This is a genomic window from Aeromonas sp. 603607 (assembly GCF_049171595.1).
GTDB classification, from domain to species: domain Bacteria; phylum Pseudomonadota; class Gammaproteobacteria; order Enterobacterales; family Aeromonadaceae; genus Aeromonas; species Aeromonas veronii.
Window position 1 is genome coordinate 172,236 of record NZ_JAAKOV010000004.1, and the last position, 56,753, is coordinate 228,988.

50 protein-coding genes, 1 tRNA gene and 1 riboswitch (2 of these 52 cut by a window edge) are annotated in these 56,753 nt (G+C 60.8%); of the genes, 21 read left to right on the forward strand and 30 right to left on the reverse strand.

Going from position 1 to position 56,753, the window contains the following annotated elements:
• Together G5315_RS06280 and G5315_RS06285 are read right to left on the reverse strand one after the other, a co-directional pair.
• On the reverse strand, positions 1-728 hold the 5' portion of the coding sequence (locus tag G5315_RS06280; RefSeq protein ID WP_421332741.1) for a tyrosine-type recombinase/integrase. 493 nt of this gene lie to the left of the window's left edge; 728 of the gene's 1,221 nt are visible here — the first part of the coding sequence; it begins with the start codon at positions 726-728; its stop codon lies beyond the left edge, outside the window.
• 262 nt (positions 729-990) lie between these two features.
• Positions 991-1,076: transfer RNA gene (locus tag G5315_RS06285), tRNA-Leu, on the reverse strand.
• Between the two features lie 143 nt (positions 1,077-1,219).
• On the opposite strand from G5315_RS06285, the gene G5315_RS06290 reads away from it, so the two are divergent.
• A complete protein-coding gene (locus G5315_RS06290) occupies positions 1,220-1,753 on the forward strand; it encodes an RDD family protein (protein WP_421332742.1) in 534 nt (177 codons plus the stop codon).
• A 74-nt stretch (positions 1,754-1,827) separates the two neighbouring features.
• Here G5315_RS06290 and lptG read toward each other — a convergent pair whose 3' ends face one another.
• Positions 1,828-2,898, reverse strand: coding sequence for an LPS export ABC transporter permease LptG (gene lptG, locus G5315_RS06295; protein ID WP_266135462.1), 1,071 nt, complete (start codon positions 2,896-2,898; stop codon positions 1,828-1,830).
• A gap of 25 nt (positions 2,899-2,923) precedes the next feature.
• Positions 2,924-4,036, reverse strand: coding sequence for an LPS export ABC transporter permease LptF (gene lptF, locus G5315_RS06300; RefSeq protein WP_005356742.1), 1,113 nt, complete (start codon positions 4,034-4,036; stop codon positions 2,924-2,926).
• 172 nt (positions 4,037-4,208) lie between these two features.
• On the opposite strand from lptF, the gene pepA reads away from it, so the two are divergent.
• The 3 genes from pepA (at position 4,209) to G5315_RS06315 (ending at position 9,264) form a co-directional block, all read left to right on the forward strand.
• On the forward strand, positions 4,209-5,717 hold the full coding sequence (gene pepA / locus G5315_RS06305; protein ID WP_005336423.1) for a leucyl aminopeptidase: 1,509 nt from the start codon (positions 4,209-4,211) through the stop codon (positions 5,715-5,717).
• 174 nt (positions 5,718-5,891) lie between these two features.
• Positions 5,892-6,347 (forward strand): DNA polymerase III subunit chi, encoded by a 456-nt coding sequence (locus tag G5315_RS06310; RefSeq protein ID WP_421312832.1) that lies wholly within the window; start codon positions 5,892-5,894, stop codon positions 6,345-6,347.
• A gap of 64 nt (positions 6,348-6,411) precedes the next feature.
• The gene (locus G5315_RS06315) at positions 6,412-9,264 is read left to right on the forward strand and encodes a valine--tRNA ligase (RefSeq protein ID WP_106843440.1); all 2,853 of its coding nucleotides are present in this window, start codon (positions 6,412-6,414) and stop codon (positions 9,262-9,264) included.
• 67 nt (positions 9,265-9,331) lie between these two features.
• Here G5315_RS06315 and G5315_RS06320 read toward each other — a convergent pair whose 3' ends face one another.
• Positions 9,332-10,318: a sodium:calcium antiporter gene (locus tag G5315_RS06320; protein WP_421332743.1), complete on the reverse strand. Its 987-nt coding sequence runs from the start codon at positions 10,316-10,318 to the stop codon at positions 9,332-9,334.
• 88 nt (positions 10,319-10,406) lie between these two features.
• Positions 10,407-10,513, reverse strand: a riboswitch (yybP-ykoY riboswitch).
• Positions 10,514-10,682: 169 nt separating this feature from the next.
• On the opposite strand from G5315_RS06320, the gene G5315_RS06325 reads away from it, so the two are divergent.
• Positions 10,683-11,270 (forward strand): superinfection exclusion B family protein, encoded by a 588-nt coding sequence (locus G5315_RS06325; RefSeq protein WP_266135465.1) that lies wholly within the window; start codon positions 10,683-10,685, stop codon positions 11,268-11,270.
• A gap of 96 nt (positions 11,271-11,366) precedes the next feature.
• Here G5315_RS06325 and G5315_RS06330 read toward each other — a convergent pair whose 3' ends face one another.
• Both G5315_RS06330 and G5315_RS06335 read right to left on the reverse strand, forming a co-directional pair.
• The gene (locus tag G5315_RS06330) at positions 11,367-12,221 is read right to left on the reverse strand and encodes an AraC family transcriptional regulator (RefSeq protein ID WP_421332767.1); all 855 of its coding nucleotides are present in this window, start codon (positions 12,219-12,221) and stop codon (positions 11,367-11,369) included.
• Positions 12,222-12,225: 4 nt separating this feature from the next.
• Positions 12,226-12,723, reverse strand: coding sequence for a GNAT family N-acetyltransferase (locus tag G5315_RS06335; protein ID WP_421332744.1), 498 nt, complete (start codon positions 12,721-12,723; stop codon positions 12,226-12,228).
• Positions 12,724-13,368: 645 nt separating this feature from the next.
• Here G5315_RS06335 and G5315_RS06340 point away from each other — a divergent pair.
• Positions 13,369-14,601 carry a hypothetical protein gene (locus tag G5315_RS06340; RefSeq protein WP_421332745.1) on the forward strand — a complete coding sequence of 411 codons (1,233 nt, stop codon included), beginning with the start codon at positions 13,369-13,371 and terminating at the stop codon, positions 14,599-14,601.
• A gap of 109 nt (positions 14,602-14,710) precedes the next feature.
• Positions 14,711-15,490 carry a substrate-binding periplasmic protein gene (locus tag G5315_RS06345; protein ID WP_216952698.1) on the forward strand — a complete coding sequence of 260 codons (780 nt, stop codon included), beginning with the start codon at positions 14,711-14,713 and terminating at the stop codon, positions 15,488-15,490.
• A 7-nt stretch (positions 15,491-15,497) separates the two neighbouring features.
• Here the strand turns inward: G5315_RS06345 and G5315_RS06350 are convergent, their stop codons facing one another.
• A complete protein-coding gene (locus G5315_RS06350) occupies positions 15,498-16,307 on the reverse strand; it encodes a LuxR C-terminal-related transcriptional regulator (protein WP_421332746.1) in 810 nt (269 codons plus the stop codon).
• A 145-nt stretch (positions 16,308-16,452) separates the two neighbouring features.
• On the opposite strand from G5315_RS06350, the gene tyrS reads away from it, so the two are divergent.
• The 3 genes from tyrS to G5315_RS06365 all read left to right on the forward strand — a co-directional run bounded on the left by tyrS (position 16,453) and on the right by G5315_RS06365 (position 19,535).
• Positions 16,453-17,718, forward strand: a complete 1,266-nt coding sequence (gene tyrS, locus G5315_RS06355; RefSeq protein ID WP_421332747.1) for a tyrosine--tRNA ligase — start codon at positions 16,453-16,455, stop codon at positions 17,716-17,718.
• Between the two features lie 168 nt (positions 17,719-17,886).
• Entirely contained in the window at positions 17,887-18,798 is a 912-nt protein-coding gene (locus G5315_RS06360) for a lipase family alpha/beta hydrolase (RefSeq protein ID WP_421332748.1), read from the forward strand.
• Positions 18,795-19,535: a lipase secretion chaperone gene (locus G5315_RS06365; protein ID WP_421332749.1), complete on the forward strand. Its 741-nt coding sequence runs from the start codon at positions 18,795-18,797 to the stop codon at positions 19,533-19,535. The genes G5315_RS06360 and G5315_RS06365 overlap by 4 nt, the downstream gene beginning before the upstream one ends.
• A 44-nt stretch (positions 19,536-19,579) precedes the next feature.
• On the opposite strand, the gene G5315_RS06370 is transcribed toward G5315_RS06365, so the two are convergent.
• The 3 genes from G5315_RS06370 to sgrR are packed head-to-tail and all read right to left on the reverse strand — an operon-like array spanning position 19,580 to position 22,488.
• Positions 19,580-20,281: a hypothetical protein gene (locus G5315_RS06370; protein WP_216954488.1), complete on the reverse strand. Its 702-nt coding sequence runs from the start codon at positions 20,279-20,281 to the stop codon at positions 19,580-19,582.
• A gap of 44 nt (positions 20,282-20,325) precedes the next feature.
• Positions 20,326-20,721 (reverse strand): acyl-CoA thioesterase, encoded by a 396-nt coding sequence (locus G5315_RS06375; protein ID WP_421332750.1) that lies wholly within the window; start codon positions 20,719-20,721, stop codon positions 20,326-20,328.
• Positions 20,722-20,769: 48 nt separating this feature from the next.
• On the reverse strand, positions 20,770-22,488 hold the full coding sequence (gene sgrR / locus G5315_RS06380) for an HTH-type transcriptional regulator SgrR (protein ID WP_421208923.1): 1,719 nt from the start codon (positions 22,486-22,488) through the stop codon (positions 20,770-20,772).
• A gap of 100 nt (positions 22,489-22,588) precedes the next feature.
• Here sgrR and G5315_RS06385 point away from each other — a divergent pair, with 100 nt between their 5' ends.
• The 3 genes from G5315_RS06385 (at position 22,589) to G5315_RS06395 (ending at position 24,918) form a co-directional block, all read left to right on the forward strand.
• A complete protein-coding gene (locus G5315_RS06385) occupies positions 22,589-22,765 on the forward strand; it encodes a hypothetical protein (protein WP_216952692.1) in 177 nt (58 codons plus the stop codon).
• A gap of 152 nt (positions 22,766-22,917) precedes the next feature.
• Entirely contained in the window at positions 22,918-24,186 is a 1,269-nt protein-coding gene (locus tag G5315_RS06390; protein WP_005336464.1) for an O-acetylhomoserine aminocarboxypropyltransferase/cysteine synthase family protein, read from the forward strand.
• A 105-nt stretch (positions 24,187-24,291) separates the two neighbouring features.
• The gene (locus tag G5315_RS06395) at positions 24,292-24,918 is read left to right on the forward strand and encodes a glutathione S-transferase family protein (RefSeq protein ID WP_421332751.1); all 627 of its coding nucleotides are present in this window, start codon (positions 24,292-24,294) and stop codon (positions 24,916-24,918) included.
• A 64-nt stretch (positions 24,919-24,982) separates the two neighbouring features.
• Here G5315_RS06395 and G5315_RS06400 read toward each other — a convergent pair whose 3' ends face one another.
• Both G5315_RS06400 and G5315_RS06405 read right to left on the reverse strand, forming a co-directional pair.
• Positions 24,983-25,882, reverse strand: a complete 900-nt coding sequence (locus tag G5315_RS06400) for a DMT family transporter (protein ID WP_421332752.1) — start codon at positions 25,880-25,882, stop codon at positions 24,983-24,985.
• A gap of 72 nt (positions 25,883-25,954) precedes the next feature.
• Positions 25,955-26,395: a DUF2214 family protein gene (locus tag G5315_RS06405; protein ID WP_421205725.1), complete on the reverse strand. Its 441-nt coding sequence runs from the start codon at positions 26,393-26,395 to the stop codon at positions 25,955-25,957.
• Between the two features lie 83 nt (positions 26,396-26,478).
• Here G5315_RS06405 and G5315_RS06410 point away from each other — a divergent pair, with 83 nt between their 5' ends.
• Positions 26,479-28,119, forward strand: a complete 1,641-nt coding sequence (locus tag G5315_RS06410; protein ID WP_421254510.1) for a sensor domain-containing diguanylate cyclase — start codon at positions 26,479-26,481, stop codon at positions 28,117-28,119.
• A 98-nt stretch (positions 28,120-28,217) separates the two neighbouring features.
• Here the strand turns inward: G5315_RS06410 and G5315_RS06415 are convergent, their stop codons facing one another.
• From G5315_RS06415 to G5315_RS06440, 6 genes are read right to left on the reverse strand one after another with little or no spacing between them, the layout of a single operon-like run.
• On the reverse strand, positions 28,218-28,871 hold the full coding sequence (locus tag G5315_RS06415; protein ID WP_201907707.1) for an HAD family hydrolase: 654 nt from the start codon (positions 28,869-28,871) through the stop codon (positions 28,218-28,220).
• A gap of 39 nt (positions 28,872-28,910) precedes the next feature.
• Positions 28,911-29,918, reverse strand: coding sequence for an ABC transporter ATP-binding protein (locus G5315_RS06420; protein WP_421332753.1), 1,008 nt, complete (start codon positions 29,916-29,918; stop codon positions 28,911-28,913).
• A 6-nt stretch (positions 29,919-29,924) separates the two neighbouring features.
• A complete protein-coding gene (locus G5315_RS06425) occupies positions 29,925-30,701 on the reverse strand; it encodes an ABC transporter permease (protein ID WP_204380513.1) in 777 nt (258 codons plus the stop codon).
• Positions 30,694-31,593, reverse strand: a complete 900-nt coding sequence (locus G5315_RS06430) for an ABC transporter permease (protein WP_421332754.1) — start codon at positions 31,591-31,593, stop codon at positions 30,694-30,696. The genes G5315_RS06425 and G5315_RS06430 overlap by 8 nt, the downstream gene beginning before the upstream one ends.
• Positions 31,593-32,426 (reverse strand): alkaline phosphatase family protein, encoded by an 834-nt coding sequence (locus tag G5315_RS06435; protein ID WP_421332755.1) that lies wholly within the window; start codon positions 32,424-32,426, stop codon positions 31,593-31,595. The genes G5315_RS06430 and G5315_RS06435 overlap by 1 nt, the downstream gene beginning before the upstream one ends.
• Before the next feature lie 9 nt (positions 32,427-32,435).
• On the reverse strand, positions 32,436-33,482 hold the full coding sequence (locus G5315_RS06440) for an ABC transporter substrate-binding protein (protein WP_204381692.1): 1,047 nt from the start codon (positions 33,480-33,482) through the stop codon (positions 32,436-32,438).
• Between the two features lie 264 nt (positions 33,483-33,746).
• Here G5315_RS06440 and G5315_RS06445 point away from each other — a divergent pair, with 264 nt between their 5' ends.
• Positions 33,747-34,511, forward strand: a complete 765-nt coding sequence (locus G5315_RS06445; RefSeq protein WP_404977186.1) for a UTRA domain-containing protein — start codon at positions 33,747-33,749, stop codon at positions 34,509-34,511.
• A 40-nt stretch (positions 34,512-34,551) separates the two neighbouring features.
• On the opposite strand, the gene G5315_RS06450 is transcribed toward G5315_RS06445, so the two are convergent.
• A complete protein-coding gene (locus tag G5315_RS06450; RefSeq protein WP_005336490.1) occupies positions 34,552-35,316 on the reverse strand; it encodes a helix-turn-helix domain-containing protein in 765 nt (254 codons plus the stop codon).
• 1,276 nt (positions 35,317-36,592) lie between these two features.
• On the opposite strand from G5315_RS06450, the gene G5315_RS06455 reads away from it, so the two are divergent.
• A complete protein-coding gene (locus G5315_RS06455; protein ID WP_129503096.1) occupies positions 36,593-37,219 on the forward strand; it encodes a porin family protein in 627 nt (208 codons plus the stop codon).
• An 87-nt stretch (positions 37,220-37,306) separates the two neighbouring features.
• Here the strand turns inward: G5315_RS06455 and G5315_RS06460 are convergent, their stop codons facing one another.
• Positions 37,307-38,305, reverse strand: coding sequence for a sensor domain-containing diguanylate cyclase (locus tag G5315_RS06460; RefSeq protein WP_421332756.1), 999 nt, complete (start codon positions 38,303-38,305; stop codon positions 37,307-37,309).
• Positions 38,306-38,495: 190 nt separating this feature from the next.
• On the reverse strand, positions 38,496-39,392 hold the full coding sequence (locus G5315_RS06465) for a helix-turn-helix transcriptional regulator (protein ID WP_227341565.1): 897 nt from the start codon (positions 39,390-39,392) through the stop codon (positions 38,496-38,498).
• Between the two features lie 75 nt (positions 39,393-39,467).
• On the opposite strand from G5315_RS06465, the gene G5315_RS06470 reads away from it, so the two are divergent.
• Positions 39,468-39,866 carry a VOC family protein gene (locus tag G5315_RS06470; RefSeq protein ID WP_227341566.1) on the forward strand — a complete coding sequence of 133 codons (399 nt, stop codon included), beginning with the start codon at positions 39,468-39,470 and terminating at the stop codon, positions 39,864-39,866.
• 237 nt (positions 39,867-40,103) lie between these two features.
• On the opposite strand, the gene G5315_RS06475 is transcribed toward G5315_RS06470, so the two are convergent.
• From G5315_RS06475 to G5315_RS06505, 7 genes are all read right to left on the reverse strand, one after another.
• Positions 40,104-41,669 carry a hypothetical protein gene (locus tag G5315_RS06475; RefSeq protein ID WP_421332757.1) on the reverse strand — a complete coding sequence of 522 codons (1,566 nt, stop codon included), beginning with the start codon at positions 41,667-41,669 and terminating at the stop codon, positions 40,104-40,106.
• Between the two features lie 26 nt (positions 41,670-41,695).
• Positions 41,696-43,759: an exodeoxyribonuclease V subunit alpha gene (recD, locus tag G5315_RS06480; RefSeq protein ID WP_421332758.1), complete on the reverse strand. Its 2,064-nt coding sequence runs from the start codon at positions 43,757-43,759 to the stop codon at positions 41,696-41,698.
• Positions 43,756-47,364, reverse strand: a complete 3,609-nt coding sequence (gene recB / locus G5315_RS06485; protein WP_421332759.1) for an exodeoxyribonuclease V subunit beta — start codon at positions 47,362-47,364, stop codon at positions 43,756-43,758. The genes recD and recB overlap by 4 nt, the downstream gene beginning before the upstream one ends.
• Positions 47,364-50,717: an exodeoxyribonuclease V subunit gamma gene (recC, locus tag G5315_RS06490; protein ID WP_421332760.1), complete on the reverse strand. Its 3,354-nt coding sequence runs from the start codon at positions 50,715-50,717 to the stop codon at positions 47,364-47,366. Before recC ends, recB begins: the two co-directional genes overlap by 1 nt.
• A 257-nt stretch (positions 50,718-50,974) precedes the next feature.
• Complete coding sequence (locus tag G5315_RS06495; protein WP_005336513.1) at positions 50,975-51,367, reverse strand: DoxX family protein; 393 nt, start codon at positions 51,365-51,367, stop codon at positions 50,975-50,977.
• A gap of 39 nt (positions 51,368-51,406) precedes the next feature.
• Complete coding sequence (locus tag G5315_RS06500; protein ID WP_335830710.1) at positions 51,407-52,093, reverse strand: pirin family protein; 687 nt, start codon at positions 52,091-52,093, stop codon at positions 51,407-51,409.
• A 30-nt stretch (positions 52,094-52,123) separates the two neighbouring features.
• On the reverse strand, positions 52,124-52,456 hold the full coding sequence (locus G5315_RS06505) for a hypothetical protein (protein WP_013723379.1): 333 nt from the start codon (positions 52,454-52,456) through the stop codon (positions 52,124-52,126).
• A gap of 258 nt (positions 52,457-52,714) precedes the next feature.
• Between G5315_RS06505 and G5315_RS06510 the strand changes: the two genes are divergently transcribed.
• Together G5315_RS06510 and G5315_RS06515 are read left to right on the forward strand one after the other, a co-directional pair.
• Positions 52,715-53,629: a LysR family transcriptional regulator gene (locus G5315_RS06510; RefSeq protein WP_213390526.1), complete on the forward strand. Its 915-nt coding sequence runs from the start codon at positions 52,715-52,717 to the stop codon at positions 53,627-53,629.
• 99 nt (positions 53,630-53,728) lie between these two features.
• Complete coding sequence (locus G5315_RS06515) at positions 53,729-54,148, forward strand: hypothetical protein (protein WP_421332761.1); 420 nt, start codon at positions 53,729-53,731, stop codon at positions 54,146-54,148.
• A 176-nt stretch (positions 54,149-54,324) separates the two neighbouring features.
• Here the strand turns inward: G5315_RS06515 and G5315_RS06520 are convergent, their stop codons facing one another.
• Entirely contained in the window at positions 54,325-54,672 is a 348-nt protein-coding gene (locus tag G5315_RS06520) for a hypothetical protein (protein ID WP_100652356.1), read from the reverse strand.
• Positions 54,673-54,871: 199 nt separating this feature from the next.
• Here G5315_RS06520 and G5315_RS06525 point away from each other — a divergent pair, with 199 nt between their 5' ends.
• Together G5315_RS06525 and G5315_RS06530 are read left to right on the forward strand one after the other, a co-directional pair.
• Entirely contained in the window at positions 54,872-55,594 is a 723-nt protein-coding gene (locus G5315_RS06525) for a response regulator (RefSeq protein WP_042052907.1), read from the forward strand.
• Positions 55,595-55,627: 33 nt separating this feature from the next.
• On the forward strand, positions 55,628-56,753 hold the 5' portion of the coding sequence (locus tag G5315_RS06530) for an ATP-binding protein (RefSeq protein ID WP_021231762.1). Its footprint extends 236 nt past the window's final position; the window shows 1,126 of its 1,362 coding nt (coding positions 1-1,126); its start codon is at positions 55,628-55,630; its stop codon lies off the right edge, out of view.

The window sequence follows — 56,753 nt, forward strand, 5'->3', positions numbered from 1 at the left end:
TCACCCGGGCGGGTCATGGTCAGCATTAGCAGATGAAAGGCAAGGCGAGTCGCAGGGTTCAGGGGTTCAACAGCAAGGCGGCGGTAAAACTCTGGCAGTTCCGCCCTGGGCAATGCCGGCCGGTGTTCTTTCTTCGCGGCCTTAAGTGCCCCTTTCAGGTCTTGGGCTGGGTTGTAGCTGGCTCGGCCTGTCTGGATGGCGTAACGCATGACAGCACTGATCCGCTGTAGCACTCGCCCAGCCGTCTCAGTGGCACCCCGCTTTTCTACTTTCCGCAGGGCATCCAACATCATGGGTGCCGTCAACTCAGCAACAGGAACAAGCCCAAGATCTGGGAAAGCATCCATCTCCAAGGACTCGATAACCCGGGTGGCATGGCCTGGACTCCAGAGAGCAAGTTGGCTTTGGTGCCATTCACGAGCCAGCACTTCAAAGCTGTTTTCACTGGCCAGCCGGTTGGCCGCCTTGCTTTGTTTGCGAAGCAGGCCAGGATCAACCCCCTCGGCAAGTAAGCGACGAGCATCATCCCTCTTTGTCCGCGCTTCTTTGAGTGACACCTCAGGATACACCCCCAAGGCAAGCATCTTCTCTTTGCCGCCATAGCGATACTTGAGCCGCCAATATTTACCAGACTGGTTAACCAGCAGGAACAGCCCCTTCTCATCGGATAGCTTCTGAGGCTTGCCGGTGTATTTGGCCTGCCGGGCGGTGATATCGGATAGCGGCATGGGGTATCTCCCGTCTCTGCTTGGGGGTACTTACACACGCTGGGGACAATAAGTGGACACTCAGCAAACCAGTCATGGTGCTAGCCGATGGCCATATGGGGGTAGTTTTTACCCCCCATCTGAGCCACTACCCCCAGAGATACCCCCGAATAATGGGGTATGTTATGAGGCTATATGATACGACAAGGAACAACAAAAAACCCGCAGAGCCTTAAGCTATGCGGGTTTCTGGTCTGCCGTGGTACGGCATGAAACTGTAATATGGTGCCCGGGGTCGGACTCGAACCGACACGGTTATTCACCGGCGGATTTTGAATCCGCTGCGTCTACCGATTTCGCCACCCGGGCAACTGCGAGGGATTATACGAATGGCGCGATGCCATGCAAGGTGTTTTTCGATTGAACACTCCCGTTTGTTCATTTATTCAACGCCTTGCCGATGCGGGGCCAGTTACATAGAATGCCGCCATCATCTTAATGGAATAAAAACGATGGCCAAGCCTAAAAAAGTCCAACAAAAATCCACTTCTCCCGCCACTCAGCCATACCCGTCAGCGGGTCTGCTGCGTCGCCTCGGCGCCCTCATCTATGATGCGCTGGTGGTGACTTCGCTGCTGATCATCGCTGGCTTTATCGGCATGGGTGTCGCCAAGCTGTTGCTGATCACCGGCATGGCAAGCGTACCGGCGGGTGAAGATACCGTCTGGTTGCTGACCCGCCACCACCTGAGCCTGATCTACACCCTGTGGCTCGCCTTCGTCATCTGCGGTTTCTACACCTGGTTCTGGACCCGCGCAGGCCAGACCGTCGGCATGCGCGCCTGGCGGCTGCGCATTCAGAACGAAGATGGCAGCCATATCCGCGTTACCCAGGCGCTGATCCGTCTCGCTACCGCCGCCTTTGGTCTGGGCAACCTGATGTGCCTGTTCAACCGCCAGCGTCCGCGGGCGTTTCAGGATATCTGGGCCGAGTGCGAAGTGATCGTGCTGAGCAAAGAGGAAAATCTGGAATTGTTGAACAAGTAATACCGGATCAATGCAGCAACGAAAGAGGGCACCAACAGGTGCCCTCTTCGCATTTCCTCATAACCTCATGCGGATTACTGCTTGCGGCTGAGGATATAGAAGGATATACCGCCAAACAGCAGGCTGGGCGCGATAGCCGCCAGAATCGGCGGTACCGCATAGACCAGACTGATGGGGCCAAACACCCGATCGCTCACATAGACGGCAAAGCCGGTCATGATCCCCATCAGCATCCGAGCCCCCATGCTCACCGAGCGTAGCGGCCCGAAGATGAAGGAGGAGGCCAGCAGGATCATCGCCACCACCGAGAGCGGTGACAGCAGTTTGCGCCACATCTCCAGCTTGTAGCGACCGGCATCCTGCTTGTTGGCATCGAGATAGCCGATGTAGTCGAGCAGACCGGAGACCGAGAGGTTCTCGGGGTCGATACTCACCACCCCCAGCTGTTTGGGCGTCAACTCCGAGCTCCACTCCATCTTGTCATGCTGTTCGCTGCGGATCTGCGCCGGGTCGTCGAAGCGGGTAACCTGGGTCTGCTTGAGCAGCCAGTGGTGGCGCTCGAACACCCCCTCCTGCGCCTGCACCACGTCGATCAGCTTGCGCTCGGGGGTGAAGCGATAGAGGGTGATGCCGGTGAGGGCGCCATCATTACGCACCCCGTTGATATTGACGAAGTTGTTGCCATCCCGTGCCCACACCCCGTAGGCCGAGACGGTAAGCCGCCCTTCCGACATGGCACCGGCACGGATATCATCCGCCATCCGTTTGGCGACAGGGGCCACATATTCCCCCATCAACCCCACCATGATCATCAGCGGGATCGCCGTCTTGAGCGCCGCCATCACGATACTGATCTTGGAGCGACCCGCCGCCTGCATCACCACCAGCTCGGAGCTGGTCGCCAGCTGACCCAGACCAATCAGGCCACCCAGCAGCGCGGCCAGCGGGAAGAAGAGCACCGCCTCCTTGGGCATGGAGAGCAGCACATAGTAGAGGGCGTTGATCATGTCGTAGTTGCCGTCACCGACCGACTTGAGCTGCTCCACATACTTGATGAGCCCCGCCAGACCAACCAGCGTGATTTCACACAGCAGGATCGACATAAAGATGACCCGACCGATATACCTATCGAGAATGCCAAACATCAGCAGAAGTTCCTATGTTGCAGCATCATGCTGATTTTCTGTTGAAATAGCGCCCTTTCACCCCGTTCCACCAGCTGGTGCCCTGCAGATTGAGGGGCAGGCCGATAAACAGCAGGTAACCGAGCGGCACCAGGAACATCCCCGGCCAGTAGGGCAGCCGACCGCTGTCAATGGCCGAACGGGCGGCGCTGAGCAGCAGGAAGTAGGAGAGATACAGCATGATGGCCGGCAACAGCTTGGCGTAGCGCCCCTGACGGGGATTGACCCGCGCCAGCGGCACCACCAGCAGGGTGAGCACCGGAATGGAGAGGGGCAGCGAGATACGCCACTGCAATTCCGCCATCATGGCGTTGTCCTGGGTACCGAACAGTTCCATGGTCGGCTTGGCCGCCGCCTTGCGGTTGGAACGCTCCATCTCCTGCTGGCGGATCACCAGACCATATTCGCGAAAATCGGAGATCTGGAACTGCTTGCCGGAGAAGTTCCCCTCGTAGCGGGAGCCATCCATCAGGGTCAGCCACTGCAGGCCGTTCTCATCGACCGTCACCACCCCTTCGGTCGCCACCACCACCGAGGGAGGATTGTTCCCCTCCGCCCGCTGCAGCACGAAGATCTTTTGCAGTTTTGAGCCGTTGTCGTTCAAATCCTGGATATAGGCAACCAGACGCCCCTTGTCGAGCTCCATAAAGCGGCCAGCCTGCAGGAAGGAGATACCCGGATCCGACTTGAACTCGTCGATCACCTGATACTCGCGCTCCTTGGCCTGCGGGGCGATCCAGCCAGTGTTGAACGCCGCAACCACCGCCGTCAGCAAGGCCAGCAACATGGCGCTGCGCATCACGAAACGGTGGCTGAAACCGACCGCATGCATCACCGTCATCTCGCTTTCGGCGTAGAGGCGACCATGGGCAAACAAAATGGCTAAAAAGAGACTGATAGGCAGCATCAACAACGCCATATTGGGCAAGTTGAGCAGCAGCAGGGTGGAGACCAGACGTGTCGGCACCTCGCCATCAGCGGCATCACCGATGATCTTGATAAATTGTTGGCTGACAAAGATAAGCAGCAATACGAATAACACTGCCAGCTGGGTTTTCAGGGTTTCCCTGAACAAATATCGGAAAACGATCACAGTCATTCCCAAGTAAACTTGTGTTTTTAGTCGAATGCCTGAAAAATAGGGCCGTATATTGGATTTTTACCAGTTTGAACTGCGGAGCCTGTGGCTGTTCGCTCCGCCTCTGATACCCCAACAAGCACCGCATTATTCAATAAAAGGTGCCTTTTGTCTTTAGGATGTAGGAGATTCCATGGAGTTCAGTGTAAAGAGTGGCAGTCCAGAGAAGCAACGGAGCGCCTGCGTCGTAGTCGGCGTATTTGAGCCTCGTCGCCTCTCTCCGGTTGCCGAACAACTGGACAAGATCAGCGATGGCTATATCAGTTCGCTGCTGCGCCGTGGCGACCTGGAAGGGAAACCAGGCCAGATGCTGCTGCTGCATCAAGTACCGGGCGTGCTCAGCGAGCGCGTACTGCTGGTCGGATGCGGCAAGGAGCGGGAACTCGACGAACGCCAGTACAAGCAGATCATCAACAAGACCATCACCACCCTGAACGAAACCGGCTCCATGGAAGCGGTCTGCTTCCTCACCGAGCTGCACGTCAAGGGTCGGGATACCTATTGGAAGGTGCGCCAGGCGGTAGAAACCACCAAGGCGGGCCTCTACAGCTTTGATCAGTTCAAGACCAACAAGGCCGAGCCACGTCGCCCGCTGCGCAAGCTGGTATTCAACGTGCCGACGCGTCGGGAACTGACCATTGGTGAAAAAGCCATCGCTCACGGTCTGGCCGTGGCCAAGGGTGTGCGAGTCTGTCGCGACGTGGCGAACATGCCGCCCAATGTCTGCAACCCGGCCTATCTGGCCTCCCAGGCCCGTCGTCTGGCCGATGCCTACGACAACATCACCACCAAGGTGGTGGGCGAGCAGGAGATGGCCGAACTCGGCATGAACTCCTATCTGGCGGTGGCCCGCGGCTCCGACAACGAAGCCATGATGGCCATCATCGAATACAAGGGTCATCCGGATGCCAAGCCCATCGTGCTGGTCGGCAAGGGTCTGACCTTTGACTCCGGCGGCATCTCCATCAAGCCTGCTGACGGCATGGACGAGATGAAGTACGACATGGGTGGCGCTGCCTCCGTGCTCGGTACCATGCATGCGCTGGCCCAGCTGCAACTGCCGATCAACGTCATCGGCGTGCTGGCAGGCTGCGAGAACATGCCGGGTGGCAACGCCTATCGTCCGGGTGACATTCTCACCTCCATGTCCGGCCAGACCATCGAAGTGCTCAACACCGATGCGGAAGGTCGTCTGGTGCTGTGTGATGCGCTGACCTATGTGGACCGCTTCGATCCGGAAACCGTGATCGACGTGGCGACCCTGACCGGTGCCTGCGTCATCGCGCTGGGTCACCACACCTCGGGTCTGCTGGCCAACCACAACCCGCTGGCCCACGAGCTGCTCAACGCCTCCGAGCAGGCGGGCGATCGCGCCTGGCGTCTGCCGCTGTTTGACGAGTATCAGGAGCAGATCGACAGCCCGTTCGCCGACATGGCCAACATCGGCGGTCGTCCTGCCGGTACCATCACCGCGGCGGCCTTCCTGTCACGCTTCACCAAGAAGTACAACTGGGCCCACCTGGATATCGCCGGGACCGCCTGGAAGAGTGGCAAGGATAAAGGCTCCACCGGTCGTCCGGTGCCCCTGCTGACCCAGTTCCTGCTGAACCGGGCTGGCGTGGATATCGAAGAGAAAGAGTAACTCTCCGGCCCCCGCCGATGGCTGCATCGGAAGGGTTGGCGTTACCCTGAACCACAAGGAAGAGGCCCGCCTCTTCCTTGTTTCATTCTTGAATCAGTGAGTTGCGGACGGGAAACGCCCCGTCAACCTCATGAGGCGGTCAACAGTCCGTCGCCGCAAAACAGGATCAACCTGATGAGCCAAGTGACCTTTTACCTGATGAGCGAACAGGATGACGCGCAGGCCTCTGCGGTCGAGCGACTGGCCTGCACTCTGGCGGCCGAGTCGTGGGGGGCGGGCCATATCTACCTGTTCTGCAACGATGAGGCCCAGGCACTGCGTCTGGACGAGCTGTTGTGGCAACTGCCGCCGGAGCGCTTCGTGCCGCACCAGCTGCAAGGCGAAAGCGGCATGGCCCCTGTGGAGCTCGGCTATCAGCCACCGAAACGGCGCTACGCCCGACTCATCAATCTGGCCACTGCGACACCTTTGTTTGCAGGACACTTCGCTCAAGTGGTAGATTTTGTCCCCACTGACGAAACACAAAAGCAGCAAGCCCGCGAGCGCTACAAGCACTATCGCCAGGCAGGCCATACCCTCGAAATGAGGGATCAGCCCGTCCTTGCCGCACCGGATCCGGCGCAGCCCTGACTGCAACCAATTGATCCATAAAGAATCAACACCAGACTCCATCCATCCAGATTACGGCGAGACCATGGAAAAGACTTTTAATCACAACGCCATCGAACAGGCGCTCTATCAGCACTGGGAAGCCCAGGGTTACTTCAAGCCCCACGGCGACACCAGCAAAGACTCCTTCTGCATCATGATCCCGCCGCCGAACGTCACCGGCAGCCTGCACATGGGTCACGCCTTCCAGCAAACCCTGATGGACACCCTGATCCGCTACAACCGCATGCAGGGCAAGAACACCCTGTGGCAGGCAGGTACCGACCACGCCGGTATCGCCACCCAGATGGTGGTTGAGCGCAAGATCGCCGCAGAAGAGGGCAAGACTCGCCACGATTACGGCCGTGATGCCTTCATCGACAAGATTTGGCAGTGGAAGGAAGAGTCCGGTGGCACCATCACCCGCCAGATGCGCCGTCTGGGCGACTCCGTAGATTGGGAGCGCGAGCGCTTCACCATGGATGAGGGTCTCTCCGCCGCCGTGCAGGAAGTGTTTGTTCGTCTTTACGAAGATGGCCTGATGTACCGCGGCAAGCGTCTGGTGAACTGGGATCCGAAACTCAACACCGCCATCTCCGATCTGGAAGTGGAAAACCGCGAGATCAAGGGCCACATGTGGCACCTGCGCTACCCGCTGGCCAACGGCGCCAAGACCGCCGAAGGCAAGGATTACCTGATCGTCGCCACCACCCGTCCGGAGACCATGCTGGGCGATACCGCCGTGGCCGTGAACCCGGAAGACCCGCGTTACAAGGCGCTGATCGGCCAGCACATCCTGCTACCGCTGGTGAACCGTCTGATCCCCATCGTCGCCGACGAACACGCCGACATGGAGAAGGGCACCGGTTGCGTGAAGATCACCCCGGCCCACGACTTCAACGATAACGAAGTGGGCAAGCGCCACAGCCTGCCGATGATCAACATCTTCACTCTGGACGCCCACGTGCGTGCCGAGGCCGAAGTGGTCGATACCAACGGCAACCCGAGCACTGCCTATGACGCAGCCCTGCCGGCCGAGTTCGCCGGTCTGGAGCGCTTCGCCGCCCGTAAAGCGATTCTGGCCAAGCTCGAAGAGCTGGGTCTGCTGGACGAAATCAAGGATCACGTACTGCAACAGCCTTACGGCGATCGCGGTGGCGTGCCCATCGAGCCAATGCTGACCGACCAGTGGTACGTGCGCGTGGCACCGATGGCCAAGACCGCCATCGAAGCGGTGGAAGATGGCCGCATCCAGTTCGTGCCGAAGCAGTACGAAAACATGTACTTCTCTTGGATGCGCGACATTCAGGACTGGTGCGTCTCCCGTCAACTGTGGTGGGGTCACCGCATCCCGGCATGGTATGACGACGCCGGCAATGTCTACGTTGGCCGCAGCGAAGATGAAGTGCGCGCCAAGCACAGCATCCCGGCCGTGACCGTGCTGCGTCAGGACGAAGACGTGCTCGACACCTGGTTCAGCTCCGCCCTGTGGACCTTCTCCACTCTGGGCTGGCCGAACAACACCGAGGCACTCAAGACCTTCCACCCGACCGACGTACTGATGAGCGGCTTCGACATCATCTTCTTCTGGATTGCCCGGATGATCATGATGACCATGCACTTCATCAAGGACGAAAACGGCCAGCCGCAAGTCCCGTTCAAGACCGTCTACATCACTGGCCTTATCCGTGACGAAGAAGGCCAGAAGATGTCCAAGTCCAAGGGCAACGTGCTGGACCCCCTCGACATGATCGACGGTATCTCGCTGGAAGATCTGCTGGAGAAGCGCACTGGCAACATGATGCAGCCGCAGATGGCCGAGAAGATCGCCAAGCGTACCGCCAAGCAGTTCCCGGAAGGGATCGATGCCCACGGTACCGACGCCCTGCGCTTCACTCTGGCGGCGCTGGCCTCTACCGGTCGTGACATCAACTGGGACATGAAGCGCCTGGATGGCTACAACAACTTCTGCAACAAGCTGTGGAACGCCTCCCGCTATGTGCTGATGAACACCGAAGATCAGGATTGCGGTTTTGCCGGTGGCGAGATGCAGTTCAGTCTGGCGGATCGCTGGATCCAGTCCCAGCTGCAAGTGGCCATCCGTGACTTCCGTACCGCCCTCGATACCTACCGCTTCGACATCGCGGCTGGCGTGCTGTACGAATTTATCTGGAACCAGTTCTGTGACTGGTATCTGGAGCTGACCAAGCCGGTGCTGACCAAGGGTTCCGAGGCCGAGCAGCGCGCTGCCCGCCACACCCTGGTGACCGTGCTGGAAACCCTGCTGCGTCTGGCACACCCGATCATCCCGTTCATCACCGAGACCATCTGGAAATCGGTCGCCCCGCTGGCCGGCGTACACGCCGACACCATCATGATTCAGGCCTTCCCGGAGTTCGACGCCGCCAAGGTGGACGAAGCCGCGATGGCGGATCAGGAGTGGGTGAAGGAGTTCATCGTCAGCATCCGCAACATCCGTGCCGAGATGAACGTGGCCCCGAGCGTGCCCCTCAACGTGCTGCTCCAGTGCGATGCCAAGGATGCCCAGCGCGCCGCTGACAATGAGGCCTTCCTCAAGTCGCTGGCCCGTCTGGAGTCCATCCGCGTACTGGCGGACGGTGAAACCGCCCCGCTGTCAGTGAAGAAGCTGATCGGTGCCACCGAGCTGATGATCCCGATGGCTGGTCTCATCGACAAGGATGCCGAGCTGGCCCGTTTGGCCAAAGAGGTTGCCCGCCTGGTGGGCGAGTGCGGCCGTATCGAAGGCAAGCTTGGCAACGAAGCCTTCGTCGCCAAGGCGCCGGAAGCGGTCATCGCCAAAGAGCGTGAGAAGCTGGAAGATTACCGTCTCCAGCTGACCAAGCTGGAAGCCCAGCAGGCCGAAATCGCCGCGCTGTAAGCACCGCCCCAACCGATACAACAAAGCCCCCTGCCAAGGGGGCTTTTTCATATCCGCGCTTCCCGTTTCAGCTCACCAGCAGCCAACTGCAAAAACCGAGATAGAGCAGACCGACCAGCGCCAGCCGTCCGGCGGTCATGGTTCCCTTTCTGAACCCCCACCAGAGCAACCCCACCGCCAACAGCGTCACCAGCGAGGAGGCCATCATTGCGCCATCCAGCAACCAAGGGGTAAAGAGCAAGCAGAACGCCTTGGGGATAGTGCCCTGGATCATCATGGCCCCGGAGATATTGGCCAGTGCCAGCCGGTTCTTGCCCTGCCGCACCCAGATCAGCACGTTCATCAGCTCCGGCATCTCGGTCGCCACCGGACTCAACAGCAGGGCCGCCAGCACCGGCGAGAGGCCAAAAAGCTCGCCCATGCTCTCCAGCTGATGGACAAACAGCTGGGCCGCCAGCGCCACCACCACCAGTGCAGCCAGTGTCTGCAGCAGCACCTTGCCAAGGGGCGGGATCCCGGCATTTGGAGCCAGCTTGAGGGGCTCCGGCAGCTCGACCTCATGGCTGTCACTCTGTTTCAGCTCGCGCCTTACATAGACGAGGTAGACCAGCAGGAAGAGCGGGGCCAGCCAGCTCTTGCCGGTGAAGGCGACCAGCCCCAGCGCGGTCGCCACCAGAAAGATCCCCATAAACCAGCGCTGATCCCGCCCAATCTCGCGCTGCACCTCGCCATCGATGGCCCGTTCGGTACGCCCCATGCAAAGCAGCAGGGTGAGGCCGACTGCCGCATAGCCGATGGTCGCCAACACCAGCGGCCCGCCAAGGGCGGCGCCAATGCCGATCTCCTGCTGGGCGGTTGTGTTGCCCATCAGCAGAGCTGTCAGGGTCACGATACACTCGGGCAGCGCCGTACCCAGTGCAGCCAGCAGGGAGCCGGTAGCGCTTTGGGAGAGTTTGAAGTGGTGGCCGATCCACTCGATGCCGTTGACGAAGTATTCGCAGGCAAGGTAGATGGTGACCGCAGAGACGAGAAATAACAGCAGGGTAATCAACATAATAGATACCGCCAGGCGAGCAGAGTAACCAATGGACCCGACATGGCTCGCCCGGCTGGCGTGCATATCGAGGCCAAAGGTCTTGCAGAGCGATAGTGCCTATCGCCGCCCATGCCATGGATACGAGGATCCAAGAGTGTTGACATGGGCCCGGCCCGGAATGCGGGCGGGTTGCTACTCCCCAATGACTGAGGGGACGTTTTAGCAACTCGACCGCCGCCTCACAAGGCAAATTACTGATAACTCATTCAATAAGTTGTAAGGAAATGTATCGCCAGCCTCCCCTCCCCGGCGCCATTACGCTGTTGGCACACCGATTGCTGTAGGTAGTTCACTATCCACAACAGTTTGGGAAGGATGAACAATGAAACGGTGGATCCAACATTTCTATCAACTCAGCCGCCTCAATTGGCTAATGGTCTGGTTGTTGCTCTGTTGCAGCATCATTTTGCTGTTTCCGGCCGGGCTGATGAAAGGGGCCGTCAGCCAGTGGGCTGCGGATCATGCGGCCTGGCTGGGGGTCGGCATGCTGATCGCCATCTCCTACTTCTGCAGTCAAGGCTTCCTGATCGCCTGGGAGTGGGCGTGCGAAGAGTGGCAGGCGCGCCGTCAGCAGGACCAGCTGGCCCAGATGATCGGCTTCCTCGACTTCAACGAGAAGGCGGTGCTGCGCGAGTTCGTGCTGCAGCGTAAAAGCGTCATAAACTTGCCGATCACCGAGCCCGCCGTCAAAAACCTGATGGATGCCGGCGTCCTCACCTATGCCTACGGCAAGCCGACCCGGGAGAAGGATGACGAGAACCAGATCCGTGCCCTGATGATCGCCCTGCCCGCCCGGCCGCTGCTCACCTACAAGGTGCTCGGGTTGTCGCGTGGCAAGATGAGCGACGAGCAGGTAGAGCAGATCATGAATGCCCGCCCCAAGTTCGCCCAGAAGGGGTTCCAGCGCTAACCGCCGCCCAACCGCCAGATGCAAAAGAGCCGGACACTGTCCGGCTCTCTAATTTCTGCGCGATGCTCTGTACCATCCCTTACGTCTTGTTGTGCCCTAACCCTTTAGGCTGGAGCAAAAGCTCACATCCGCAACCTTGGTCAGCGGATCGAAGCTGTGATAGAGCTCGAAACAGGGTCGATCATCAAATTCGAAACCGGCCGCTACCACCTCACCGATATGTTGCTGCCAGAGTGCGGGGTACTGGGCCGGGTCGGTCACGGTAAAACGTGACTGGCCATAGCGGCCGCCCGCCAGCTGCTGGATCTCCACATTGCCACTTCCCCTGGTGCCCGCCGGCACGGTGACGCCAATATCGGTGCGGCACTGCTGGGGAGCCGTCACTTCGGGGTTGTCGTGGTAGATGAAGATCCACTCCCCTTCGGCCAAGCCCAACCCGACAGCCCATTGATAGAGCTGGTCACACACCGGCTCATAGCCTATGCCGTAAGGGCCGGTGACCCGGATATAGGCCAGAGTGCGCGCAGCCATCTGTTCGGTTTTCATCTTTAGCCTCCTTTCACTGGAACGGCCTTCAGCATAATCAGAGACCCGGGCAGCCGCGTGTCCATTCTTGCTCAGTTGCAAGAGTGACGGCTGGCGGCGCAACATCCCCGGTGCCATGGCAAACTGCTTGCGAAACGCCTTGGCAAAGGCCTGTGAGCTGGCAAAACCGGCCGAGAAGGCAATCTCGGTGATCGGGTCGCGACTGTAGCAGAGAGAGCGAGCAGCCCGCTCCAACCGCAGGCGGCGCTGCATCTCGGCCGGGGTTTCACCGGTGACGGCGGTAAAGACCCGATGAAAGTGATAGCTGGAGAGCGCCGCAAGACTGGCCGCCTCACTGAGGCAGAGCTCGGGATTCTGCTCCAGCGCCCGGATCACCGGGCGCAATCTGGCCTGATAATCGACCATGCCGTTAGCGACTGACGCCCCCCGCAACTCTGGCCATATAGAACACATCCACATAGCGCCCTTGCCGGAAGGCATAGTCGCGGGCCCGACCCTCCTCCACAAAGCCGAACTTGTGATAGAGCGCCCGCGCCGCTTCGTTATCGACAAAAACCGTCAGCTCAATCCGGTGCAGGTTGAGCCAGTTATCGGCCAGATCAAGCGCCGCAGCCATCAGGGCAGATCCAACCCCCTTGCCGGCCCAGTCATCCCGTACCCCCATGCCAATCCCGGCCACATGCTTGCGTCTCGGATTAGACTCCACATGCAATGCGATCTGGCCAACCAGCAGCCCCTCTACCTCGGCGACCAGCGCCACCACACCACTCTGCTCCAACCGTTGTTGCCACACACCCAGTGCCGGATAGGGTAGTTGCAAGGTGCCCGCCTGGGCATTGGGCATGGCATAGAGATCCCGCAAGGCGGGGGCATCAGCGGATTCGGCATGACGGATGGTAATCTGCATATGAGGCTCCTTCTCGAAACGTCCATCATGCATCATCCATCGCATCAGTCCATACAACCGGCACGGTCAGAGTGATTTATTGTCGGCAGACAGGGCTGCACACTGAGCCATTCAGCCAGTTTCATAGGTGAAAAAAAAACGGAGCAAATGCTCCGTTTTTCAATGCTTTATTAATCCCGGACGGAACGCGCTTCGCGCTCTTGCCGCTCCCTTGCCAACAGGCGTTTGTACCACCAGCTACTGCGACGACGTTGTGCATTGGAAGAGCGACGAGCCATTTCTTAGGTTCCAGCCAAGAGTAGAAAGGAGCTGCATTATGCGACAGGGATCACGTCCATGTCTTTAGCTGGATCAAGAAAAGCCTCACTGGCCCCCTGAAATCCTCTTCTGGTTTTGCTGCCATGTGGCCACTGGCAGCACCATCGCAGGGGAACGCCAGACTCTCAGGCCCACTCCAGAAATCAACCCGGCCCCGAGTTTACTTGACGGATAATCATACAGCCTGCTGGCATTGTGGAACCAATATGGTAGCCTGCCAGCGCCTGCGGGCAGTCTCTCGCTGCCACGCGTAAACTCCCGGTGAATTTGTCACGTCCTGACAAAATATAACCTTATTTATCAAATCGTTATTTGGATATTATCCCAATGCGTATCATGCCGTTGCTCAAGGCTGCCTGCCTGAGCCTGATGTTGTCCGCCTGCGTTGCCCCATTGCTGATGATGAGCCCCACCAGCCAGCTGATGTGGGCCCTGCTCAAGCCGCTGGTCGGCTTTGACCCGAACGAGGTCAATCTGTTCGAACAACCCCTGATCAAGGATCGGATGACCGCCATCCTTGGCCCCAATTACGACAGCACCATGCAGTTGCTCAAGACTGCCGACAAGTTACAGCAGGAGGGGCCGCTTTTCTATGTGGTCTCCGAGTATGCGCCCGTGCCGGATATCGCCAAGCAGGCGGGGATGGTGTGGAACTCGCAAACCAACCAGATGTCTGTATTGCTGCAAAAAGGGGATGGCACCACCCTGACCTTCGGCGAAAATCTGGCGGACACGGCACCGACATGGCCAACCGCCATGCAGGGCTGGCAGACCCCCACCAGCCAGCTCACCCCGGCGGCCAATGCCCTGACCGGGGCGGCGACCAGTCAGAGTGGCGCCTCCCCCTTCTCCCTTGGCAGCGCTCTGGGCACAGTGACCCGCGGCGTCACCGGCTCGCTGACCAACAGTGCAAGTCAGGCTATCAGCGGCGCAGCCGCCAACGCCACAGGGCAGGCCACCCAAGCGGTAAGCCAAAGCGCGACCGATCTGACCCGTAGTGCAACCACCGCAGTCACTGCACCCGCCAAACAGGCGGTGAGCAGCACCGCTGCGACCGCAACGCAAGAAGCCACCAAGGCCGTTGCCACTTCTGCCAAACAAGCCGTCAGCACCGCCGCCGCAACCGTGACGCAAGAAGCCACCAAGGCAGTTGCCGCTCCTGCCAAGCAGGCCGTCAGCAGCGCCGCTGCGACCGTGACGCAGGAAGCGACCAAGGCCGTTGCCGTTCCTGCCAAACAAGCCGTCAGCAGCGCAGCTGCGACCGCGACGCAAGAAGCCACCAAGGCCGTTGCCGCTCCTGCCAAGCAAGCCGTCAGCAGCGCCGCTGCGACCGCGACGCAAGAGGCCACCAAGGCTGTTGTCGTTCCTGCCAAACAGGCAGTCAGCACCGCCGCAGCTACTGTGACACAGGAAGCCACCAAGGCTGTTGCCGCGCCAGCCAAACAGGCCGTCAGTGCCGCCCCCCATACGGCCGGAGAGAGCGCCACCGATGCCGCCATAGCAGCAGAAGCCGAGGCTCGCGCCAAGGCAGAGGCGGAGATGGAGGCCCTGCTAAAATAAACCGACAGGTCACCGCAAGGTGACCTGTCGCGGTATCCGCGACCCGACTATGAACTTCCGGCCAAGGACACATAGACTGATAGGTAATTCCCTGCACAAGGAGTGCGCCATGCGATCCCTGCTCGCGGCCCTTATCGCCCTGCTCCTGCTGACCAGCTTCCCCGCACGGTCCGCCTTTATCTATTACTCGGAGCAGAACATGCCCCTCAACGGGCTGGACAAGGAGGGCAAGCCCATCGGGCTGGCAGTTGAGCTGCTGCGGCTGATGTGGCGCGAGCTGGGGGAGCCGGAGCAACCGATCCAATTTCTGCCATGGGCCCGCGGTTGGTATCTGCTGACCCAGCAACCGGAGGCCGTTCTTTTTACCACCGCCAGAACCAAAGAGCGTGATCCCCATTTCCTATGGGTTTGCCCCATCAGCCACTCGCGAGTGACGCTGGTCGGACGAAAACAGGATGCCCCCAGAGTGACCGGCAAGGGGGATCTGGCCAAACTGCAGGTAGGGGTAATGCAGGCTGACGTGGGGGAGCAGTTACTGCTCAACCGCGGCATCAGCCCGGGCAACATGATGGCGGTGGAGCGCATGGAGCAGGTGGTACGCCAGCTCATCATGGCCCGTACAGATCTGGTAGCAGGCAACGAGGTGATGTTATTCCATCAACTGAAAGCTCTGGGATTTGCCGCGGAAGATTTCATCTCTGTCGCAGTGCTGGAGGAACAGGACAACTGCTTTGCTTTCAACCCGCGGGCGGATCGGCAGCAGGTCGCCCGGTTGCAACAAGCCCTCGATCAGGTTCGTCTCGGTAGCGAATACCGGCAGTTGATGGAACGCTACCAGCGACTCAGTAACCTTCCCCAAAGCGATAAGCCGCTACCGAAGATCGAGTAACCCCGGTTCATCCTCTTCCCTCTGTGGTGATCAGATGGTTGAGGAAGAGATGAAACAGCTCTGCCCGCGAGCCGAGCCGCAGCTTGCCATAGAGATGCTTGCGGTGATTCTTCACCGTACCGCTGCCAATCCCGAGCTCCGCGGCAATCGCCTCCGTATCCAGCCCCTGCAGCAACAACTCCGCCACCTGCCGCTCGCGCCGGGTAAGCCTATCGCCCCCGACACTCGCCATCGCCTGCTCCACCGCACTCCGGATGCTGGCGCTGTCTGGCAGCACCGTGCTCTGTGCCAGCAGCGGCTGGCTCTGCCGCCACTGCTGACGACAGAGCGAATGCACCAGCGGGAACAGCTGCTCCAGCCTCGCCAGCTCGTCACGGCTGAGGGTACTGCGCTTGTCGAGTCGCCCGAGAAACAGCATCAGCGTCAGTCCATCCCGCACCGGCAGGATTAGCCCCACCTCCTCCTGCCAGCCGGTGGCCTGATAGAAGTGGTGGTGATATTCGGGATCGAGCCGCCCTTGGGAGACCTGCGCCAGGGTCCAGACGCCGGCAGGCAAGCCCTGCTCCAGCGCCTGCATAAAGGGATCCTGACTGAAGTGGCTGGTGAGGTAGCGATCAAACAGCAGGGCCCGCTGATGGTTGAGGTTGTCGTAGAGGTAGACGGGCCGCTGCCCCACCCCGAGCAGCAGGGCACAATCAAACGCCACCTGCTGCTGGATCAGCCGCACCAGCGCCGCCGCAAAGGCGCTGCTGTGCAGGGCATCGACCACCTCGGGCATGCTGCGGGTCAAGGCATCTGTGGTGAATGGCTGTGTCATGGTGGCACGTTTCCGGTGACGGGGAGCGATTCCCCGCTATGGCTGAATGCTAGCACGAGAGTGGCAAAACTGTCCCTGAGGGGACATATCCGCCACCAGCCAGAACGGCGAGGATGACGGCTTTCCCCCTGCTGTTGGAGAACCCATGATCAACCCCCACCTGCTCGATGAGCTGACCGAGCGCGGCCTTGTGGCCCAGAATTCCGACCCGGCAGCCCTGGCCGATCATCTTGCCACCCCGCGCACCGTCTATTGCGGGTTCGATCCCACTGCCGGCAGCCTGCACATCGGCCATCTGGTGCCACTGCTGATGCTGCGCCGCTTCCAGCTGGCTGGGCACACCCCGGTGGCACTGGTGGGCGGGGCAACCGGCCTTATCGGCGATCCCAGCTTCAAGGCGACCGAGCGCAGCCTCAACAGTGCCGATACCGTGCATGGTTGGGTCGCCAGCCTGTCGGCCCAAATCAGGGCGCTGCTGCCCGCCGATGATGGCCTGTCGGCCCCGCAACTGGTCAACAATGGCGACTGGATGGGGCAGATGTCCGCCCTCGATTTTCTGCGGGATATCGGCAAGCACTTCTCGGTCAACGCCATGCTGGCGCGGGAGTCGGTGCGTCAGCGGCTGGCTCGCCCGGATCAGGGCATCTCGTTCACCGAGTTCTCCTACGCTCTGCTGCAATCCTACGACTTTGCGGTGCTGCACCAGCGGCTCGGTTGCACCCTGCAGATTGGCGGCAACGACCAGTGGGGCAATATCACCAGCGGCATGGATCTGACCCGTCGCCTCCATCAGGCGCAGGTGCACGGCATGACCCTGCCCCTCATCACCAAGGCAGACGGCACCAAGTTCGGCAAGACCGAGGGGGGCGCGGTCTGGCTCGATCCGGCGCTCACCTCCCCTTACGCCTTCTACCAGTTCTGGCTCGGCACCGCGGATGAGGATGTCTACCGCTTCCTGCGCTACTACAGCTTTATGTCGCTGAGCGAGATTGATGCACTGGAGGCGGAAGACGCGAAGCGGCAGGGGCGCAAGCAGGCCCAGCAGGTGTTGGCGAACGAGCTGACCGAGCTGGTGCACGGCAAGGCGGCGCTGGCTGCGGTGCAGCGCATCAGCGAGCTGCTGTTTAGCGGCGATGTAGCTCGCCTCGGCGAGAGCGATCTGGCCCAGTTGGCGCAGGATGGCATGCCGTGTAGCACCGTCAGCGGCGAGACGGATCTGGTCAGCCTGCTGGTCAGCTGCGGTCTGGCGAACTCCAGGCGTATCGCCCGTGAGCTGCTGGCGGCGGGGGCCATCAGCCTCAATGGTGTGCTCAAGCAGGATGATCAGCTGAGAGCCAATGATCGGCTGTTTGGTCGCTACCTGCTGCTGCGCCGGGGCAAGAAGCAGTATCACCTGGTAGAGTGGCAATAAGCCGCAGGGCGGGGAGTTCAGCCTCCCCGCCCGCACCATGAATCCCTTTTGACTCCCGAGTTGCGATCCCCCTCACAGCCTCTCCCGTCAGCAGCCACCATACTGGCACCGGCGAACATGGAGTACGCCACACAATCTGTTCCTCACGATTCAACAAGGATGCTGATGATGAAGAGATGGCTTCTGGTGCTGCTCTGCACCCTGCCCATGCTGGCACACGCCAGCGGATACACCCAGACCCGCTACCCCATAGTGCTGGTGCACGGCCTGTTCGGCTTCGACAAGCTGCTCGGGGTCGATTACTTCTACGGCATTCCCCAGGCCCTGAGCCGGGATGGTGCCAAAGTCTACGTGGCTCAGGTGTCGGCCACCGCCAGTTCGGAACAACGGGGGGAGCAACTGCTCGCCCAGGTTGAGCTGCTGCTGGCGGCCACCGGCGCCGAGAAGGTCAACCTGATCGGCCACTCCCACGGCGGCCCCACCATTCGCTATGTCGCCTCGGTCGCCCCCGAGCTGGTCGCCTCCGCCACCAGCGTCGGCGGGGTCAACTACGGCTCAGAGATTGCCGATCTGGTGCGGGCCAATGCCGCCCCCGGCTCGGCCGCCGAGAAGCTGGCGGCCGCCGCAGCCCACGCCCTCTCCGGCATGATTTCACTGCTCTCGGGCGGGAGCCAGCTGCCGCAAGATCCGGTCGCCGCCCTCGATGCCCTCACCAGCAAGGGGGCCAGCCAGTTCAACCAGCGCTACCCGGAGGGACTGCCCAGCCAGTATTGCGGCGAGGGGCCGATGCAGGCCAACAACGGCGTCTACTACTTCTCCTGGAGTGGGCGCGGCAACCTGACCAATCTGCTGGATCCGGTGGATCCTGCGCTGGCGCTGACCGGCGCCTTCTTCAAGGAGCCCAATGACGGGCTGGTCGGGGTCTGCAGCAGCCACCTCGGCAAGGTGATCGGCACCAGCTACCGGATGAACCATCTGGACGAAGTGAACCAGTCCTTCGGCATCCACCATCTGTTCGAGACCGATCCGGTCACCCTCTATCGCCAGCATGCCAACCGTCTCAAGGAGCTGGGACTATGAAGATTGCCACCCTGCTCGTCGTGCCCTGCGCCATCACCCTGCTGCTTGGCGGGGTGTTGCTCTTGCCCACGGCACCGACGGCAGACTCATCAACCGCTCAAGCCAGCCAGCATGCACAGAGCCACCCGCACGATCCCGAGCAGGAGGCCGCCGATGCCCTGCAGGCGCGCTATCGCACCTTTGTCTCCGCCCAGAGCAGCCTGACGGTGCCCACCGATATCACCCTCGCCAGCCTGCAGATCCTCTTCGACGAACGGGAGCTACTGCGCCAACAGAGCTTCACACCGGCCGAGCAGGAACAATTGTTCGCCGAAGAGCGTCTGATGGAGCAGTTGACCCTGCGCCGCAAGGCACTGGCCGAAGCAAGCGATGCTGACAAGAAGGAGCTGGCCAGCGAACTGGAGTTCTGGCTGGCGGCGCAGCCCCGGTGGTTTCAGGAGGCCGAAGCCAACAGCCGCCTGCTGGGCGAACTGCAGGCGCTGGAAAAGATGGAGCCAGCCAGACGGGATGCCGAGCTGCTGGAGAAGGCAGGGCCGGAAGCGGTGGATCGGATGCATCAGCTTGAGCAGAGCCGGCAGGGATTCAAGGAGCAGCTCAATGGCTATCTGGCCGAGCTGGAGCAGTTGCCTGCCACCGCCAGAACCGAACAGCAACAGGAGCTGCTGGCCCGCTGGTTCGAACCCGGACAGTGGCGCCGGGTCGAGGCACTCACCCGGCTCAAGCTGGGGGAACAATGAGCCAATGACAAGGGGCCCACGATGGGCCCCTTGCTGTGGTGCACTTATTGCGGCTTGTTGGTTGCCGGTAAAGATTGCCAGGTGAGGCGGGTCACCTGAGTGCCCTGCACCTCGCACTTGAGGCTCAACTCCTGCCACCCCTTATCCTGACGCAGGGAGACCTCCCCCTCGATCCCCTGCTCGCCAATCTTCAGCTTATCCTGCTCGAAGATCACCTTGTCGCCATGGGCAAGATCCATCAGTTTGCCGTTGCAGAGCCAGTGAGCGAGATCCGCCCCCTTCAGCTTGACGCCACCCTTGGCCGCCCTCTGCTCGGCCGCGCTCGGCGCGAACAGCTTGCTCAGCTCGGCGGCCCGCTTGGTGAGCCACTCCTGACGCTGCTGCATGCTCATCTTGCTGACAAACTCGGCGGGCTGGCCCTTCTCGTCCAGCCATTGGGTCAGCTTGCCGCTGTCGTCAAAGGCGAACTGGGCGGCGGGCTCTTTGACCCCGAACAGCTTGCCGCCCTTGAAGTAGTAGCGGCTCTCCCCTTCCAGCTTGCCCAGCTCGTTCATGATGGGCACGGCGATGATGACGGGGGCGCCATCGATCCAGGCCTTGATATCGACGCCGTCATGGCTGAATTGACGGATATCGAGGGCGCTCTCGGCCCCCTTCTCCATCAGGGTAAACTGCTCGGCGAGAGAAGCGGCCAGAGAAGGGAGGGAGCAGAATCCCAGGGTCAGCGCGATCGCTGTGTTGCGCATTGAGTTGTACATAACACTCCTGTGATGGGCCATCCGGCCCGTGGTTAACTCTCTGTCAGCCAGGCCCGCAGCCCTTCCCGGTGAACATCGCTCAGGGGCAGGGATTGGCGGGTCCGGTAGTCAAAATGGATCAGGGGCGTTTCGGCGGTGACGGCCAGTTCGCCGCCCTGCCAGGCCTCCTGCCAGACCGTAAATGAGCTGGTGCCGATGCGGCGCACGCCGGTCTTGATGGTGACCGGCTGGCCGTAGAACAGCTCCCGTTTGAACTGCACCGTATAGCCCGCGATGATCAGATGCCAGTTATGCACATCCAGATCGGGGGAAAAGATCCGGAACAGGGGATCCCGCGCCGATTCGAACCAGACCGCCGGCACCGTATTGTTGATATGGCCGAGGGCATCCGTCTCCTGAAAGCGGGGTTGGATCTGCATTTCCAGCATGGGTTGACTCCTTGTCATTGAACCGCGATCAGGCTAACGCGCCCCGCATCAGGACTCAAGCCTCCCCGTCTTATCCCAAGTGCTGACAGCCAGTTCCGGCCGCAACCAGGCGCTGCGAAAATCGAACCAGCCGAGCGCCGTCATCCGCACCCCGTGCACGCCGACCCGGCTCTCCAGCTCCAGCCAGTGGTGGAACAGCGGCACAAACCAGCTCTGCTGCTGCACAGTTGCCAGCAGGGCGCGGGGGCCAGGCTCCTCACCGCTGGCGCGCCACTGCATCAACCCTTGCCACAACTCATGCTGACTGCTCCACACCTTGCGCAGCAACGGGGTGCCCTGCAACCAGGCGTAGGGGGCAAAGGGGCCGGCATGTTCGAGGTTGAGGGTGCCGAGCCAGAGATCCACGTCTTCATCCTCGCCACTCACCCAACGACCGTAATCGAGGGTGCGCACCTCGAGCCGGATCCCCTGTTCGGCCAGCAGGCTGCTCATGGCGTTGGCGCACTCGTTGAACTCCAGATGCTGGTTGAAACAGGCCAGCACCAAGGTCGTCGGCAACTGCGCCGGTGTGGGCAAGGGCGCGGGCAGTGCTTCGCGCCAGTGGGGCAGCAGACCGAGGGCGCTGGTCCAGCCCCGTTGCAACTCGGGGGCGACCCGCCCCATCAGGGCTACCGGATTGAGCAGCTGGCCGAGCCACTGGCGCAGCGAGGGATCCTGCAAGGATCCGGAACGATCGTCCTGCAGCAGGAAGTAGCAGCCCGACTCCAGCTCCGATTCGCCGCGCATGGTACCGAGCTCAGGGCTGTCGCGCCCCAGCTGCAGGTGGGTCTCCAGTCGCTCCGCAAGCTCAGGCAGCATCCAGATATCGATCTCGTCGAGCAGGGCGCGCAGGCCGAAGTAGTCGTCAAACGCCGCAAGGCAAAGATGCAGGGGATCGTTGGCGGCCACCCGGTATGGGCCTGTGCCCACCGGTTGCAGGGCAAAGCCCGCCTCCCCCTTGAGCTCCCGTGGCAAAATGGTCGCCACCGGCTCCGCCAGCAGGTGGGGCAGCCAGGGATCCGGGCTGTCGAGATAGAGATCCAGCGTGCGCGGCCAAGGGCTCTCCAGCCGATCCAGATGGGCGAACAGCGGGCGATCCCGCAGGGCCAGCAGACTCTCCATCACATCCTCCACCACCAGCTCGCGGCCGTGGTGAAAGCGCACCGCCGGGCGCAGATAGAAGCGCCAGTGACAGGGGCCCAGACACTCCCAGTGGTGGGCCAGATCCCCTTCGATTTCCCCATTTTCCTCATTTCGCCGGGTGAGGCCGTTGAAGATCTGGCGGCTCAGGTGAATTTCGGAGCGGCGCATCGGGCCGGTGGGCAGCAACTGCGGCAGCGGCCGGTAGTAGGGCACCCGCAGGATCTGGCGCCCCTCACGGGTGGCCTGACCGAGCTGTTCGATCAGCAGCGGGGTGAGCAGATCGAGGCGATCCTCGGCCAGCCGCACCGCCTGTGCCAGCTGGCCCTGACTGAGCAGATCTCGCAAGCGGCGCCGGGTCAGGCTCTCCTGACTATCGAGCAGGGTGAGCCGGGAGCGCCGCCCCCGCCCCGCTTCCGCCGACCAGCTGAGCCAGCCCTGATCCTGCATCCGCCGCAGCAGCAGGCGGGCGTTGCGCGGGGTGCAGCAGAGCAGATCCGCCACCTCGGCGAGGCTGATCTCCCGCTCGTCGCTGCCAAGCAGCTGGGCTAGTCGTTGAAATTGCTGGTAAAGGCGACCGGTCGGCATAAAAGAGGAAATCCTGTTGCTATAAGTCATCAGTTTTTACTTCCGCATTTTAGCTCAATACTGCTGATGAACGTGAGAACCACAGTAGAGGAGCACCATCATGAGCCACGCCAACCCCCTCAAACCGAACCGGGTCCAGCAGACCTTGCGCCGTTACTTCAAGCGGATCCTGCCGCGCCCGCTGGCGCTCATCGAGGATCCCATGCAGCAGCTCAACCGCCTGATGCAGTGGGATATGAACCAGATCGATGACAAGGAGTATCGCCGTCGCCTCTGAGCACGGCAGGCCTGCCCGCCACTCGGGACGCGCATCCCCTGCGGGCGACATTGCTTTGCCGGATCTTGCTGTTTACATCGGCCACGGGCCTGATAGATTGGACGTCTATCCATCTATAACTGCGACAAGCAACATCCAACAAGGAGTGTGTGATGAAAGATGCGACCCTGGCCCTGCACCACGGCTTTTCCAGCGACCCCACCACCAAGGCGGTCGCCGTGCCCATCTACCAGACGGTGGCCTACGAGTTCGAGAGCGCCCAGCACGGGGCGGATCTGTTCAATCTGGCGGTGCCGGGCAACATCTACACCCGCATCATGAACCCCACCAACGATGTGCTGGAGCAGCGGATGGCCGCGCTGGAAGGAGGGATTGCCGCGCTGGTGGTCTCGGCAGGTTCCGCCGCCATCACCTACGCCATTCAGGCGCTGACCGCCGCCGGTGACAACATTGTCTCCACGCCCCAGCTCTATGGCGGCACCTACACCTTGTTCGCCCACATGCTGCCGAGTTTCGGGGTCGAGGTGCGCTTCGCCAAGGATGACAGCGCCGAAGCCATCGCCGCCCTTATCGACGACAAGACCAAGGCAGTCTACTGCGAGAGCATCGGCAACCCGGCGGGCAACATCGTCGATCTGGCCGCGCTGGCCAAGGCAGCCCACGCCCGTGGTGTGCCGCTCATCGTCGACAACACGGTCGCTACCCCGGTACTCTGCAAGCCCATCGAACACGGCGCCGACATTGTGGTCCACAGCCTGACCAAATATGTCGGCGGCCATGGCAACTCGCTGGGTGGCGTCATCGTCGACTCGGGCAAGTTCCCCTGGGCAGATCACGCCGAGCGCTTCCCCCAACTGACCAAACCCGAGCCCTCCTACCACGGGGTGGTCTACACCGAGGCCTTTGGCCCGGCCGCCTTTATCGGGCGGGTACGCACAGTGCCACTGCGCAATACCGGCGCAGCGCTGGCGCCAATGAACGCCTTCCTGCTGCTGCAGGGGCTGGAGACCCTGAGCCTGCGCATGGAACGCCACGTCGACAACGCCCTGCGGGTTGCCAATCACCTCAAGCATCACCCCAAGGTGGCCTGGGTCAGCTACGCCGGTCTGCCGGGTCATCCCCACTATCTGCTGGCAGAGAAATACATGGCCGGCCGCCCCTCGGCCATCCTCTCGTTCGGTCTGAAGGATGGCTACGAGGCGGGCGTGCGCTTCTACGATGCGCTGAAGATCTTCAAGCGGCTGGTCAATATCGGCGATGCCAAGTCGCTGGCCTGCCACCCGGCCTCCACCACCCATCGCCAGTTGAGCGAGGAGGAGCAGGCCAAGGCTGGCGTGAAACCGGAGATGATCCGGCTGTCGGTAGGGATCGAGGCGATCGAGGACATACTGGCGGATCTGGATCAGGCGCTGGAGGCCTGAGTCAGTCAACGAGGGAGCGGGCATCAGCCCGCTCTTTTTCTCTGTCGGTGAACCGCCCCACTCGCCCGTTCGTACACCCCATCCTGCCACCGAATCGAGGTCGTTATGATAGTCCTGCACCACCTGAACAAATCCCGCTCACAACGCATCATCTGGCTGCTCGAAGAGCTGGGCCTGCCCTATGAGATCAAGGCTTACCAGCGCGATGCCGCCACCTTTCTGGCGCCGCCCGAACTAAAAGCCATCCACCCTCTCGGCAAGTCGCCGGTCATCGAGTTCGACGGCCGGGTGCTGGCGGAATCGGGCGCCATCACCGAGTACCTGATTGTCCGCTATGCCGCTGATCGGCTGGCACCGGCACCAGATAGCCCGGAGTATCCCGAATACCTGCAGTGGCTTCACTTTGCCGAGAGCTCCGGTATCCTGCCGCTGCTGCTAGACATGTTCGTGCGCAAGGATGGCAGCCCGATGCGCTTCCTGCCGGACTACGCCAAGGCGGAGTGTGCCAAGGTGCTGGGCTACCTCAACGAGGTACTGGCGAATCGCCCCTATCTGGTGGGGGATCGCCTCACCGGCGCCGACATCATGAACTCCTTCCTGGTGGATCTGCTGGCGCAAAACGGTCAGCTGGCCCACTTCCCGCATCTGCAAGCCTATTGGGAACGCCTCAATACCCATCCGGCCCGTCAGAAGGCGGTAGAGCTGGAGCGCGAGCTGGATCAGCGCCCCTGACCGAACAGCCACCATGAAAAACGCCCCGACTATCGGGGCGTTTTTGTTATGCAGCGAGCGCGGTTTACTTGGTCGCAGGCACCTTGTCCCGACGCGATTTCCACCACCATCTCAAGCGGATCTGGGAGATGAGCATCCCCGCCAGCATCAGGGCACAACCGGCAATGGCGCGATCGTCCAGCGTTTCATCCAGCAACAATACGCCACCCACGGCGGCAAAGACGGTCTCCAGACTGAGGATGATGGCGGCATGGGCCGGATGGGCGCCACGCTGCCCCACCACCTGCAGGGTATAACCCACCCCGACCGACACCAGTCCGGCATAGAGCAGCGCCTGCCAACCGGCCACGGCGCCAGCCACAGTCGGGGTTTCGATAACAAAGGCGGTGGCGAGGCTGAGCAGGCCGCAGACTACGAACTGCACCCCGGCGAGCTTGATGGGAGCAACCCGGTTGGAGTAGTGATCCACCAGCAGCAGATGCACAGCCCAGAACAGGGCACCAACTACTTGCAACAGATCGCCAAAGCCGATGGTGAACTCGTCGGTGACGCTCAACACATAGAGGCCCGTCAGAGCAATCAGGGCACCAATCCAGGTATTGAGGCCGCTCTTGTGGCGCAGCAGCAGCCCCAGTACCGGCACCAGAATGATGTAGAGCCCGGTGATGAAACCGGCCTTGGCGGCAGTGGTATAGAGCAGTCCCACCTGCTGCAGGGAGGCGGCACAGAACAGCACCAGCCCGGCCAGCACACCACCGATCAGCAGCTGGCGATGGTCGCCCGCGACGGCAACAGGTTGTCGGGATTTGAGCCACCAGAGCAGCGGCAGCAGGGAGAGGGCGCCGAGCAGAAAGCGCAGGCCATTGAAGGTATAGGGCCCCATGTGATCCATCCCGAGGCGCTGGGCGACAAAGCCCATACCCCAGATGGTGGCAGCCATCAGCAACATCAGATTGGAGCGCATGGCGATTCTTCCTTAAATCGGCGCGTGACGGGTTATCCAATCCAAGATACCTGCCTCCCTACCCTCTTGTCTTTAGAGCGATAGCTGTTTTGTCAGCACGGCCAGCAGGGCGACCATTACCAGATTGCCCCGCAGGATCCAGACCACCCGGAAGTACTGCTGGATCGAGATCATCGGCGCCTTGCCCAGACGCAGGGCACGACGCCAGCGATAGAAGAGGCGACTGGGATAGTCGAGGGAGCCGACAATCAGCAGAAACAACCCCACTTTGAGACCGTGGGCAGGATGAGCAAAGAGCTGCGCCACCGAGCTGGCGTGTTCGAGGGCCAGCAGGCAACCGCTGGCAAAGATGGAGAAGAGCGCCAGCGCCGCCACCCCATCTGCCAGCAGCAGACGGTGCACCCGCAACATATTCAGGCCGCGACGAAAGATCAGATACTCGACACAGAGCGCCAGGATCAACAGCATGATGCCGCCGTAGTGAGCCATCAGGAGCAACGTGGGGTTCAGCATTGAACGGATCTCATTTTCTGCCTTTAGACGGGCAGGACGGCATCATATATGCTGGTGACACCCGAGCTGAAAAGGATCTGTGCATGTCCCCCGCCAAGCCCAAGCACACTTGGTCTTTAATCACCCGCATGCGGCTGGGCCTCCTCCTGCTCTTTATTCCCGTAGTGTTGCTCGGCAGCATCTACTACCTGCATATGGAACGTACCCTGCGCCTCGAGCAGCAACAAAACCTGATTGCCCGCAACACCCAATATCTCCATACCCTGCTCGAACCCTATCTGGAGACCCTCAAACGCCAGTTTACGCTTATTTATCAGCAGGTAAATTATCAGGATTTCAGCGGCCCAGAGATCCTTAACGGCGAGCGCTACCTGCAACAGTGGCAGGCCTATCACGAGGTGATGGAGCTCGACTACGTCTATGTAGGAACCGAGCATCGCCAGATGCTGATCCACCCCACCTGGCAGGCGGACGAGAAGTTCGATCCCAGAACTCGCCCCTGGTATCTGCTGGCAGCCAGCCACCCGAACCGGATCGTCTGGACCGATCCCTATTACGACTACACTCTGGGTACCCTCACCATGGCGCTGGCTCGGGTAATTCAAGACCCTGACGGCAAGCGAGTGGGGGTGCTCTCCCTCGATACCCAGCTCACCCCGCTCGCCAACTGGCTCAACAACCGGCATGAACAGAGCCATCATCTGGGCAAGGGCTATCAGATCCTGATCAACCATGACGGGCTGGTGCTGGCTCACCCGGATCGCGAACAGGTATTCAAACCGCTCACCCACCCTGAATGGCTGGCACACATGCAACAGCCGCAAGGTTTCTTCCTCGATAATGCCAGCGGCATGATGGTCTCCTACTACCGTGTCCCCGAGCAGCGCTGGTTCCTGCTCAGTGTCGAGCCCACCGCCAGCATGCAGCAGGTGATCGACAGCGTCTCCATCAACGTGCAGCTGATGATTGCCGTTGCCTGCTTTTTCTATCTGCTGCTAGCCCTGCTTTGGGCCCGCTACTTCCGCCGCATGCTGGGGGAGATTACCCTGCTGATCCGCACCAGCCGCTCTGGCGGGACTGCCTATCATGGCAGCCGCATGCTGGAGCTGGCCAAGGTCTATGAAGAGATGGATGCCGCCAGTCAGGACTTTGCCCAGATCCGCCAGCAAGCCAATCAGGACAAACTCACCGGTCTCTACAACCGCCGCTTCTTCGACGAGTGCCTGCAGAGACAGCTCAGCAGCGGTGCCCCCTTCCTAGTAGTGATGTTCGATCTCGATAACTTCAAACAGGTCAACGACACCTTTGGCCACCAAACAGGGGATATAGTGCTCAAACGGGTGAGCAAGCTGGGCATGAAAATGTTTGACCAGTGGGGCTGGCTCTGTCGTTACGGTGGCGAGGAGCTGGTGCTGATCTTGCGCCTGGAGATGCAAATGAGTGAGGCCACCTCGCTGCTGGAGAGCTTCAGACTTGCGGTCACTCAACTGGAGTGGCGAGAGCCGGAACTGACCATTACCCTCAGCGGCGGGGTGGCCTTGAGCCACTCCGGGCTCTCGACCAAGGAGCTGATAGAACTGGCCGACAGCGGGGTTTATCAGGCCAAGCGGGAGGGGAAAAATCGCATCTGCTTCCCCCAGCGTCGCACCTGCGACGTGACGGAAGAGGATCCTTCCCCTAACCTTGATTCTACCCGGCGGCCCCCCCGGCAGGAGGGGGGGTGAGCACAACCGGGGGAAGGAGACAAGGGAGAGGCAACTGCCTCTCTCAGTTGTTTATGTCGCTATTCTTGCCGTGCTTTAAGCCTGTTTGAGCACGCGACTCAGCGCAGCCACTCCCACACCGGCCAGCCCAGCTCCTCGGCCTGCTGACGCAGCGCGGGGGCAGGATTGACCGCATGGGGATGGCTCACCGCCCGCAGCATGGGCAGATCGTTGTGGGAGTCGCTGTAGCCAAAGCTCCCCTGCCAGAGGTGGTCCCTGCCGGCAAAGAGCTGGTTGATGCGGGCCACCTTGCCCTCGCGAAAACTGAGGGTGCCGCGGGTCTGGCCGGTCAGCATCCCCTCCTCCTCATCGAGCAGAATGGCGACGCAGTGATCCATCCCCAGCATCTTCGCCATGGGGGCCACCAGATGCTCGCCGGAGGCGGAGATGAGCACCAGATCGTCGCCCCGCTCCCGATGCCATTCGATACGCGCCAACCCCTCGGGGTAGAGGCGCTCGCGCAGCACCTGCTCGGCAAAGCGGGTAGAGAGCGAGTCGAGCCACTGGCGCGTCTTGCCCGCCAGCGGTTGCAGGGTGAAGGCCATGTACTGGTGCATGTCCATCTTGCCCTGATGGTAGAGGGACATCATGGCCTGCTCCTCCGCGATCATGCTGGCGGGCGCCAGCTCCTCGGCCACCATGTACTCCAGCCAGAGGCTGGCGGAATCCCCCGCAATCAGGGTCTCGTCCAGATCAAACAGTGCCAGTGCCATGGGCGCTCCTCGCAGTGAAAATAGAAATGAAATGCGGCCTCATGCTACCTCACAGAGTTGATCCCGGGCCACCGCCAGAGTCACGGCACTGCCGGTGGCCAGCAGATCGCCAGCCGAGCGGTTGAGGCAATCCACCGTCAACAGCCCCGCCTCGCACTCCACCTGATAACGGATCACGTTGCCGAGCAGCTGTTGCTGACGAACGATGCCGGGCAGGCTGGGTTCGCTGCTGGCCGCCCCTGCGGGCAGCAGGATAATGGACTCAGGCCGCAGCGCCAGCTTGCCCTGAAAACGGGGGCCGAACAGCGACTTGCCCTGCTCTGCGCCAAGCAGGTTGTAGTTGCCGATAAAGCTCGCCACAAACTCGCTGGCGGGGCGGGTATAGATCTCCTCCGGCGTGCCGCTCTGGACGATGGAGCCCTTGTTCATCAGGAAGATCCGATCCGACATGGTGAGCGCCTCCTCCTGATCGTGGGTCACGAAGATGGTGGTGAGCTCAAGGCGCTGCTGGATCTCGCGGATCTGCTGGCGCAGGCTGCGGCGGATGCGGGCATCCAGCGCCGAGAGCGGCTCGTCCAGCAGCAGGATCCGCGGCTGAACCACCAACGCCCGGGCCAGCGCCACCCGCTGGCGCTGGCCACCGGAGAGCTCGGCAGGATAGCGGCGCTCGAAACCGGTCAGCTCCACCAGCGCCAGCGCCTCCTGCACGCTGGCGGCGAGATCCCGTCCCGGCTGGGGTTTCATTTTGAGGCCGAAGGCGACGTTGTCCCACACCGTCATGTTGGGGAACAGCGCATAACTCTGGAACACCATGCCGATGCCGCGCTTCTGGGGTTCCTGCCAGGTGATCTCCTCACCGGCCACCCGCACCTGACCGCCATCCACCGGAGTGAGCCCGGCCAGCGCCCGCAGCAGGGTGGACTTGCCGCAGCCAGAGGGGCCGAGCAGGGTAACCAGCTCCCCCTTGCGAATGCCGAATTCGATCCCCTCGAACACCGGCGTATCGCCGTAGGATTTGTGCAACTGATTGACTTCTAAATGAAACATCTTGGATCACCGATGAAATCTGTTGGCTGCCCAGGTGAGCAGCAGAGTCAGCAGGAAGTAGCTCATCACCAGCGCACTGGTGAAATGGCCAGAAGTGGCGCGCATGTTGTAGAGGTAGACCTGCAGGGTCTCGTAACGGGTGCCCACCAGCATGTTGGCAAACACGAACTCGCCGAGCAGGAAGGAGAGCGAGAGAAACAGCGCCGCCAGCAATCCCTTGCGCAGGCAGGGGATCACCACCAACAGAAAGGCGCGCCGACTACTGGCCCCCAGCAGATGGGCGGCATCCATCAAATCCCTGAGCGGCACCCCTTGCAGGCTGTTGGCCAGCGCTCGGTACATGAAGGGGAGCACCACGGTGAACCAGGTGCCGATCAGGATCCACGGCGTGCCGATAATGGGCAGAACACCATCGGCGTAGATCTGCAGCAGCCCCACCGACGAGACCACAGGTGGCACCGCGAAGGGGAGCAGGATCAGCAGGTTCATCCAGGGATCCAGCTTTGGGAAGTAGTAGGCCACCACCAGCACGGTCGGTACCAGCACCAGGGTCCCCAGCATCAGGGTGGCGACACAGACCAGGAGACTTCGGCCAAAAGCCGCCAGAAAGCGCGGATCGCCCCACAGCTTGAGATACCAGTCGAGGGTGAAGCCATCCGGCAGCAGGGTCGCCCCCCAGCGGGTAGAGATGGAGTAGAGAAACGTGGCCAGCAGCGGCAGCAGCAGGGTGGCGACCAGCCCACCCAGCACCCACTTTGGCCAGCGCGGCGTCAAATCATGCATGGGATTGCCCCTTGTTCACATAGCTCTTTTTCAGCAACCACTGGTTGGCGGCCGTCACTACCCCCAGCAGCACCATCAGGATCACTGCCAGCGCCGCCGCCATATTGGGCTCGAGAAAGATGTCGCCGGAGACCAGACTCGCCACCCGGATGGTCACCAGATTGAAGTTTCCAGTAGTGAGGGCGTAGGCAGAGGCATAGGCACCCACCGCGTTGGCAAACAGGATGATCAGGGTGCCGAGCAGCGCAGGCGTCAGCACCGGCAGCGCCACGTGCCACACATATTGCCCCTTACTCGCGCCGAGCAGCGCGGCCGCTTGCGGCCACTCATCCTGCAGCGCATCGAACGCCGGGTAGAGCAGCAGCAGGGCAAGGGGGACCTGGAAGTAGGTGTAGATGAGGATGAGGCCGGTGCCCGAGTAGAGGTTGAAGCCGTCGATCAATCCCCAGGATTTCAGCAGCAGGGTCACTGCACCGTTGATGCCGAGAATGATGATAAAGGCGAACGCCAGCGGCACCCCGCTGAAGTTGCCGGTCATGGTGATGAAAGCCAGCAGCAGCCGCTTGACTCGCTCGCCGCTGTGGCGCAGCGCCGCCGCCCCGAGGGTACCGATAGCCAGCCCCGCCAGGCTGGCGATACCGGCGATGCGCAGCGAGTTGCCGAACGATTGCAGGTAGAAGGGGGAGCTCAAAATCTCCCGGTAGTAGTCGATGCCCCAGCCATCGGGGGTCTGGAAACTGCCCACCAGCACCCACACCATGGGGGCAAGCTGGAACAGGATCATCAAGAGGATAAACGGCAGCAATACCAGCGCGGGCAGCCAGTGGCGGCGCACCTTGCGCTTGGTTGCCACGGGTTGATCCACGAGAATCTCGGTGGTGGCAGGCATCATCAGTGCACCTCGCGCATAAAGGCCGCCTTGAGCAGCGGTGGCGCTGCCGGCTTGTCGTGGGGGATGCCCAGCAGGTCGGCCATCAGGGCGCAGAGCTGGGTCTGGGCGATCACCACCCCATCCGGCCAGCGTTCGATAAAGGCATCGCCAAACAGCCAGAGCGGCACGGTGCGCTCTTCAGGCAGGGTGCCGCCGTGGCTCAGGTCGTTGTTCATGCCGTGATCCGAGGTGACCACCACCTGATACCCCTCCGCCAGCCACTGGGGCAGCAGGTCGGCCAGCAGGCTGTCCATGCGGCGCGCCTGATTGCGGTACTGGCGGGAGTCGAAGCCAAACTTGTGGCCCGCATCGTCCACCCCCATCGGGTGGATCAGCAGAAAATCGGGATCGTACTGGCTGCGCAGCCACTCGCCATCCATCAGCAGATGGCTGTCGGGATAGTTGTCATCCCAGTAGAAGCAGCCGTGCTGGATCGGCAACTGCTCGTCGTGAGTAAAGCGATCACGGGCCGCCAGCCAGGGGCTGCGGTTGTAGAGTTCGCTCACCCAGTAATAGGCCGCCGCTGCGGTGCGTTTGCCCGCGGCGCGGGCCAGATGGAAGATGGAGTCATGCAGACTGAGGCGACTCACCCCGTTGTGGGTGATGCCGCTCACCACCGGCGGCACGCCGGTCAGGATGCACTCGTAGAGGGGCCGGGAGAGAGACGGCAGGGCAGCATTCAGGGTCGTATGCAGGCCCCGCCCCGCCTCCACCATGCCACCGAGGTAACCCATGGTGTGGGCTACCTCGGCTGCCAGACCATCCACAAGTACCACTATCACCTTGTGTTGCACTGGATTCCCTTACTGCATGTTGATCATGACGGTTTCTTGCCACTGGCGCGGCAGGGCTTTGGAGCTCTGCTCCCAGGCGGCGTGATCCTGCACCGGCTTGGCATTGGCGTACTGCTCGGCTGGCAGCAGCTTGGCCTTCACATCATCCGGCAGAGTCACGTTGCTGCGGATCGGGCGGGCGTAGCCGCGGGCCAGGTTGATTTGACCGGCATCGGAGAGGATGTATTCACGGGCCAGTTTGGCGGCGTTGGGGTTCTTGGCCCACTTGTTGATGATGGTGGTGTAACCGGCGATGACGGAGCCGTCACTCGGGATCACCACATCAAACTTCTTGGGGTCGATCTGGTCGCGGTAGTTCAATGCGTTGAAATCCCACAGCACACCCACTTCCACCTCGCCCTTCTCGATGTTGGCGATGGTGGGATCGTTCAGCGACAGGCGGCCCTGTTTGGCCAGCTGACCGAACAGCTCCAGTGCAGGTTTCAGATTCTTCTCGCTGCCGCCGGTGGCATAGGCCGCCGCCAGCACGCCGTTGTTGGCCTGCGAGGCAACGCCCACATCACCCAGGGTCACCTTGTAGTCGCCACCCAGCAGGGATTGCCAGCTGGTGGGGGCTGCCTTGACCAGATCCTTGTTGATCAGGAAGGCGATGGTGCCGGTATAGGCCAGCATCCAGTGACCGTCGGCGTCCTTGGCCCAGTTGGGAATATCAGCCCAGGTGGAGGGTTTGTAGGGCTGGGTGACCCCCTGCTTGACCGCAACCGGACCGAAGGCGCCGCCCACGTCGCCGATATCGGCGGTGGCATTGGCCTTCTCGGCGGCGAACTTGGCGATCTCCTGCGCCGAGCTCATGTCGGTATCCTGATGCTTGATGCCGTAGATGCTGCCCAGCTGCTGCCAGGTATCCTTCCAGTTGGCCCAGCTGTCGGGCATGCCGATGCTGTGGAGCTGGCCTTCGCCACGGGCGGCCTTTTCGAGATCCGCGATATTTTCGGCTGCAAACAGTGGTTGGCTGATGGCCACCATGGCCAGTGCACTTGCGATCACGCTTTTCATCATCCCATCCCTCTGGACTAGGTCAGTTAAGGTTCGAGTGGGATGCTAGAGGGGAATTGTGACGGTGGCGGGGCGCTTTAATGGCAGTTTGATGACAATCAGCCTGTCATGGCGCTGTCATCCACAGCAGTTACAACTCTGAACCCGAGTGAGGCTGGACTATTCCTGTAAGGGATTGGCCAGCCACCCGCCTTCTGAATAAGCAACAGGGACAAGAGTGTGACCGAGCCGAGATTGAGCGAGCAGAGAGTGAACGAACAGAGCATGGCCGATGGCCGCTCCTCCTCCAAGTGCGAACAGATTTGCCAGACCCTGCGCCGCTATATCGGCAGCGGCCAATTGGGAGCCGGGCAGCAGTTGCCCGCCGAACGGGCCCTGAGCGAGCGTTTTGCCACCACCCGCATCACCATCAAGGAGGCGCTCTCCAGCCTCGAAGCGGACGGCCTTATCTACCGTGCCGAGCGGCGCGGCTGGTTTGTGGCACCACCCCGCCTCACCTACGATCCCGCCATCCACACCCACTTTCACCAGTGGATCGGCGAGCAGCAGCGTACCGCCGAAACCCGGGTGCTGGCCCACGGTAGCGAGCTCGCCAGCAGTGAGCTCTGCCGCTGGATGGGGCTGGATCCCTTCACACCGCTCTACGAGATCCGCCGCCAGCGCCTGATCGACGGCCGCCCGGTGCTGCATGTCAGCCACCATCTGCTGGCCAGCCGCTTTCCCGATATCGCCAGTGCGCCGCTGGCCAGCTCCCTCACCGAGCTCTATCAGCAGCGCTATGGCATAGGCCAGGGTGGGGCGAGTCTCGAGATCACTCCCTCGGCGGCGCGCGGCGCCATCGCCCGCGCCCTCAATCTGGCGGAGGGGAGCGCGGTGCTGCGGCTGGTGCGGGTCAACTACGACGAGCGAGGCGGTCTGGTGGATTGCGATATCGAGCACTGGCGGCCGGATGCCATCCGCATTTGTCTGGATACCCGGGCGCTGCAACCGATCGCAGGCAAGCTGCAACAAACCCGGGTCGCCGATTAGACTCCAGCCAACAGAGCGGATCCCGCAGGATCCGCCGGGATCAGTTGTCGATATTGGGGATCATGTCGTCGAAGCTCTGGTAACCGCAATCGGCCAGTTGCAGCGACATGGTGTAGGTCTTGGCGTGCTCCTGCTGACCGATGGCGGGGCGGTTGAGCTTGATCTCCTGATGCCAGTACTCCTTCATCCGGTCGATCAGCGCCATCGCCTCCCCCTCGTTGAGGTGCAGCTGGCAGAGCGCCATATAGTTGTTCGACTTGTGCATGTTCTCCACCAGATACTCCCCCAGTACCGACATTGCCTGCCGCGCCTGCTGGCGGGCGAAACGGCTGTGCTGCTCGAAGCTGATCCGCTCACTGATCAGGAAGTGGTAACTGTTGTCGATACCGAGCTGCAAAATGCCGAGCTTCTCCAGCTTGCGCAGATAAAGGTAGCAGGAGGCATCGGTCAGGCCGTACTCCCGCTTGAGATCGATCAGCGTCTTGTCGCGCCAGAAGATATTGGCGAGAAAGGCGTAGAGCCCCGGCTCGTTGTGAAACGCCTCGTCCTGCTCCTGAGTGAAGACGGCGCGGCGGCTCTGGGCGTCCTGAGTGCGATCCAGCAACTCCTCGAACGAGAGCCCCACCAGATGGCAGATCTCCAGCAGAGTATCGAACGGCAGCGAGGGCTTGTTCATCATCCGTTTCACGGTCGCGATGGAGACACCCATGGCTTCTGCCAGGGTCTGATAGCGGATCCCCTTGTCGGTCAGAGTCTTCTTCAGGGTGTCGAGAATATTGTTGGCCAGGGTCTGGCTGTAGGTCATGCCACTCTTCCTTGTTATCGCACTTTCATTGCATGGTTATGCCGAGTCAGCTTCTGACCTGTTTTTACCTTCAAGGCTCAGATATTGACACCGAAAAAACAGCCTAGAGAAAAAATCGCCTATAACGCCCATCAGGACAGACCAGTTGAACGATGAGGTCGCAAAATCTGACACCAGACAGTGCATATCTTTCAACCCGCAAACATTTTGCTAGTGCTGCATAGAACATCGCGCATAATCGAAACGTATCGAATTCAAGACCCTTCCTGGTTGAGAAATCGATTGTTTGCTTCCAAATTTTTATCTTTTAAACCGTAAGGTTTTTTCTCTTTCCTGGCATTGGGCGGCGCTGATAGCACCGCCCTTTTCTTTTCCCTGAATTCGCAGGTCAGGTCAAGGGCCCCGGCAAGGGGAAGTGTCACCGGCCACCCGCCGCCCACTGATGCGCCAGCCACTACGACCTCTCTGGCAAGGTATCCTAAACGATCATCAATAGCGTTTCATTGCCATTCAATATATTTAAATGGCTTGCTTGGAAAGCTTCGTTAAATATAAAAACGAATATAATAAAGTTATTTAAAACTCCAAAAACCTATCTTTTAAATGGCTTGTGTATATAAGCAAACAAAATTAATCAGGCCGCACGACCCATATCTGCTTATCACACCACATGCCCACCCCAACAACTGCTATCGGGTAAAGAGAAAAGCCACCCATAAGAACCCACCCACTCATCTGGTGGGCAACATGGCCTACGCATAAACAGCCTCAAAAGACCACCAAAAGTCACAATGGGAACAATCCCAAACCTCAAAAAGTGCAAAAAACAGGCAAAAAGATAGATTTTTTTCTCACGGTTTCACCTTGTGATACGTTCAAAAAATCATCGAAAAGAACCTGATGCCAATCAGTGACATCTGAGATGCCAATTTTTAGACAACTCATCACGGCTACGCTCGAATGAAAATTTAATGCCGATACAAATCAATCACATAGAACCAAAACCGAACTCTCAGCCTGTCATTTGCCTCACCAGTTAATTATTTAAACCTCAATAAAGCTAAAACTCTAATAACACCATTTATTAAACAAAATGCCCCTGCTTGCAGCCAGTCATATTTAGAAGAATGGGGAAATTACTCTCTTGTTATTCAGAAATTCGCTGACTATACTGCGGCCCCTCTGTGAAAGCAGAGCAATGACGGAAATATAAAAAGCTTCATGGATTGAGCAATATAAATCACACGCAGTTCACGCAACACAAGGTTATTTATCCATGAACAAGTTTAATAAAATTGCCGCTTTCTCCCTGCTTGCTCTGGCCATGAATGGCGGCGCCCATGCCGAAGGCTGGTATGCAGGTCTGGATCTGACCACCTCCAAGATGGATCTCGATGGTGCAGCCAAAGACGCCTATGACGCCAAGCTCATCGATGACCAACTCGACGGCGGCAGCCTGATCGTGGGTTACAGCTTCAAACCCTGGCTAGCCGTTGAAGGTGGCCTGCACGCCCAACAGATGGATCAGCTGGTCTGGGTGACCTCCCCGATTGCAACCGGCTTTGCCGACACCACCATCGAAACCCGCAGCATCAGCCTGGCCGCCAAGCTGAGCCAGCCGCTGGCCTGGGGCTTCAGCGCCTATGCCAAACCGGGTATCGCCTACACCCGCACCGAAGTGGAAGTTGTCGGCAACGCCACTCTCCTCGGTTTCAGCGGTCAGGGAAGCAAGAGCGCAACCAAGAGCAAGGTACACCCCAATCTGGAAGTAGGTCTGGACTACGCCTTCAACGACCACTTCTCTGCCGGTATCGGTTACGAGCGCCAGTTCGACGCCCTGAGCCTGGGTGACGAGCACTACTCTCTGGATACCTTCAAGCTGGGTCTGCGCTACCACTTCTAAGTCGCGCCGCGTCAGTAACAATGCAAAAGGGCCGCAGGTTTCAAACCTGCGGCCCTTTTTACTGCTCTTCTTTCCGAGCCCTGCGCGTTAGCAGATCTGGTCTTTACCCAGCTGCTTGGCCTGATAGAGCGCCCGATCTGCGCGCACCATCAGGCTCTCCTTCTGCTCATCCTGCTGATACTCCGCCAGCCCGAAGCTCATGGTAGCGGGCGCATGGGGGCAGATGGGCTCGCTCGCCATCAATGCCTGAAACTTGCTCGCCACCACCAGCGCATCCTCGCGGCCGGTGTTGGGCAACAACACCATAAACTCATCACCGCCCCAGCGGGCCAGCAGATCGATCTCGCGGATATGGCGGCGCACCAGTGCCACTATGTTGATCAGGGTCTGATCCCCGGCGTTGTGGCCATAGCTGTCGTTGATCTGCTTGAAGTTGTCCACATCCATGGCGATCACCGTAAACGGCTGATGGAAGCGGCGCGCCCGCTCGCACTCCAGCTGCAACGCCCGCTCCAGCCGATACCGGCTGGCGGCGCCAGTCAGGGCATCGGTCTCTGCCAGCAGACGGTTCTCCTCAGCTTTCTGTTGCAGCGCCTCGTTGAGTCGCACCAGCTCGGCGGTGCGCTCGGCAACCTGCTGCTCCAGCGACTGATTGCGCCGCTCCAGCTGCTCCAGCAACAACTTGCTGGCGTGGATATCGCGATGGGCGCCGATCATCCGCGCCACAGACCCGTCGGGATTGCGCTCAATGATGCGGCCGCAATCCTCAATCCAGAGGTAACTGCCATCCCGGCAGCGGCAACGGTACTCGGCGCGATACTCATGGGCACAGCCGCTCAGACAGAGATCGAACTTCGCCATCACAGCCGCCAGATCGTCGGGGTGGATCACGTTCTCCCAGGTGAAGACGGTATTGCCGAGGGAGTGAGGCTCGTAACCCAGCATCCGGTACCAGCCCGGGTTGCGATAGACGAAACCGGTGTTGGCATTCCAGTCCCAGATGCCATCGCTGATCACCTCGAGAATGCCATGTACCACGGCTTCGCTGACATCCGAGATCCTGATCGTGTCGCTGTCCTGCAGCATGGGAGACCATCCTTGTATTGCCGCCCCGCTGGGGCGCGGGGCATTCCAGCCTGATGTTGAGAAATGATAGCGGCAGACGGCTGCACAGTCCGCTATCCGTTGATCGATGAAAACCGCCACTACTTGTTCCGGTTATCGGCCGCCATCGGGTTCGTCTGAATAACATTAGCAACCAGTGTGGCTCAATATTTCACCCTTGTCCGGTTTTAAAGGCAGGATGATGCAGGTTGCGATAGTGGCTGGGCGCCAGGCCATGCTGGCGTTTGAAGGCGGTGGAGAAGTGGTACTCGTTCTTGAAGCCGCACTGCTCGGCCAGCAGCTTCACCGGGTCGGCCCGGCTGGCCAGCAAGAGCGCCGCCCGCTGCAGCCGCAGCCGTTGCAGCAGCGCCATGGGCGCCAGCGCGAAGTGCTGCTGGCAGAGCCGGTAGAGCTGGCGCTCGGAGAGATGCAGGGCGCCAGCCATGCGCGCTATGTCCCACGGCTCGGTCAGCGCCTCTTTGAGCAGCAATTCGAGGCGCAGCGCCAGCCGCTCGCCACGCCGCTGCCCCTCCCCCTTTTGCAACAGACGGCGCAGGTAAAAGCCGAGCTGCTCAACCAGCAGGGCGCTGAGCAGCGGGTCCTGATGGCGCTCCTGCTCCGCATAGAGGTTCTCGAGCGTGCGCAGCACGGTAGCCTGCTGGGAGGTACAACCGAGCCGGGGGTGGCTGGCGAAGGCATCCCAGGGGGAATCCTTGTGCAGCAGCAGCCACACCAGCTCCCACTCACTCCCCTTATTCACCTGCTGGTTCAACGGCTCACTCAACTGATAGCAGAGTGGCTCCCCGGCTGGGATCAGCGCCCACTCCCCGGCCTGCAACCGCTCGCGGCGATCGCCCACCTGCACCTCCCCCTCACCGCCCAGGGTCAGCAGAAAACAGTGCATATCGGCAAAGCGGCGCGCGATGCGGTAGCGGGTCTTGAGACGGGAATAACCCGCCAGCCACACCTGCTCCTGTGCGAGGGCCGGCAGCAAGCTGTCACAGCAGATCTGCTCGCGGCAGTCGGGGGAGACATCGATAATCTCGGTGTTGGCAGTTTCAGACATCATCAGGACGGGCTCAGCCATGTCGAAGGGACAGGCCCCAGCATAGCATTAAGGGCATCGAGTCACAGGAGACCAGCCATGCATATCCATCACGTCGCCATCTGGGCGCAGGATCTGGAGGCACTCAAGGCATTCTACTGCAACCTGTTTGGCGGGCAGGCCAATGAGCGCTATCACAACCCGAGCAAACAGTTCAGCTCTTACTTCGTGCGTTTCGAAGGGGGCGCCAGCCTGGAGCTGATGCACACCCCCATACTGTTTCCGGCAGATCTCACTCTGCCACACCCGTTGCAGGGGCTGGCCCACCTCGCCTTCTCCCTCGGCAGCGTGGAGGAAGTGGACAAGATGACCGCCCGCCTCAAGCTGCTCAAGGGCGCCGAGGTGAAACACCTGGACGGCCCCCGCTGGACCGGCGACGGCTATTACGAGAGCACCTTCCTCGACCCGGAAGGCAACCGGCTGGAGCTGACCATCTAATACCTGAATGCTCCCCTCACTCTGGCCCTCTCGTAAGTTCGATTAGCGAAGCGTAATCGGACAGCGGTAACGGCATTGCTCCCTTCTCCCATTTATTAAAAAAGGAGGAGAAGGGCTGGGGATAAGGGAAAGGAAAAAGAGATTTCGCGGTAAACGTTGGGCTTCGCTACGCTCGCCACAACCTACACGATCGGTAGTTTGGTGCTGAGCCTGCGAAGCCCAACATACGAGATGCCATTATGCAGCCTGATCTGGACGTGAATCTTTCGATGCAATATTTTTTGCATCTTCTTTTCCACCGCCATCTACGCCAGAGTCAAGAACAGAATTAATTTTATCGGCTTTATCTGCAACAATCTGATTCGCCTTTTCATCTAGTTTCTTAGCAAGAGCAGAGAAACCCGGGATCTTAGAAAGTTTTGTCACTGCGTCAGCAAGTTGCGCGCTTTTATCAAGCGCATCCATAAGTGGATGGTCTGATTTATCATAATTTGAAATCAACTTTCCTGGGTTTTCTGTATTTACAGATACGATGTTAAAGAGAAGTTTAACCCTGAGCTCCTCAGATATAGCCTTGTCCTCCAGTTCATCAATCTGGTGAGATAACCCTTCAAAGGTCTTACTTACAACACCTTTATGAGTATATTCCTCAATAAGTCTCTTAGATAATTTATAACTCTTGTTTGTTGTATATGCCAACCATAAAACAGGAATATACAATGGTAACATTGCACTTAGCAAATACGGCGTATCCTTTATAATCGTAACTAGGTCATCCTCACTAGAAAACAATCTATAAGCGTTTACTGCAAAAGGAAGAAGCGATATAAGGAAAAGATAAAGTATTGCCTTGTTGAAGGACGTTTCATGTTTATTTTGCTCTGCTATCTCTGTCTCTATCTTATCATTGTATGCAGATGCAAGTCCCGCAGTCATTGCCTGTGGCAATAGCTTCCTAATTCGTTGCAATACATCCTCATAAGATTCATTGCAGTTAGTAACATATTCGTCATACTTTAATTCAGCATCAGACTTTAACTCTTTTAAAAATACACTTGTTTTCGACTTATGCTCTTCAATATCAGCTGATAATGTAGACAAATCAGCACGCAGTTCTTTATATGTCTTAGCTAATTTGTCACGGAGCCCTTCAACCCTAGTTGTCGTTTCACTACCAGCATCCGTACTTTCATACCCAAATATCTCATCATGAACATTATCAATCTCTCTTTTCAATGCTGCTGATTGGGATAACAGGTTTTTTATCTTGCCATGATTTGAGTCGCACTCAGCTTTATAGTCATGAATATAGTTAACCGTTTCAACAAGTGCTTCATGCTCTTGAGTTATTGCTTTTATTTTCCCAATAGCCGCAGTGGACTCATCATATGCAGTAACTAAATCTTCATACTTAGAATCAGCATTAGCTAGTAACGTTTGAAGTTTGACATTGATTAGTTCTGAAGAACTATCAATCTCACTAATACGTTCATAGGCAGACTCTGAATCTGACTTGAAAGTATCAATAATACTCTTGGCCTGCTCCGCCTCATCCTTGGCTTTCTGAGCTTTATTTCTATACTCGGACGTTTTTCTAGATGATTGCGCCGCATCTTTTAAACTTTCGGGCACACTCATTTCAAGAGCTTTCAATTCTTCCGAGTTGGCTTTCCCGTTCAGCTCTTGAGTTAGCTCAGACAACCTTTGCCAAATAAATTCCTTCTCTTTATCAAAATATGACTTGTCTAATTTTTCCATGTCCCACCCTCGAATACCTATAAATGAAAGAAAAATATTTTTCACAAATAAACTCTTTTAAGTTTCATCAATCACTCCCCCAACCTCTCCGCCAATCCAGAATAACGCTCGGTCTTTTTCCGCACCGCTTGGGCCAGCAGGGCGCGATCGCCGTAGAGATCGAGGCGGGCCTTGGCGCGGGTGATGCCGGTATAGACCAGCTCGCGGGTCAACAGCGGGCTGGGGCTGTCGGGCAGCACCAGCACGGTATGGGCAAACTCGGAACCCTGGGATTTGTGGATGGTCATGGCATAGACCGTCTCATGGGGCGGCAACCGGCTTGGCAGCAGGGCGCGCAGGGTGCCATCCGGCTGCTCAAACCATACCTTTAACCGGCCAGTTTCATCGGGCAGGCAGAGCCCCATATCGCCGTTGTAGAGGCCGACCCCGTGGTCGTTGCGCACCACCATCACAGGGCGACCGGCATACCAGTCGCCGTCGCGGGCAATCAGGCCAGCCCGTGACAGGGCCAGTTCGAGCCGCTCGTTTAGCCCCTGCACCCCGAACGGGCCATCGCGCAAAGCGCAGAGGATCTGGAAGCTGTTGAATGCCTTGAATACGGCGGCGGGCTCTTCCCCCGCGCGGGCCGCCTTCAGATAGCTGCCGTAACCGGCCACCCCCTGGGCAATCAGGGCGTCGTAGGCCTCCCCGGCCCAGGGGTGCAGGCTGATATCGGCGAATCCTGCGCCCCAGACTGATTCCACCGCCGTGGCATCGCCGCTATTGCAGGCGCGCGCCAGCTGGCCGATGCCCGAATATTGATCAAAGCGCCAGCTCTTGGCCAGCAAACAGAGGCTGTCGCGCACCGGCGCCCCCGCGGGCAAGCCCTGTAAGCGGTAGCCGGTCTGGCGGGAGAGCCAATCCGCCTGCGCCGGGCTGATGCCCTGTTCGATAAAGCTGCAGATATCGCCGAGCACGGCCCCCGCCTCCACCGAGGCGAGCTGATCCTTGTCACCGAGCAGGATCAGGCGGGCGTGGCTCGGCAGCGCATCGAGCAGGCGCGCCATCATCGGCAGGTCGACCATGGAGGCCTCATCCACCACCAGCAGGTCGAGGTGCAGCGGGTTGCCCGCGTGGTGGCGGAACTGGCTGCGCCCCGGAATGACCCCGAGCAACCGGTGCAGGGTGCCCGCTTCGGTGGGGATCGCCTCCACCCACTCGGGGGGCAGATCGAGGGCCTGCAGGGCAGAGCCGATACTCTCTGTGAGGCGCGCCGCCGCCTTGCCGGTGGGTGCCACCAGCCGGATCGCCGGGGCCTTGCCTGCTTGCAGCCCGGTCTCCACCAGAATGGCGAGCAGTTTGGCCACCGTGGTGGTCTTGCCGGTGCCGGGGCCGCCGGAGATCACCGCAAAGGGGCGTGCCGCTGCGGTGGCCGCCGCCAGCTTCTGGCCATTGCAGCAGAGCGCCTCGGACACCAGCGCATCCAGCTTGCTCAAGTCGCTCGCCGCCTGGGCACTGGCCAGCAGCCCTTCGATGGCGGGCCAATCCACCTCGTTCGGGAACACCAGATCGAGATACTTCTCGATAAAGTGGCGGGCCGAGAAGTCGGGAGCGAGGCGGGCTTTGAGCAGAGCCGCGAACACCAGCCCGTAATCGCGGGCAAACAGCCGCGACAGGGCCGGGGCAATCTCCGGCCATTCGGCTCGCTCGCTCAGGGCGCGCAGATGGCGGGCCACCCCCAGTTCAAAATCGTGGTAGCGGGTGAGGTAGAGCCGCCCGTGCCAGAGCCGCAGCGGCCAGCGCGGGGCGTTGCCCTCATCCTGTTCGGTGCCAACGAGCGGGCTTGCCGCAAACAGGGCGGGCCAGCTTGCAGGATCCGCCAGATCCCCCAGCAGATCCCGGCTCTGCTGGGGATCCAGACCGAACGGGCGCAGTGATCCGGCTGTCAACATTTCAAGCGGCAGACAGACATGGCCGCGCCCCAGCTCGAAGCAGGCGAGCGCCGCCCCCAGCACCAGTTCGGGGCTACCGCCAAGGTCGGCCACCAGCCTGGCAAATTGCAGATCCAGCTGGCGGATACGGCCAGCCAGCGCCAGTGTTTTGAGCCGTTCAACCATCATTGCGCTGGTCGCGGTGCTGATCATGGTGCCGCTCATGCCTCTACCTCGTTAAATGCTTGGGATCCCGCTGCTGGCAGCTCACTGCCTTCGCGAAACAACTTATCCAGCCCCAGCACCAGTTCACGGCTGGGGCGGGTATGGAAAATGCCCCCCTGCGGCATGCCACGCAGGAACAGATAGAAAACCCCGCCAAAGTGCTGTTCGAAGTCGTAGCCCGGCAGGCGCAAAGTGAGCAGCCGGTGCAGCGCCAGCGAGTAGAGCTGGTATTGCAGGTCGTAGCGGTGCTCGGCCATCGCCCGCTCCAGCGCCGGACGGCTGTAATCGGCGGGGCTCATGCCGAGGTGGTTCGATTTGTAGTCGAGCAGATACCAGCGCCCCTGCCACTCGAACACCAGATCGATAAAGCCCTTGAGCATCCCCTGCACGGTGGCAAAGCTGAGCGGCTTGTTGCCCCGCGACAGCGGGTCGTGCTGCTGGCAGAGCGCGGTCAGCGCCGGTGCCGTCACACGCCCCATGGGCAGGAAGAACTCCAGCTCTACCTGCTTGCGCTCGGGGGCCAGATCCCGCAGCCGTACCGGCTCGCCAAAGCCGGTATCGAGCGGGGTATCGAGCACCGCCTCCACCTGCTGTTGCAGCACTTGGGCCCAGCTCTCGTCGAAGCCGTCTTGCAGCAACAGACTGGCGATATGCTCTGCCAGCGGCTCGCCCGCGGCGCTTTGAAAGTCGATGGTCTCGAACAGGCTGTGCAGCAAGGTGCCGGGGCGCACCCCTTTCGGGAAGGTGAAGATGGAGGGCTGGGGAGCCTCCTCCGGTTGCTCGGAAGCCAGCGCGGCCGCCTCGGTCACTACCTCGTCATCGAAACCGGGATTGGCCAGCACGCCTTTGCTGTGACCATGACCCTGCGCCGCCAGCCCGGAGTAGGAGCTGATCCACCAGTCCCGCTCAAGGGAACCGCTAAAGTGGCGCACCTGCGGCTCGCCCAGCTGCTCCTCCTCTGGCGGCAGCGGGGCCGGACGGGTGAGCGAGGGCTCACCGACGGCCACCCCGGGCAGCGCCTGTGCCAGCTCGGTCAGCGCGGTCGCCAGCGTCTGCGCATCCCCCTCCTCGCCCTTTTGCAGCAGGTAGCCGATGGCGGTGTGGTGCAGATCGGTCTTCTCCGACTTGCCCGCCCCCGCCCGCACCGGTGCCAGCCCCAGCCAGGTGGCGTAGACGCCCCGGGTCAGCGCCACATAGAGCAGCCGCAAATCTTCGGCAAGGCGCTCGCGGTCGGCTTCCGCCAGGGATCCCTCGGCGCCGGTCAGATCGAGAATGGTGCGATTGCCCGACTCGTCCGCCTCGTGATAGAGCGGGGTCTCGGCGGTTCTGTGGCTGCAGATAAAGGGCAGGAACACCAGCGGATACTCCAGCCCCTTGGATTTGTGGATGGTGACGATCTGCACCAATTTCCGCTCGGATTCGAGCCGTAGTACCTGCTCCGCATCCTGCCCGTTGGGGCGACTCACCGCCTCCCCCAGCCAGCGCAGCAGGGCATATTCCCCGTCCAGCTCGCTGCTCACCTGTTGCAGCAACTCGCCAAGATGGAGGAAGTTGGTCAGCCGCCGCTCGCCATAGGGGCTCGCCAAAAGCGAAGAGGCGAGATTGCGTCGATGCAGCAGGGCCCGCAGCATGGCCAGCACGCCGCGGCGGTGCCAGATCTTGCGGTACTCCATAAACTCCTGCACCGCGCTCTCCCACGCCCGCTCGTCGCTGGCCAGCCCATCGAGCGCCTTGGCATCGAGATCAAACAGGCCGGTCGCCAGCGCCGCCCGCAGGCTGCGCTCATCGCTCGGGTTCTGGCAGGCGTGCAAAATCAGCAAGATCTCCCGCGCCTCCACCTGCTCCAGCACACTCTCGCGGTTCGACAGGTAAACGGAGGCGATGGCGAGTCGCGCCAGCTCCTGCTGCACCAGCTTGCCCTCGGCGCCGGTGCGCACCAGCACGGCGATATCCCCGGCCTTCACCGCTTTGTCGCCGATGAGCGCCTTGCCCTCGCGGGCCAGCGTCAGCAGGCGGTGGATCTCGGCAGCGGTGGCGCGGGCCATCTTGCTCTGGTAATCCCCCCGATTGAAGGTGGGCTGGCCGGTCAGCTGCCAGCAGTGGAGCACCGGCGCGGTGACACCATCGAGCAGCAGCGCCTTGCTCTTGCCCTGCGCCTCCACCGGCAGGAAGGGGATATCCGCCTCGTAGATAAAGGGATCCTTGGCCCGCTCGAACAGGCCGTTGACCGCCCCCACCAATGCACTGCTGGAACGCCAGTTGCGCCCGAGGGTGTAGTGGGCGCTCACATTTCGCCGCGCCTGAATGTAGGTAAAGATGTCGGCGCCGCGAAAGCCGTAGATGGCCTGCTTGGGGTCACCGATCATCAAGAGCGCCGTGTCTGTGTGGCCGCCGTAGAGCCGATGGAAGATGCGGTACTGCTGAGGGTCGGTATCCTGAAATTCGTCGATCATCGCCACCCGGTAGGTGGCGCGAATGCGCTCGCAGAGCCGCTCGCCAAGGCTGGAGCCGAGCGCCCCGTCGAGATCTTTGAGCAGGTCATCGAACGAGAGCTGATGAGCCTGCCGCTTGCTGGCCTGCATCCGGCTGCGCACCACCTTGGCTGCCCGTTGCAGGATGAGATCCCGAATGCCGGGGCGGCTCGCCAGCAGCTCATCGATTTGGCTGAACAGCGGCAGGGTCGGCACGGCGCCCCCCTTCTTGAGGTTCTCCTCCAGCACCGTCTGGCCGAAACGCTCCAGCTCCTTGGGAATGGCGTAACCACTGCTCTCCTCCTGCGCCCAGTCGGCTATCTTGGCAAGCCACCCTTCGTAGTTCTTGCCGGTGTAGCGGCTGATCTGGCCGTCGGTCTGGCGGCGGATCTCGTCCCCTTGCGCCAGCCATTCGCTCTTCACCGCCGCGATGCGACTCATGGCCGCCTGATGGCGGGCGGCGAGGGTCTCATCCCCCAGCACGGGGTGGATCTCCAGCTCGCTGTTGTCGAGCCAGCTGCCCATCTCCCGCAGCAGGGCCGCGGGGCTTGGCCAGAGCGCGCGCACGGCGCTGGCGAGGGCTTTATCCACCGGATAGAACTCGGATCGCCAGTAGTCGCTCACCGCCTGCAGCCTGAGCTGGCTGTCGTCGGTGAGAAATTCGGTTTCAAAGAGGGCGCCCGACTCGAAGGCGTTCTGTTTCAGCATCCGCTGGCAGAAGCCGTGGATGGTGAAGACCGCCGCCTCGTCCATCTGCCGCTCGGCAGCCAGCAGGCGGCGGGCCGCCAGCTCGTGATCCCCCACCTCTGCCAGCAGTTGGGCCAGCAGGGCATCATTGCTATGGCCGCGCATAAAGGCGAGGCGCGCCTCGTGAATGCGACCGCGGATCCGCCCGCGCAGCTCGGCGGTGGCCGCCTCGGTAAAGGTCACCACCAGAATTTCGGTCACCGAGAGCGGCCGCTCGTGGGCGCTCGGCTGACCGGCATCGGCGCCCTCACCGATCATGGGGCCGTGGCCCAGCAGCAGGCGCAGGTAGAGACCGGCGATGGTGTAGGTCTTGCCGGTACCGGCGGAGGCTTCGATCAGTCGTTCACCATGGAGGGGAAAACGCAATGTATTGAGCGGGTTAGCCATTATTTCAGCTCCTCCAGGGTCTTGAGCAGCGGGGTCAGGTGTTCGCGGGCCAGCGCCTGCAACTGCCCCAGCACCTCGTCATCGAGTTCGGGGAAGCAGCGGGCGACGTAAACGTCTTGCCCCTCCCCGTTGATCATCCAGCCGCCGTTGAAACGGGTGAGAGCCGCCTTGTCGGCCGCCTCCGGCTTGTCGGGATCCTTCTCGATCGCCTTGAGCCAATCCCAGGCGGTGTTGGGGAAGAAGGGCAGCGGCCGCTTCATCCCCTGCGCCCAGCACGCCACCAGCGCCGCCAGCTTGGGGCGCGCCTCATCGGCAGCGAGTACAGGCAGTCGCAGACTCTGTTTGGCATCGAACAACAGGGTGTCGCCGGGGGTGCCACTCAATGAGAGGCAGAGGTGCTGGATCCAGCCCAGCAGCAGATCCTTGCCGTTGAAGCTGCCGGGTTTGACCACCAGCAAGCGCCCCTTCTGAGTGTCGATCCACCCTTGCAGCTGGCCCTGAGTGAGGGAGATATCGATCTCCACCGCCTGTTTTTCTGACTCATTGGCCGCAACCCATGGCCGCAGCCGATCCGCCAGCTTGCCCATCTCGGCATCCAGATCGTCCAGCAGCAGGCTGCCGAACCACCCTTGCGGCAGCAGGCCGGTGAGCTGCAACCGCTCGCGACGCTCGGTACTTTCACCTTCCGCCAGATGGGCATCGAGCAGCAGATCTTTCAGCTGATAATGTTGCAGGCCATCCAGCTCGAACGGCTCGCTGTCCTCGATGTTGGCTTCGTTCAGCTCAAACCACACCTTGAGGCGACGGTTGAGGAAATATTTGGTGGGCTGGCGATAGAAGCGCAGCAGCTCCGCCAGCTCCAGCCCCTGCTCCTTGCCCCATTCGGGGGGCAAAGGCAGCTCGCCGCTCTGGAAGTTGGCCGCGCCGCGCACCGGATTGAGGGCGGGCAACCAGTCGGCGGCATAGGTAAAGAGGCGTGAACCAGGCTCCGGATAGAAGTAGTTGCGGCTGTAGGGGGTGAGCGGGTGCGCCACCATCAGGTGGTTGAGCAGCCGCTTGCCGGAGGTTTCGTCATCGAGATCCTCATCCCCCGCCAGCACAAAGCCCTGCCGCACATAGTCGATCAGCTCCGCCAGCAGCACCGACGGCACCTTGTCGCTGTTGTCCTGCGCGCTGAAGCCCTGATAGCTGATATAGAGCCCCTGCTGGGCGCTGAGCAGCGCCTCGAGGAAGAGGTAGCGGTCATCATCGCGACGGGAGCGATCCCCACGCCGCGACGCTACCGCCATCAGGTCGAACCCCATGGGGGCCAGGGTGCGCGGGTAGACGCCATCGTTCATGCCGAGCAGACAGACCTGCTTGAAGGGGATGGAGCGCATCGGCATCAGGGTGCAGAAGTTGACCTGACCGGCGAGGAAGCGCTGGCTGGAGCGGGACTCCCCCAGCACGCTGCCGAGGTAATCCTGCAACAAGTCGGCGGTAATGGGCTGCTCGAAACGGGCCTCGCCGAGCCGGGTCTGCCACTCGACCAGCTGGCTGCGAATCAGCTGGAGTTGACGCTCTTCATCCTCGTCGGCCAGATAGAAGCGCTCCAGCAGCGCCAGCAGGCAGGCGTTCCACTCGGCCAGCGGCTGCGCCTGTTGCAGGCGGGGCAAAAACTCGGCCAGCGAGTCGACAAACCAGGCGAGCTTGCCAAGTGCCAGCCCCTGCTGACCCTCGATATCGGCGTAAGGCAGAATGCCCGCCACCGGCTCACCGTCGCCCATGGCAAAACCGAGCAGCATGCGGCGCAGGCCGAACAGCCAGCTGTTGCCGGACATGGGCGGCAGATCGAAACGGACTGGGTAACCGTCATCCAACCCCCAGCGGATGCCGGTCTCCTGCACCCAGACCCGCAGCTGGTTGAACTCGTCGTCATCCAATTCGAAACGGCGCAGCACGGCGGGCACCTCGAGAATGGCGAGCAGCTCGCCTGCTCCGAAGCGGGCATTGGGCAGCCTGAGCAGGGCGAGGAAGCTTTGCAGCAGGGGGCTCTCCTGACTCGCCGCCCGATCCGAGACCGCAAACGGGATCTGGCCCCGAGCACCAAACACCGCCTGAATATAAGGGCCGTAGCTGTTCACATCCGGCATCATCACCACCACATCTTTCGGGGTGAGGGTCGGGTCCTGCTCGAACAGCGCCAGCAGCCGGTCGTGCAGCACCTCGAGTTCGCGCATCGGGCCATGGCAGGCGTGGATCTGCAAGGATCCATCCGCCGGATCGATCGGGCTCTTGTGATGGCTGCTGTCGAGATCGAACTGACCGGCGCCCCGTTCTGCCAGCTCCAGCACATCCTTCTGGATGGCGCGCAGCAGGCTGACATTGCCCTTGCCATCCACTTCGTCGATATCGACGAAAGCCTCGATTTGCGGCACCTCCAGCTCCATCAGCTGATGCAGGTAGTCGCGCCCCAGCTTGCCCATGGAGGCGAGCAGCGGGTTGGCGGGGCCTTGCAATGTCTCGATGTCGGTACCAGGTTTGAGCTTGTTCTCCAGCCGAGCCAGGGTCTTGCGATCCAGCAGATCCCCCCAGTAGTAACGGCAGGGGTTGGTGACGAACAGGTGCACCTCCACCTCCGGTCGGCTACCGAGGGCCAGCAGCGCCTCCACATAGCGCGGCGGCAGCGCCGAGATGCCGAACACGAAGACCCGTTGCGGCAGCTTGCCCGGCAGATCGGCGGTGCGCACCAGCTCGTGGATAAACTCCTCGTAGAGGTTGGCGCGGTGGTAGCCGCTCGGAGAGAGCGCCAGGGTGCGGGCCACCAGCTCGCGCCACAGCTCGGGCTGCCAATCCTGACCGCTCACCCCGGCCAGCTCCTGACTCAATCCTTCCCCCTCTTCCCAGCGGGCGATCCAGTCCGGCCGGTAGACCAGATACTGGTCAAACAGATCCGCCACCTTCTGGCAGAGCTGCCACAGCCGCACCTGCTCGGGATCCTGGGCGGGATCCTCGTCCTCTCCACCGCCCAGATAGGCGGCGAGCGGGGCAAAGGCGGGGCGATCCAGCAAGGCAGGCATAATGGTCATCAGTTGCCAGCTCATGGATCCCTTGTTGTAGGGGCTCTGGCGCGGCACATCTGCCAGCACCCGGGTGAACATCTCCCAGATAAAGCTGGCGGGCAGCGGAAAGTCGATATTGGCGGCAATGCCAAACGCTTTGGCTAGCTCCAGCTTGAGCCACTGGGCCATGCCCGGACTCTGCACCAAGATCTGCTCCCGATCGAAGGGGTGAGAGAGGGGGGCCTGCCGGATGCGGCTCACCAGCAGCTCTTTGAGCAGATCCAGCTGATTGGAGTGGTAGAGGGTAAACATGAGCAATTCCCGCCTGTGGATGAGAGGGGGCGAGGGAAAAGGCGAGCCATTTCCGTCACTTCACAAGAGAGGGAATTGTCGGGGATCGGGGGATAAGATGCAAAAGGCACTTGTGGCCAGCAGGCGGGCAAACCGTTGAACCATGAGGGGGACCGCAGATTTGTGCAGCTGCCTCATCGCCCCGGAAAACGCAGACAGAAAAAAGCCGGTGCAGGGCACCGGCCAAAAGGCATTGGAAAACTTGACTCTTCAGGGCATTACCAGTTTTTGCCGAGACGGGCATCCACACTGAAAGCCCCTGCTCCGGCCGCCGCCAGCGCCAGGAAACCACCGGCGACGGAGACGTTCTTCATAAACATCAGCATCTGCATCTGTTCGGCAGGCTGGTAGTGGAAAATAAAGGCAGCCATCAGGGTGAAACCGGCCAGCAGCACGGAGAGGCTGCGGGTAAAGAGACCGAGCACGACGGCAAGGCCACCACCCAGCTCAAGCAGGATCACCAGCGGCAACATAAAGCCGGGTACACCCATCGCTTCCATATAGCCCTGAGTACCGGCATAGCCGCCGATCTTGCTCCAGCCCGCCATTACGAACATCAGCGCCAGCAGTACACGACCCGCCAGCAGCGCTACATCTTTCATCTTGTCCATTTCATATTCCTCGTTTGTGTCACATCACCGCTGACTGCTTCAGGGTAGGTCAAATAACAGAGCTTGGCTGGCACTGGTCGCAACCAGCTCCCACCGGTATTCATCACGACTGAGTACCCCGTCGCCGGGTCGGGCAGCCAGACCGTTGGCGGTCAACTCCCCTGAAATCATCTGCAGGTAACCGTGTCGGCCAGCCAGTGCCCATTCGAGCGTCTCGCCCGGGGCCAGTTCCAGCCGCCATACGCGGGCCTGCTGGCGGATCACGAAGGATCCCGCCTCGCCATCCGGTGACGCCACCAGCGTCATACCCGGTCTGGACTCGATCTTCTTCTGCTGATATCCGGGTGGCGTGCTGACTTCATTCGGCTCGATCCAGATCTGCAACAGGGAGAGGGGTTCCGTCTGCGAGGGGTTGTACTCGCTGTGGCGGATCCCGCTGCCTGCGCTCATCAGCTGGAAATCCCCTGCCGGGATCTGCTCGGCATGGCCGAGGCTGTCCTTGTGCTCTATGGTGCCTTGCAGCACGCAGGTGAGGATCTCCATATTGGCGTGAGGGTGGGTGGCGAATCCGCCACCCGGCGCAACCAGATCCTGATTGATCACCCGCAGTACCGAGTGCCCCATCCACTCCGGGTCATAGTAGTGACCGAAGGAGAAACTGTGGCGCGCGTCCAGCCAGCCAAAGTTGGCCTTGCCCCGCGCTTCTGCGGCTCTCAATTGCATCATGGTGTGCTCCTCACCTACCGGGACGGTTGATTAACGCTGTTTGCCGCTACCGATGCCGAACGGAATACGGTATTCGCTGCTCTGGTCAGCCAGGCTGACGGTCAGGTTGCCCTGGGTACGGCTCGGGATCCGCACCTGCTGGGTGCCTGTCAGGTTGGCGTGGACCGATGCCAGCAGATCGCCAGACTCGTCACGCACTTCAAGCATCGGATTGGCTTTGCCATCCATTGCGGCAGTGGCGTTCCAGTTCACAAACAGCACACCGGGCATGGCATTGAAGTCAGCCGGTACGGAAGCCTGGGCGAAACCAGTGGTCATCAGGCCTGCAACGGCCAGCATCTTGATTACGTTTTTCATGTTCATTCACTCTCTTGTTTTATATGTCATTGCCAAGGCCTTTTCGGCCAGAATCAATGCATCCATGCAAGAGGTTATTCAAATAGTGTGTTGTTCTTTCACCGACGTCAGACAGACCGATTTGGTGTGTCACAGTGCGGAACTACCCGCATATTTGGCCGCTCGACGTTCCTGCCTAAGCGTTGATTGAATATTAAAGTGACATGACCTAACTTGTTAGCGAGATAAACTGGCAAACATATTCAAAAAAATTGAAGGTGAGGAATGGCCAAGGAATCGAACAAGGAGCGGGCGCTGACCCTGGAGGCAATCCGGGTGCTGGACGCCATCGACCGCCGCGGCAGCTTTGCGGCGGCGGCCGACGAGCTGGGCAAGGTGCCCTCGGCATTGAGCTACACGGTGCAGAAGCTGGAAGACGAACTGGATGCCATGCTGTTTGACCGCAGCGGCCACCGCACCAAGTTCACCCCGGCGGGGCGCATGCTGCTGGAGCGCGGCCGGGTGCTGCTGGAGGCAGCCGAGCATCTGGTGGGCGAGACCCGGGCATTGGCCCGTGGCTGGGAGACCGACATCACAGTCGCCGTCGATGCGCTGGTCCCGGTGCAGGCCCTCTACCCCTTGGTGGAGAAGCTGGCCGAGCAGACCGATACCCGACTGCGGCTGCGGGCCGAGGTGCTGGCGGGTAGCTGGGAGTGTCTGGAAGATGGTCGCGCCGACCTGCTTATCTCCTCCATCAACCCGGACATCATGATGACCGGCATCAAGCATCAGGTGATCAAGGACGAGGTGATGCTCTACGTCGCACATCCCGCTCACCCGCTACATCAGGAGCCCGAACCTTTGGCCGACGAGACCCTGCGCCGCTACCGCGCCATCGCCGTCGCCGATACCGCCCTGCGCAAGCCGGTGCTCACCTACCGCCTGCTCGACAAGCAGCCGCGCCTCACTGTCAGCACCATGACGGAGAAACGGGATGCCCTGCTGGCAGGGATCGGCGTCGGTACCATGCCACAGAGCTGGATTGAGGAGGACATCCGAGCCGGACGGCTCAAGGTGATCAGCCCCGAATATCGCCATCAGCTGCAGGTCGTACTGGCCTGGCGGCGAGACACCATGGGCAAGGCCAAAAGCTGGCTGGTGCGGGAGATACCAAAACTATTTGCAACTGGTGAGAAATGAGATCCAGTTAACAGAAATGTTAATTGCATGCCTCACTTGACGCCCAATATCTTTGCTGATTTCATAGCCGCCTCATTGAACCCATGGAAGCTGTAGAAAATGAAAAAGAGTTTGCTGGTTGCCCTCACCACCCTGCCCCTGTTTGCCAATGCCGGCCTGATGGACTCGCTGACCGACAGCGTCACCAGCAGCGTCAAGGATGCGGCCAGCACTGCCGTATCCGGTGCCATGGACAGCGCATCCAACGAAGCCATCAAAAAGGCACTGGATATCAAGGAAGGCGGCTCCAACAAGCAGGCAGTCAAAGATAAGCTGGGCTCTCCTGCCACCACCAAGACTGAATCCGGTCTGGAAGTGTGGACCTATGATCTGGATGCCCTGAAGAAGGCTTCTCCGCTGCTGGCAGAGACAACCACAACCCTGCTGAAAGATACCGACGCCGCCAAGAAAAACGTGGTCATCAAGTTCGAAGGCGAAACCGTCAAGAAAGTAGAGCTGACCGACAAGGCTCAAGGCTAAGTTCGCTCGTCCGGTGAAGTGGGTTGCACACCCGTACCGGCACAGATAGCAAGAGGGGGAGCATCAGGCTCCCCCTCTTTTATTGGCAATCACCAGCGTTCAGCCAATCTGCAGCTCAACGCAGTAAGCACAAAAAGGGTGGCCTCGGCCACCCTTGGTTTTAACAGCGGGCGTAGTTACTGGTTCGCTTCGGCGAACTGCTTCATCGCTTCGGCGTGCTTGGTCATACCGGCGGCACGCTCGTTGAGCTTCTTGATGAACTCCGCCTTCTTGGCAGGATCTTCAATGCGGTCATAACGTTGCTGCAGGTTGGCCTGGATCTGCTCCGGGGTCATGTTCTGCATGCGGGCCATCTTGTCGTGGCGGCCACCGTGGTGTTTGCCACCCATCATGCCGCCGTCCATCGGGCAATCCACCATGGCACCGGGCTGGCCGGTGGGGGCCGCTTCACTGGCAGCATAGGCACCCAGCGGCAGGCCAAGGATCAGGGTGGCGGTCAGCAGGGTTTTGGTCAGCTTTTTCATGGTCTATCTCCTGTAGGGATGATTCTGGTTCGGCGCTCTTGCCTTGCCCTCAAGTAAACACCCTGTCGGTGTCTGAACTTTGCCAGCATCGCCCTTTTTTGTAGCAGAGTGTGGCATCGTGCGGATCTGGCACACTTTGACACAAACCGCCGTCCGGATTTTCGTATACTCGGGCCAACGCCAAGCAGGGGAGGTATTCATGAACCAGGGCAACACCCACATTCTGGTGGTCGACGATCACAGCGAGATCCGCGATCTCTTGAAGCGCTTTCTGGAGCAGCACGGCCTTCGGGTCAGTTGCGCCCGGGATGGCAAGGAGATGAAGCGACTGCTGGAGGAGCGGGAGTTCGACCTGCTGGTGCTGGATCTGATGATGCCGGGTGAAGATGGTCTGACCCTCTGCCGCGAGCTGCGGGTCAAATCGAACCTGCCCATCATTATGCTCACGGCCATGGGGGAAGAGACCGACCGCATCATAGGGCTGGAGATGGGGGCCGACGACTATCTGGCCAAGCCTTTCAATCCGCGCGAGCTGCTGGCGCGCATCAAGGCGGTGATGCGCCGCACCCAGGCGGATAACCAACCCGCCGCCGAAACCCTGACCCGGGATCTGCGTTTCGATCGCTGGCTGCTCGACGTCAATCGTCGGGAGCTGGTCGATGAGGATGGGGTGGGCCTCAGCCTCTCCACTGCCGAATTCGATCTGCTCAAGGTGTTTCTGGAACGCCCGCAGCGAGTGCTGAGCCGGGATCAATTGCTGGACCTGGCGCGTGGCCGCGAGGCGGTGGCCTTTGATCGCGCCATCGATACTCTGGTGAGCCGCCTGCGCCGCAAGCTGGAGCGGGATCCCAAGAATCCGGAGCTGATCAAGACCATCTGGGGTGGCGGCTATATGTTCTCCGCCGACGTGACGCAGGTTTAAGCAGTGGGCACCTTGCGACGACTGTGGGCACGGATGTGGCCCAAGGGGCTGACCGGCCAGATCATTCTGGTGGCGCTGGCAGGGTTGATCCTGATCCAGCTGCTCAGTATCCAGATCTACCGCACGGATCGGGAGGAGGCGCTCGGCTTCGTCAACAGCCGCAACGCCATGCAGCGGATCATCTCGGTGGTCAGGCTGCTCTCCCTCTCCCCCCCGTCCCTCTATGACGAGATCCTAAAGGCGAGCCGCAGCGAGACCCTGCTGCTGCGCCTCTCTGACGAGCCGCTGCAACCGGATAACCGCAGCCCCCGCTTCGAGCAGCTGGTGCGCTCGCGCCTCAACTATCCCCCCGGCCTCACCGTCGAGATCAGTGCCGAACTGAAGGAGGATACCCAGCGCAGCAAGGCGTGGGAACATCATGCCCGCATGATGCGGGATCGCAAGGGCCCTCCACCGCCGCGGGATATGCGGCTCTACGGCTCCATCGAACTGCCGCAGGGGGGCTGGCTGCAGTTCAGCTCGCTGGTCGACAAGGAGGCGGGTAGCTGGTCGTGGCAGACAACCCTCAACCTGATGCTGGTCGCCAGTCTGGTGATCGGGCTGATGGTGCTGCTGTTTCGTCGCGCCACCCGCCCGCTCAAGCAGCTGGCAGGCAATGCGGAGCGGCTCGGGCGGGGCGAGGATATCGAGCCCTTGAAAGAGGAGGGGCCGACCGAGATCCGCGAATCGATTCAGGCCTTCAACCGGATGCACACCCGGCTCGACCGCTTCGTGCAGGACAGAACCCGGATGCTGGCGGCCATCTCCCACGATCTGCGCACCCCCATCACCAGCCTGCGGCTGCGCACCGAGTTTCTGGCCGATGGCGAGGACAAGGAGCGCATCCAGCAGACCCTGCAACAGATGGAGCAGATGCTGGCCGCGACCCTCAGCTTTGCCCGCGAGGAGGGACAGCAGGAGGCGACCCGCGAACTGGATCTGGTCAGCCTGCTGGTCAGCCTGTGCGATGACTATGCCGATACCGGCCAGCCGGTCACCTGTCTGGCGGAGGGCAAAGAGGTCTACGCCTGCCGGGCCAACACCCTGCGCCGGGTGCTGCAGAACCTGATCGGCAACGCCATCAAATATGCCGGCAGCGCCGAAGTGTCGCTGGAGCGGC

What these genes read in the sequence shown, in the direction of transcription:
- G5315_RS06290 (WP_421332742.1), top strand. Translation starts at nt 1,220, where the DNA reads ATGGCCAAGCCTAAAAAAGTCCAACAAAAATCCACTTCTCCCGCCACT.
- lptG (WP_266135462.1), bottom strand. Translation starts at nt 2,898, where the DNA reads ATGTTTGGCATTCTCGATAGGTATATCGGTCGGGTCATCTTTATGTCG.
- lptF (WP_005356742.1), bottom strand. Translation starts at nt 4,036, where the DNA reads ATGACTGTGATCGTTTTCCGATATTTGTTCAGGGAAACCCTGAAAACC.
- pepA (WP_005336423.1), top strand. Translation starts at nt 4,209, where the DNA reads ATGGAGTTCAGTGTAAAGAGTGGCAGTCCAGAGAAGCAACGGAGCGCC.
- G5315_RS06310 (WP_421312832.1), top strand. Translation starts at nt 5,892, where the DNA reads ATGAGCCAAGTGACCTTTTACCTGATGAGCGAACAGGATGACGCGCAG.
- G5315_RS06315 (WP_106843440.1), top strand. Translation starts at nt 6,412, where the DNA reads ATGGAAAAGACTTTTAATCACAACGCCATCGAACAGGCGCTCTATCAG.
- G5315_RS06320 (WP_421332743.1), bottom strand. Translation starts at nt 10,318, where the DNA reads ATGTTGATTACCCTGCTGTTATTTCTCGTCTCTGCGGTCACCATCTAC.
- G5315_RS06325 (WP_266135465.1), top strand. Translation starts at nt 10,683, where the DNA reads ATGAAACGGTGGATCCAACATTTCTATCAACTCAGCCGCCTCAATTGG.
- G5315_RS06330 (WP_421332767.1), bottom strand. Translation starts at nt 12,221, where the DNA reads ATGGTCGATTATCAGGCCAGATTGCGCCCGGTGATCCGGGCGCTGGAG.
- G5315_RS06335 (WP_421332744.1), bottom strand. Translation starts at nt 12,723, where the DNA reads ATGCAGATTACCATCCGTCATGCCGAATCCGCTGATGCCCCCGCCTTG.
- G5315_RS06340 (WP_421332745.1), top strand. Translation starts at nt 13,369, where the DNA reads ATGCGTATCATGCCGTTGCTCAAGGCTGCCTGCCTGAGCCTGATGTTG.
- G5315_RS06345 (WP_216952698.1), top strand. Translation starts at nt 14,711, where the DNA reads ATGCGATCCCTGCTCGCGGCCCTTATCGCCCTGCTCCTGCTGACCAGC.
- G5315_RS06350 (WP_421332746.1), bottom strand. Translation starts at nt 16,307, where the DNA reads ATGACACAGCCATTCACCACAGATGCCTTGACCCGCAGCATGCCCGAG.
- tyrS (WP_421332747.1), top strand. Translation starts at nt 16,453, where the DNA reads ATGATCAACCCCCACCTGCTCGATGAGCTGACCGAGCGCGGCCTTGTG.
- G5315_RS06360 (WP_421332748.1), top strand. Translation starts at nt 17,887, where the DNA reads ATGAAGAGATGGCTTCTGGTGCTGCTCTGCACCCTGCCCATGCTGGCA.
- G5315_RS06365 (WP_421332749.1), top strand. Translation starts at nt 18,795, where the DNA reads ATGAAGATTGCCACCCTGCTCGTCGTGCCCTGCGCCATCACCCTGCTG.
- G5315_RS06370 (WP_216954488.1), bottom strand. Translation starts at nt 20,281, where the DNA reads ATGCGCAACACAGCGATCGCGCTGACCCTGGGATTCTGCTCCCTCCCT.
- G5315_RS06375 (WP_421332750.1), bottom strand. Translation starts at nt 20,721, where the DNA reads ATGCTGGAAATGCAGATCCAACCCCGCTTTCAGGAGACGGATGCCCTC.
- sgrR (WP_421208923.1), bottom strand. Translation starts at nt 22,488, where the DNA reads ATGCCGACCGGTCGCCTTTACCAGCAATTTCAACGACTAGCCCAGCTG.
- G5315_RS06385 (WP_216952692.1), top strand. Translation starts at nt 22,589, where the DNA reads ATGAGCCACGCCAACCCCCTCAAACCGAACCGGGTCCAGCAGACCTTG.
- G5315_RS06390 (WP_005336464.1), top strand. Translation starts at nt 22,918, where the DNA reads ATGAAAGATGCGACCCTGGCCCTGCACCACGGCTTTTCCAGCGACCCC.
- G5315_RS06395 (WP_421332751.1), top strand. Translation starts at nt 24,292, where the DNA reads ATGATAGTCCTGCACCACCTGAACAAATCCCGCTCACAACGCATCATC.
- G5315_RS06400 (WP_421332752.1), bottom strand. Translation starts at nt 25,882, where the DNA reads ATGCGCTCCAATCTGATGTTGCTGATGGCTGCCACCATCTGGGGTATG.
- G5315_RS06405 (WP_421205725.1), bottom strand. Translation starts at nt 26,395, where the DNA reads ATGCTGAACCCCACGTTGCTCCTGATGGCTCACTACGGCGGCATCATG.
- G5315_RS06410 (WP_421254510.1), top strand. Translation starts at nt 26,479, where the DNA reads ATGTCCCCCGCCAAGCCCAAGCACACTTGGTCTTTAATCACCCGCATG.
- G5315_RS06415 (WP_201907707.1), bottom strand. Translation starts at nt 28,871, where the DNA reads ATGGCACTGGCACTGTTTGATCTGGACGAGACCCTGATTGCGGGGGAT.
- G5315_RS06420 (WP_421332753.1), bottom strand. Translation starts at nt 29,918, where the DNA reads ATGTTTCATTTAGAAGTCAATCAGTTGCACAAATCCTACGGCGATACG.
- G5315_RS06425 (WP_204380513.1), bottom strand. Translation starts at nt 30,701, where the DNA reads ATGCATGATTTGACGCCGCGCTGGCCAAAGTGGGTGCTGGGTGGGCTG.
- G5315_RS06430 (WP_421332754.1), bottom strand. Translation starts at nt 31,593, where the DNA reads ATGATGCCTGCCACCACCGAGATTCTCGTGGATCAACCCGTGGCAACC.
- G5315_RS06440 (WP_204381692.1), bottom strand. Translation starts at nt 33,482, where the DNA reads ATGAAAAGCGTGATCGCAAGTGCACTGGCCATGGTGGCCATCAGCCAA.
- G5315_RS06445 (WP_404977186.1), top strand. Translation starts at nt 33,747, where the DNA reads ATGGCCGATGGCCGCTCCTCCTCCAAGTGCGAACAGATTTGCCAGACC.
- G5315_RS06450 (WP_005336490.1), bottom strand. Translation starts at nt 35,316, where the DNA reads ATGACCTACAGCCAGACCCTGGCCAACAATATTCTCGACACCCTGAAG.
- G5315_RS06455 (WP_129503096.1), top strand. Translation starts at nt 36,593, where the DNA reads ATGAACAAGTTTAATAAAATTGCCGCTTTCTCCCTGCTTGCTCTGGCC.
- G5315_RS06460 (WP_421332756.1), bottom strand. Translation starts at nt 38,305, where the DNA reads ATGCTGCAGGACAGCGACACGATCAGGATCTCGGATGTCAGCGAAGCC.
- G5315_RS06465 (WP_227341565.1), bottom strand. Translation starts at nt 39,392, where the DNA reads ATGATGTCTGAAACTGCCAACACCGAGATTATCGATGTCTCCCCCGAC.
- G5315_RS06470 (WP_227341566.1), top strand. Translation starts at nt 39,468, where the DNA reads ATGCATATCCATCACGTCGCCATCTGGGCGCAGGATCTGGAGGCACTC.
- recD (WP_421332758.1), bottom strand. Translation starts at nt 43,759, where the DNA reads ATGAGCGGCACCATGATCAGCACCGCGACCAGCGCAATGATGGTTGAA.
- recB (WP_421332759.1), bottom strand. Translation starts at nt 47,364, where the DNA reads ATGGCTAACCCGCTCAATACATTGCGTTTTCCCCTCCATGGTGAACGA.
- recC (WP_421332760.1), bottom strand. Translation starts at nt 50,717, where the DNA reads ATGTTTACCCTCTACCACTCCAATCAGCTGGATCTGCTCAAAGAGCTG.
- G5315_RS06495 (WP_005336513.1), bottom strand. Translation starts at nt 51,367, where the DNA reads ATGGACAAGATGAAAGATGTAGCGCTGCTGGCGGGTCGTGTACTGCTG.
- G5315_RS06500 (WP_335830710.1), bottom strand. Translation starts at nt 52,093, where the DNA reads ATGATGCAATTGAGAGCCGCAGAAGCGCGGGGCAAGGCCAACTTTGGC.
- G5315_RS06505 (WP_013723379.1), bottom strand. Translation starts at nt 52,456, where the DNA reads ATGAACATGAAAAACGTAATCAAGATGCTGGCCGTTGCAGGCCTGATG.
- G5315_RS06510 (WP_213390526.1), top strand. Translation starts at nt 52,715, where the DNA reads ATGGCCAAGGAATCGAACAAGGAGCGGGCGCTGACCCTGGAGGCAATC.
- G5315_RS06515 (WP_421332761.1), top strand. Translation starts at nt 53,729, where the DNA reads ATGAAAAAGAGTTTGCTGGTTGCCCTCACCACCCTGCCCCTGTTTGCC.
- G5315_RS06520 (WP_100652356.1), bottom strand. Translation starts at nt 54,672, where the DNA reads ATGAAAAAGCTGACCAAAACCCTGCTGACCGCCACCCTGATCCTTGGC.
- G5315_RS06525 (WP_042052907.1), top strand. Translation starts at nt 54,872, where the DNA reads ATGAACCAGGGCAACACCCACATTCTGGTGGTCGACGATCACAGCGAG.